This is a genomic window from Phaeocystidibacter luteus (assembly GCF_008933115.1).
GTDB classification, from domain to species: Bacteria; Bacteroidota; Bacteroidia; order Flavobacteriales; family Schleiferiaceae; genus Phaeocystidibacter; species Phaeocystidibacter luteus.
Genome location: NZ_WBVO01000013.1, coordinates 1 through 57,671 on the forward strand (window position 1 = coordinate 1; position 57,671 = coordinate 57,671).

57 protein-coding genes (1 of these 57 running past the window's edge) are annotated in these 57,671 nt (G+C 46.5%); 18 read left to right on the plus strand and 39 right to left on the minus strand.

Annotation, left to right across the window (positions count from 1 at the left end; translation table 11 throughout):
* The coding region (locus F8C67_RS12910; protein WP_223277567.1) for a putative porin at positions 1–1,883 on the plus strand (1,883 nt) is incomplete at its 5' end.
* Here F8C67_RS12910 and F8C67_RS12915 read toward each other — a convergent pair.
* The 6 genes from F8C67_RS12915 to tgt all read right to left on the minus strand — a co-directional run bounded on the left by F8C67_RS12915 (position 1,880) and on the right by tgt (position 8,975).
* On the minus strand, positions 1,880–3,136 hold the full coding sequence (locus F8C67_RS12915; RefSeq protein ID WP_151668351.1) for an asparagine synthetase B: 1,257 nt from the start codon (positions 3,134–3,136) through the stop codon (positions 1,880–1,882). The genes F8C67_RS12910 and F8C67_RS12915 overlap by 4 nt on opposite strands.
* Positions 3,126–4,640, minus strand: coding sequence for a replicative DNA helicase (gene dnaB / locus F8C67_RS12920; RefSeq protein ID WP_151668279.1), 1,515 nt, complete (start codon positions 4,638–4,640; stop codon positions 3,126–3,128). Before dnaB ends, F8C67_RS12915 begins: the two co-directional genes overlap by 11 nt.
* A gap of 236 nt (positions 4,641–4,876) precedes the next feature.
* Positions 4,877–5,830: an acetyl-CoA carboxylase carboxyltransferase subunit alpha gene (locus tag F8C67_RS12925; protein ID WP_151668280.1), complete on the minus strand. Its 954-nt coding sequence runs from the start codon at positions 5,828–5,830 to the stop codon at positions 4,877–4,879.
* A 39-nt stretch (positions 5,831–5,869) separates the two neighbouring features.
* On the minus strand, positions 5,870–6,778 hold the full coding sequence (locus F8C67_RS12930) for a DMT family transporter (RefSeq protein WP_151668281.1): 909 nt from the start codon (positions 6,776–6,778) through the stop codon (positions 5,870–5,872).
* Positions 6,765–7,844 (minus strand): LptF/LptG family permease, encoded by a 1,080-nt coding sequence (locus F8C67_RS12935; RefSeq protein ID WP_151668282.1) that lies wholly within the window; start codon positions 7,842–7,844, stop codon positions 6,765–6,767. The genes F8C67_RS12930 and F8C67_RS12935 overlap by 14 nt, the downstream gene beginning before the upstream one ends.
* Positions 7,845–8,975 carry a tRNA guanosine(34) transglycosylase Tgt gene (gene tgt / locus F8C67_RS12940; protein ID WP_151668283.1) on the minus strand — a complete coding sequence of 377 codons (1,131 nt, stop codon included), beginning with the start codon at positions 8,973–8,975 and terminating at the stop codon, positions 7,845–7,847.
* Between the two features lie 66 nt (positions 8,976–9,041).
* Here tgt and F8C67_RS12945 point away from each other — a divergent pair, with 66 nt between their 5' ends.
* Both F8C67_RS12945 and rsmG read left to right on the plus strand, forming a co-directional pair.
* Complete coding sequence (locus tag F8C67_RS12945; protein WP_151668284.1) at positions 9,042–10,166, plus strand: glycosyltransferase; 1,125 nt, start codon at positions 9,042–9,044, stop codon at positions 10,164–10,166.
* Positions 10,166–10,792 (plus strand): 16S rRNA (guanine(527)-N(7))-methyltransferase RsmG, encoded by a 627-nt coding sequence (gene rsmG / locus F8C67_RS12950; protein WP_151668352.1) that lies wholly within the window; start codon positions 10,166–10,168, stop codon positions 10,790–10,792. Before F8C67_RS12945 ends, rsmG begins: the two co-directional genes overlap by 1 nt.
* Here the strand turns inward: rsmG and F8C67_RS12955 are convergent.
* The 8 genes from F8C67_RS12955 to F8C67_RS12990 form a co-directional block, all read right to left on the minus strand.
* Positions 10,789–11,799: a T9SS type A sorting domain-containing protein gene (locus F8C67_RS12955; protein ID WP_151668285.1), complete on the minus strand. Its 1,011-nt coding sequence runs from the start codon at positions 11,797–11,799 to the stop codon at positions 10,789–10,791. The genes rsmG and F8C67_RS12955 overlap by 4 nt on opposite strands.
* A gap of 99 nt (positions 11,800–11,898) precedes the next feature.
* Positions 11,899–13,524 (minus strand): L-glutamate gamma-semialdehyde dehydrogenase, encoded by a 1,626-nt coding sequence (gene pruA, locus F8C67_RS12960; RefSeq protein WP_151668286.1) that lies wholly within the window; start codon positions 13,522–13,524, stop codon positions 11,899–11,901.
* A gap of 146 nt (positions 13,525–13,670) precedes the next feature.
* Positions 13,671–14,315 (minus strand): metallophosphoesterase, encoded by a 645-nt coding sequence (locus tag F8C67_RS12965; RefSeq protein WP_151668287.1) that lies wholly within the window; start codon positions 14,313–14,315, stop codon positions 13,671–13,673.
* 20 nt (positions 14,316–14,335) lie between these two features.
* Entirely contained in the window at positions 14,336–15,457 is a 1,122-nt protein-coding gene (gene dnaN / locus F8C67_RS12970) for a DNA polymerase III subunit beta (RefSeq protein ID WP_151668288.1), read from the minus strand.
* A gap of 106 nt (positions 15,458–15,563) precedes the next feature.
* Positions 15,564–16,577, minus strand: a complete 1,014-nt coding sequence (locus tag F8C67_RS12975) for a hypothetical protein (RefSeq protein ID WP_151668289.1) — start codon at positions 16,575–16,577, stop codon at positions 15,564–15,566.
* Positions 16,574–19,021, minus strand: coding sequence for a gliding motility-associated ABC transporter substrate-binding protein GldG (gene gldG / locus F8C67_RS12980; RefSeq protein ID WP_170266462.1), 2,448 nt, complete (start codon positions 19,019–19,021; stop codon positions 16,574–16,576). Before gldG ends, F8C67_RS12975 begins: the two co-directional genes overlap by 4 nt.
* Positions 19,021–19,317 carry a putative quinol monooxygenase gene (locus tag F8C67_RS12985; protein WP_151668291.1) on the minus strand — a complete coding sequence of 99 codons (297 nt, stop codon included), beginning with the start codon at positions 19,315–19,317 and terminating at the stop codon, positions 19,021–19,023. Before F8C67_RS12985 ends, gldG begins: the two co-directional genes overlap by 1 nt.
* Positions 19,314–20,111, minus strand: a complete 798-nt coding sequence (locus tag F8C67_RS12990; protein WP_170266463.1) for an SAM hydrolase/SAM-dependent halogenase family protein — start codon at positions 20,109–20,111, stop codon at positions 19,314–19,316. The genes F8C67_RS12985 and F8C67_RS12990 overlap by 4 nt, the downstream gene beginning before the upstream one ends.
* A 104-nt stretch (positions 20,112–20,215) precedes the next feature.
* Here F8C67_RS12990 and F8C67_RS12995 point away from each other — a divergent pair, with 104 nt between their 5' ends.
* Genes F8C67_RS12995 through F8C67_RS13005 form a run of 3 tightly spaced genes read left to right on the plus strand, consistent with a single transcriptional unit; the run spans position 20,216 to position 22,727 of the window.
* Positions 20,216–21,166 (plus strand): PhoH family protein, encoded by a 951-nt coding sequence (locus tag F8C67_RS12995; RefSeq protein WP_151668293.1) that lies wholly within the window; start codon positions 20,216–20,218, stop codon positions 21,164–21,166.
* On the plus strand, positions 21,166–22,116 hold the full coding sequence (locus F8C67_RS13000) for a phosphoribosylaminoimidazolesuccinocarboxamide synthase (RefSeq protein ID WP_151668294.1): 951 nt from the start codon (positions 21,166–21,168) through the stop codon (positions 22,114–22,116). The genes F8C67_RS12995 and F8C67_RS13000 overlap by 1 nt, the downstream gene beginning before the upstream one ends.
* A gap of 2 nt (positions 22,117–22,118) precedes the next feature.
* Positions 22,119–22,727: an outer membrane beta-barrel protein gene (locus tag F8C67_RS13005; protein WP_151668295.1), complete on the plus strand. Its 609-nt coding sequence runs from the start codon at positions 22,119–22,121 to the stop codon at positions 22,725–22,727.
* A 5-nt stretch (positions 22,728–22,732) separates the two neighbouring features.
* Here F8C67_RS13005 and F8C67_RS13010 read toward each other — a convergent pair whose 3' ends face one another.
* The gene (locus F8C67_RS13010) at positions 22,733–24,070 is read right to left on the minus strand and encodes an exonuclease domain-containing protein (protein ID WP_151668296.1); all 1,338 of its coding nucleotides are present in this window, start codon (positions 24,068–24,070) and stop codon (positions 22,733–22,735) included.
* A gap of 174 nt (positions 24,071–24,244) precedes the next feature.
* Here F8C67_RS13010 and F8C67_RS13015 point away from each other — a divergent pair, with 174 nt between their 5' ends.
* Entirely contained in the window at positions 24,245–24,877 is a 633-nt protein-coding gene (locus F8C67_RS13015) for a hypothetical protein (protein WP_151668297.1), read from the plus strand.
* On the opposite strand, the gene F8C67_RS13020 is transcribed toward F8C67_RS13015, so the two are convergent.
* The 13 genes from F8C67_RS13020 to F8C67_RS13080 all read right to left on the minus strand — a co-directional run bounded on the left by F8C67_RS13020 (position 24,874) and on the right by F8C67_RS13080 (position 36,094).
* On the minus strand, positions 24,874–25,542 hold the full coding sequence (locus F8C67_RS13020; protein WP_151668298.1) for a YggS family pyridoxal phosphate-dependent enzyme: 669 nt from the start codon (positions 25,540–25,542) through the stop codon (positions 24,874–24,876). The two genes, F8C67_RS13015 and F8C67_RS13020, sit on opposite strands and share 4 nt — an antisense overlap.
* Positions 25,543–25,565: 23 nt before the next feature.
* Complete coding sequence (locus tag F8C67_RS13025) at positions 25,566–26,795, minus strand: DUF1015 domain-containing protein (RefSeq protein ID WP_151668299.1); 1,230 nt, start codon at positions 26,793–26,795, stop codon at positions 25,566–25,568.
* 63 nt (positions 26,796–26,858) lie between these two features.
* Positions 26,859–27,470, minus strand: coding sequence for a hypothetical protein (locus tag F8C67_RS13030; RefSeq protein WP_151668300.1), 612 nt, complete (start codon positions 27,468–27,470; stop codon positions 26,859–26,861).
* Complete coding sequence (locus tag F8C67_RS13035) at positions 27,467–27,970, minus strand: hypothetical protein (protein WP_151668301.1); 504 nt, start codon at positions 27,968–27,970, stop codon at positions 27,467–27,469. The genes F8C67_RS13030 and F8C67_RS13035 overlap by 4 nt, the downstream gene beginning before the upstream one ends.
* Before the next feature lie 17 nt (positions 27,971–27,987).
* Entirely contained in the window at positions 27,988–28,422 is a 435-nt protein-coding gene (locus tag F8C67_RS13040) for an SRPBCC family protein (RefSeq protein ID WP_151668302.1), read from the minus strand.
* 10 nt (positions 28,423–28,432) lie between these two features.
* Positions 28,433–28,984 (minus strand): hypothetical protein, encoded by a 552-nt coding sequence (locus F8C67_RS13045; protein WP_151668303.1) that lies wholly within the window; start codon positions 28,982–28,984, stop codon positions 28,433–28,435.
* A 9-nt stretch (positions 28,985–28,993) separates the two neighbouring features.
* Entirely contained in the window at positions 28,994–29,329 is a 336-nt protein-coding gene (locus F8C67_RS13050; RefSeq protein ID WP_151668304.1) for a hypothetical protein, read from the minus strand.
* 33 nt (positions 29,330–29,362) lie between these two features.
* The gene (locus F8C67_RS13055) at positions 29,363–30,193 is read right to left on the minus strand and encodes a gluzincin family metallopeptidase (protein ID WP_151668305.1); all 831 of its coding nucleotides are present in this window, start codon (positions 30,191–30,193) and stop codon (positions 29,363–29,365) included.
* A gap of 66 nt (positions 30,194–30,259) precedes the next feature.
* Positions 30,260–32,506 (minus strand): hybrid sensor histidine kinase/response regulator, encoded by a 2,247-nt coding sequence (locus tag F8C67_RS13060; protein ID WP_151668306.1) that lies wholly within the window; start codon positions 32,504–32,506, stop codon positions 30,260–30,262.
* Between the two features lie 115 nt (positions 32,507–32,621).
* Complete coding sequence (locus F8C67_RS13065) at positions 32,622–33,575, minus strand: NAD(P)-dependent oxidoreductase (RefSeq protein WP_151668307.1); 954 nt, start codon at positions 33,573–33,575, stop codon at positions 32,622–32,624.
* An 18-nt stretch (positions 33,576–33,593) separates the two neighbouring features.
* Positions 33,594–34,664 carry a 3-phosphoserine/phosphohydroxythreonine transaminase gene (serC, locus tag F8C67_RS13070; RefSeq protein WP_151668308.1) on the minus strand — a complete coding sequence of 357 codons (1,071 nt, stop codon included), beginning with the start codon at positions 34,662–34,664 and terminating at the stop codon, positions 33,594–33,596.
* Positions 34,665–34,753: 89 nt separating this feature from the next.
* Positions 34,754–35,650: a hypothetical protein gene (locus F8C67_RS13075; protein WP_151668309.1), complete on the minus strand. Its 897-nt coding sequence runs from the start codon at positions 35,648–35,650 to the stop codon at positions 34,754–34,756.
* A gap of 96 nt (positions 35,651–35,746) precedes the next feature.
* Positions 35,747–36,094, minus strand: coding sequence for a 4Fe-4S binding protein (locus tag F8C67_RS13080; protein WP_151668310.1), 348 nt, complete (start codon positions 36,092–36,094; stop codon positions 35,747–35,749).
* Positions 36,095–36,139: 45 nt separating this feature from the next.
* Here F8C67_RS13080 and F8C67_RS13085 point away from each other — a divergent pair, with 45 nt between their 5' ends.
* Positions 36,140–37,186 (plus strand): acyl-CoA reductase, encoded by a 1,047-nt coding sequence (locus F8C67_RS13085; protein ID WP_170266464.1) that lies wholly within the window; start codon positions 36,140–36,142, stop codon positions 37,184–37,186.
* Here F8C67_RS13085 and F8C67_RS13090 read toward each other — a convergent pair.
* Complete coding sequence (locus F8C67_RS13090) at positions 37,180–38,667, minus strand: right-handed parallel beta-helix repeat-containing protein (RefSeq protein WP_151668312.1); 1,488 nt, start codon at positions 38,665–38,667, stop codon at positions 37,180–37,182. The genes F8C67_RS13085 and F8C67_RS13090 overlap by 7 nt on opposite strands.
* 224 nt (positions 38,668–38,891) lie before the next feature.
* Here F8C67_RS13090 and F8C67_RS13095 point away from each other — a divergent pair, with 224 nt between their 5' ends.
* The 5 genes from F8C67_RS13095 to cmk all read left to right on the plus strand — a co-directional run bounded on the left by F8C67_RS13095 (position 38,892) and on the right by cmk (position 45,666).
* Entirely contained in the window at positions 38,892–39,143 is a 252-nt protein-coding gene (locus F8C67_RS13095; protein ID WP_151668313.1) for a type B 50S ribosomal protein L31, read from the plus strand.
* Positions 39,144–40,066: 923 nt separating this feature from the next.
* The gene (locus F8C67_RS13100; RefSeq protein ID WP_151668314.1) at positions 40,067–41,248 is read left to right on the plus strand and encodes a GlmU family protein; all 1,182 of its coding nucleotides are present in this window, start codon (positions 40,067–40,069) and stop codon (positions 41,246–41,248) included.
* A 163-nt stretch (positions 41,249–41,411) separates the two neighbouring features.
* On the plus strand, positions 41,412–43,880 hold the full coding sequence (gene lon, locus F8C67_RS13105; RefSeq protein ID WP_151668315.1) for an endopeptidase La: 2,469 nt from the start codon (positions 41,412–41,414) through the stop codon (positions 43,878–43,880).
* A 47-nt stretch (positions 43,881–43,927) separates the two neighbouring features.
* Complete coding sequence (porQ, locus tag F8C67_RS13110; RefSeq protein WP_151668316.1) at positions 43,928–44,965, plus strand: type IX secretion system protein PorQ; 1,038 nt, start codon at positions 43,928–43,930, stop codon at positions 44,963–44,965.
* Between the two features lie 2 nt (positions 44,966–44,967).
* A complete protein-coding gene (gene cmk / locus F8C67_RS13115; RefSeq protein WP_151668317.1) occupies positions 44,968–45,666 on the plus strand; it encodes a (d)CMP kinase in 699 nt (232 codons plus the stop codon).
* Here cmk and F8C67_RS13120 read toward each other — a convergent pair whose 3' ends face one another.
* From F8C67_RS13120 to rsfS, 6 genes are all read right to left on the minus strand, one after another.
* Positions 45,667–45,969 carry an acyl-CoA-binding protein gene (locus F8C67_RS13120; protein ID WP_151668318.1) on the minus strand — a complete coding sequence of 101 codons (303 nt, stop codon included), beginning with the start codon at positions 45,967–45,969 and terminating at the stop codon, positions 45,667–45,669.
* A gap of 92 nt (positions 45,970–46,061) precedes the next feature.
* A complete protein-coding gene (locus F8C67_RS13125; RefSeq protein WP_151668319.1) occupies positions 46,062–46,715 on the minus strand; it encodes a phosphatidylserine decarboxylase family protein in 654 nt (217 codons plus the stop codon).
* A 10-nt stretch (positions 46,716–46,725) separates the two neighbouring features.
* Entirely contained in the window at positions 46,726–47,529 is an 804-nt protein-coding gene (locus F8C67_RS13130) for a phosphatidate cytidylyltransferase (protein WP_151668320.1), read from the minus strand.
* Positions 47,526–48,164 carry an LUD domain-containing protein gene (locus F8C67_RS13135; protein ID WP_151668321.1) on the minus strand — a complete coding sequence of 213 codons (639 nt, stop codon included), beginning with the start codon at positions 48,162–48,164 and terminating at the stop codon, positions 47,526–47,528. The genes F8C67_RS13130 and F8C67_RS13135 overlap by 4 nt, the downstream gene beginning before the upstream one ends.
* 67 nt (positions 48,165–48,231) lie before the next feature.
* Complete coding sequence (gene ftsH, locus F8C67_RS13140) at positions 48,232–50,412, minus strand: ATP-dependent zinc metalloprotease FtsH (protein ID WP_170266465.1); 2,181 nt, start codon at positions 50,410–50,412, stop codon at positions 48,232–48,234.
* A gap of 1 nt (position 50,413) precedes the next feature.
* Positions 50,414–50,782 (minus strand): ribosome silencing factor, encoded by a 369-nt coding sequence (gene rsfS, locus F8C67_RS13145; protein WP_151668322.1) that lies wholly within the window; start codon positions 50,780–50,782, stop codon positions 50,414–50,416.
* Between the two features lie 80 nt (positions 50,783–50,862).
* Here rsfS and F8C67_RS13150 point away from each other — a divergent pair, with 80 nt between their 5' ends.
* Positions 50,863–51,597, plus strand: coding sequence for a biotin--[acetyl-CoA-carboxylase] ligase (locus F8C67_RS13150; protein WP_151668323.1), 735 nt, complete (start codon positions 50,863–50,865; stop codon positions 51,595–51,597).
* On the opposite strand, the gene F8C67_RS13155 is transcribed toward F8C67_RS13150, so the two are convergent.
* Both F8C67_RS13155 and pyrE read right to left on the minus strand, forming a co-directional pair.
* A complete protein-coding gene (locus F8C67_RS13155) occupies positions 51,594–51,986 on the minus strand; it encodes an SRPBCC family protein (protein WP_151668324.1) in 393 nt (130 codons plus the stop codon). The genes F8C67_RS13150 and F8C67_RS13155 overlap by 4 nt on opposite strands.
* A gap of 6 nt (positions 51,987–51,992) precedes the next feature.
* Entirely contained in the window at positions 51,993–52,634 is a 642-nt protein-coding gene (gene pyrE / locus F8C67_RS13160) for an orotate phosphoribosyltransferase (protein WP_151668354.1), read from the minus strand.
* 7 nt (positions 52,635–52,641) lie between these two features.
* Here pyrE and F8C67_RS13165 point away from each other — a divergent pair, with 7 nt between their 5' ends.
* On the plus strand, positions 52,642–53,253 hold the full coding sequence (locus F8C67_RS13165; protein ID WP_170266466.1) for an NUDIX hydrolase: 612 nt from the start codon (positions 52,642–52,644) through the stop codon (positions 53,251–53,253).
* Here F8C67_RS13165 and coaD read toward each other — a convergent pair.
* Positions 53,221–53,682: a pantetheine-phosphate adenylyltransferase gene (coaD, locus tag F8C67_RS13170; protein ID WP_151668326.1), complete on the minus strand. Its 462-nt coding sequence runs from the start codon at positions 53,680–53,682 to the stop codon at positions 53,221–53,223. The two genes, F8C67_RS13165 and coaD, sit on opposite strands and share 33 nt — an antisense overlap.
* A gap of 4 nt (positions 53,683–53,686) precedes the next feature.
* A complete protein-coding gene (locus tag F8C67_RS13175; protein WP_151668327.1) occupies positions 53,687–54,673 on the minus strand; it encodes a D-alanine--D-alanine ligase in 987 nt (328 codons plus the stop codon).
* Positions 54,674–54,791: 118 nt separating this feature from the next.
* On the opposite strand from F8C67_RS13175, the gene F8C67_RS13180 reads away from it, so the two are divergent.
* The 3 genes in view from F8C67_RS13180 to F8C67_RS13190 are tightly spaced (at most 2 nt apart) and all read left to right on the plus strand, a layout consistent with a single transcriptional unit that may run on beyond the window.
* Positions 54,792–55,607, plus strand: coding sequence for a PASTA domain-containing protein (locus F8C67_RS13180; protein WP_151668328.1), 816 nt, complete (start codon positions 54,792–54,794; stop codon positions 55,605–55,607).
* A 2-nt stretch (positions 55,608–55,609) separates the two neighbouring features.
* The gene (locus tag F8C67_RS13185) at positions 55,610–57,397 is read left to right on the plus strand and encodes a T9SS type A sorting domain-containing protein (protein WP_151668329.1); all 1,788 of its coding nucleotides are present in this window, start codon (positions 55,610–55,612) and stop codon (positions 57,395–57,397) included.
* Positions 57,397–57,671, plus strand: the 5' end (the start) of a protein-coding gene (locus F8C67_RS13190) for an RluA family pseudouridine synthase (RefSeq protein ID WP_151668330.1). Its footprint extends 766 nt past the window's final position; the window shows 275 of its 1,041 coding nt (coding positions 1–275); the start codon lies at positions 57,397–57,399; its stop codon lies beyond the right edge, outside the window. The genes F8C67_RS13185 and F8C67_RS13190 overlap by 1 nt, the downstream gene beginning before the upstream one ends.

The following is a 57,671-nucleotide window of genomic DNA, read 5'->3' on the forward strand; positions in this document are numbered from 1 at the left end:
GAATAACTATCTTCGCCCCCGTGATAAAAACACTCACATTCACTGCCCTAGCCTTACTCGCAAGCTTTTCACTCAAAGCTCAGCAAGATTCTATTCCCAGCGATTCCGCTCGCGTAGTGCCTACCGACACCCTTACCTTCGAAGAGGCTTACTCCGCACTCAATTATCGCAATTGGGACGATCTATCCTATCGCCCCATCGACAGCCTTCTAGAAGTTGGCGGTCACTGGACTCTAAACGAATGGACCCGGGATCTCTACGGACAGTTATCATGGGCCAACCTCGCAACACCTCTAACTTTCCTCGTTTATCAACCCAACGAAGAAATTGGTGTACGCCCTGGATTTCAATCGTACTTTAATGGCTGGACAAGAGCTAAAGAACTTCGCTTCTACGATGTGAAAGCTCCCCTTAGCGGTATTCGATACCTAAGTGGATACCAACGCGGACAACTCTTCGGTGGCTATTTCGCAGTGAATGCAAACGAACGGTTCAATATCTTTTTTGATTACGAACGCGCCTCCGCTCGCGGCGATTACTTTAGTCAAGATAACCTATACGATCGCATTAACGCTTCAACACATTACCGCACCAAAAACAACAAGTACGCGATTCAAGCCGCAACTACCTGGAATCTAAACAGAGGCAGAGAGAGCGGAGGTATCACTGATCTCGACGGTTTCTCAAATCCCGATTCACTCATCTCCGATCGTGAACTTGTCAACGTACGTTACTACAACTCATTTTTCAAAGCTCGCCGACTCGATTTAGCTGTGTCACAAACCTATTTGCCTTTCGCCGATTCAACCGAAGCAAAGGGTATTGGCCTCTATCACGAAGGAGATCTAGATCTCGGTAATCGAACTTTTACCTCTACTGATTCCATTCTTGGCAACTACTTCATCGATTCTACAATGACGATGGATAGTACACATTACGTCACCACGAATCAAGAACTCGGGCTAGTGTTCCGCTCAGGCCTTAAGTCGTTCACCTACGTAAAAGCAGGATTGGGCTATCAGTACGGTAGATTGAGCAATCCGTATACAGAGCGAACCGAAGGTTCCGTATTCGTGTCCGGGGAGCTTCGCGGAGATGCCGAAAAGTTCGACTGGATGGCTCGAGGTAAGCTCTTCGTTGGAGGAACTCAAAATGGTTCCTTCGATGCACATGGCCAGATTTCCTTTGACATTTATGACTTTGGTTTTGTTGGATTTGCCACATTCCAACAGCAAGCCCCAAGTCTTCAAAGTGAAGAGTGGTACGCCAACGATTTCATTTGGTCCAACGACTTTCAGTCTACGTTCTACCAAAAGCTCGGGGGACGCCTCAATTATGAAAAGTATGCTAGCTTCAGCCTCAACCTACAAAACTGGAGCCGACCTATATACTACGATTATACCTCCTTACCGGCTCAATTAGATGGAACGATGCAGCTCATTCAAGCCGAACTCGATCTGCAAATTCCACTTACCAGCTGGTTGACGGCAACTTCTCGCACCACGCTCCAACTCACATCGGCATCACAGGATATTTTCAGATTGCCTACTTGGGTAAATCGCTCCGGGTTGTTCGGTGAATGGGAAGTTTTCGATGGCGCCCTCAAAGCGTATACAGGCTTTGAGGCCATCACGTATTCAAGTTACCGAGCCAATAGATACAACCCGGTGACGGGCGTGTTCTTCCTACATGATGACCTTCCTATCGGTGGCTTTGTATACGTGAATGCAATTGCCGGCTTCCGAATTGGAACGGCGCAGATTTATATATTGGCGGAGAATGTTGGCGAAGGCCTATTCAATAGAGCTTATTACGCCGCTCCTTACTACCCAATGGCCGATCGAACCATCCATTTAGGTATCCGCTGGCGCTTCTTTAATTAAGTCTTCTGCTTTTGCTTGCGAGCAGCCGGGAACAAGATGTTGTTCAATATGAGTCGGTAACCCGGCGAATTCGGATGTAGCTCTAATTCAGTTGGAGGGTCGCCAACACGGTGGGTGTAGTCTTCTGGATCATGACCCCCATAAAAGGTCCATTGCCCTCTTCCAAGTTCGCCATGAATGTATCGTGCCTCATTGTCCGCTCTATTCTGCCCCATAATCAGCACATCTGGCTTAATCAAGTCCTTGTCGTATGCTGTGGTTTGCCCCATGAAGCCAGCAATAACGCGCGTGTGATTTTGACAAAGCATTGATGGAATCACATCCCATTTGGCCGAATATTCGAAGAGCGTGAAGAAATCATTTTCGGCATCAATCCTTCTTCGATTCGTCATATCGATGTTAGAGAATTCATACTCATTCGGATTCTGACTCAATCTGAAATCTTCAAATGCCAAGGTTCGGCTAAAATCGATTCGGCCCTGGTAGCCGGGATCTGAAGGGTCACCATCAAACATTGGCTCACAGATGTCAACGCCTTCGGCAGATAGTGCTATGTCGTAACTGTCCGTCGCAGAGCACATGGCAAATAGAAATCCACCTCCCGCAACGTATTCCTTTATTCTGAGCGCTACAGCAAGTTTGAGTTCACTCACCTTATCGAATCCGAGCCTTCTCGCCTCAGATTCCATTTCGAGCTTTTGCTCAATATACCAGGCTGCAGTTCTAAAACTGCTGTAGAATTTTCCATACTGACCCGTGAAATCTTCATGGTGTAGGTGAAGCCAATCGTACTTGGTGAGCTCGTCGTTGAGAACCTCTTCATCATAAATGATATCGTAAGGAATCTCAGCATAAGTAAGAACGAGGGTAACAGCATCATCCCAAGGTTGATTTCCCTCTGGAGAGTAAACCGCAATTTTTGGAGCTTTCTCCAACTTTACAGCTTCCATGTTTACTGAAGGGCTGGCAATCTGAGCAAGGAGTCCATCCGCTTCACCATCGGTTATAGTTTCGAATGTCACTCCGCGGATGGTACATTCTCTAGTGAGGCCCTCGAATGAGGGAATCATGAAACTGCCTCCTTCATAATTCAATAGCCATTGTACTTCGCTTCCGCGCGCCAGCGACCAATAGGCAATTCCATATGATTTTAGGTGGTCGCGCTGACCTTCTTCCGACATAGGGATGAGTACCCAATCGGCGAATGATGAAAAACTGAGTACTGAAAGTAGAAGGATGAGTTTAGAACGCATCCGTAGGGTCTGGAGCAGAGAAGTCACCTCCGAAATAATCTCCCGATTCTTCATCAGAATTCATTTTTGATTCAATGAGCGAAGGCTCTAAAGGCCCACCCATATCGTCAAGGTCGGAGAATTTCGCCATATGGCCTTCAAATTTCAACCTAACATTTTCCAAACTACCGTTACGGTGCTTGGCAATGATGAATTCACCTTGAGCTTCGCATGGGCTTCCATCATCGTCCCACTCGGTAATTCCGTAGTATTCTGGACGATAGATGAATGATACGATATCGGCATCTTGCTCAATCGCTCCTGATTCACGAAGGTCGGATAGAAGTGGACGCTTGCTACCTCCACGTGTTTCAACGGCACGACTTAACTGAGAAAGCGCGATAACTGGAACACTTAGTTCCTTCGCAATACTCTTCAAGGAACGTGAAATAGTGGAAATTTCTTGCTCACGGTTGCCGCTTGATTTACCACCTCCTGCGGTCATCAACTGCAAGTAGTCGATTACGATGATGCCAACATTGTGTTGGGCAACCAGACGGCGACATTTTGCGCGCATGTCGAATACCGAAAGGGCTGGCGTGTCATCGATGAAAATTGGAGCATCTTCCAAGTTCTTTACCTTGGCCAAAAGCTGCTGCCACTCGTGATCGTCGAGGTTTCCTTTACGCAGTTTCTCGGATGAAAGTCCGGTTTCGCTGGAAATCAAACGCGTAATCAACTGAACGGAGCTCATCTCCAAAGAGAACACAGCTACGGCAGTGTTGTGATCAATAGCCATGTTTCTGGCCATGGATAAAACGAATGCGGTTTTACCCATACCAGGACGAGCCGCGATAATGATCAAGTCAGAACGCTGCCATCCCGAAGTAACTCGGTCGACCTGCGTGAAGCCAGAAGGAATACCAGAAAGTCCTTCCTTTTTGCTGATTTCCTCGATTCGAGCAATAGCTTGATGAATAAGGTCTTGAGAGGACTCGTAGTTCTTCTTCAAGTTGCCTTGAGCCACATTAAAGAGACTCTGTTCAGCTTTGTCGAGAAGGTCTAGTACATCTGCACTCTCGTCGAATGCATCACTGATGATTTCGCTAGAAATACGAATCAGTTCACGTTGAATGTGCTTTTGCACAATGATGCGCGCATGGTATTCAATGTGAGCGGAAGACGATACACGCTGACTCAAATGCACGAGGTAGTACTCGCCTCCAACAGTTTCTAGGAAACCTTGCTTTCGGAGGTCCTGAGAAACGGTTAGAATGTCGATTGCTTCGGAGCGTCCGAATAGATCGTGAATCGACTGATAGATCTTCTTGTGTGCGTCTTTGTAGAAAGCATCCGGACTGAGAATGTCAATCACCTGGTTGAGTGCACTATTGTCGATAAGCAATGCACCAAGCACTGCTTCTTCGAGCTCAAGTGCTTGTGGTGGAACACGTCCTTGCTCCAGTTGAACGACTGGATTGTTGGACTTTTTCCTCGGCTTTGGATTGTTTTCTGGCTGATTCATAGACTTTCAAAAGTACGAATAACACGATGCGCAAAACACGCAAACGGACCTAGTTTTTAACGATTTCACTTCTATTGAAATTACCCCGTAATCAACATGTTACGATGGTTCAATTGAAGTGTTTGGGTCCTAAATACACTTACTGACACGGCGATTGACAGACTGTCGGTACACCTGTCAGAAACCAAAAAGCCGCCGAAGATTCCGGCGGCTTTTCGGATATGTGAATGAGCGACTTATTCGCTGTATACACCCATTTGACTGAACTTCTCTACGCGCTTGTCGATGAGCTTGTCGGTATCGACACTTTTCAACTTTGCGTACTGTTTAGAAATCTCTTCCTTCACAGTTTCGTAGATCGCTTCTGGGTCGTTGTGTGCTCCACCTAGTGGCTCTTTGATGATGCCGTCGATGAGTTTATTCTTGAGCATATCTTGAGCGGTGAGCTTCAATGCAGAAGCAGCCTGCTCTTTGAAATCCCATGATCTCCATAAGATTGAAGAACAACTTTCTGGAGAGATTACAGAGTACCATGTATTCTCTAGCATAAGCACTTTATCTCCAACACCAATTCCCAATGCGCCACCAGAAGCACCTTCGCCAATGATGATGCAGATGATTGGCACACGGAGGCGAGCCATTTCGAAGATGTTGCGAGCAATTGCCTCACCTTGACCTCTTTCTTCGGCTTCCAAACCAGGGAACGCCCCCGGAGTGTCGATGAGAGCAACAACTGGTCGATTGAATTTCTCGGCCATTTTCATCAAGCGCAGTGCCTTTCTATATCCTTCTGGATTTGGCATACCGAAATTACGGTACTGACGCATTTTAGTGTTGATTCCCTTCTGCTGGCCGATGAACATATAGGATTCACCGTTTATCTCACCCCAGCCACCAACCATGGCCTTGTCGTCTTTTACACCTCTATCTCCGTGAAGCTCAATGAAGTTTCCTTCAGTCATCGCTTCGATGTAGGCAAGGGTATAGGGTCTTTGTGGGTGACGTGAAAGTTGAACTCTTTGCCATGGAGTTAAGTTCTTGGCTATTTCCTTGCGCGTTTGCACAATTCTCTTCTCGAGCTCTTTGATGCTCTTAGCCATGTCCGTGTTTGTCTCTTGCTCGAGTCCACGGGCTTTTACAAGCTGTTCTTCCAGCTCCTGAATGGGAGTTTCGAAGTCTAGATAGTCCATTGTAATGACTTTGTTAGGGGGTGCAAATTACAAATATCCCTATTGTTGTTGCGCTAATTTGCGCTTACGTTTTCTCTTCAACCAGCCGTTCGTAACTACTGCGGCCAGGATTATCAAAGTGCCAAAGTAAAATTCTTTCGACATCTTCTCCTCATCTCCGAGTATTAAATATGCCGCCAAGATGCCGTAAACTGGCTCCAAATTGATGGTGAGCACCACCGTAAATGGACTCAAGTGGCGCATCACTTCTACAGATTGAATGAAAGCATAGGCCGTGGCGAGAATCCCCAAGAGCATGAGATAGCCTACGTCTGGTAATGTGGGAACTATAGATTCGACGGTTCTGTCACTAAAGAGAATGGTGGCTGTCAAGAACAGAGCGACAAGTGCCCATCCCCCAAAGAGTTCGTGAACGGTGATGACGGCCGAGCTTTCCTTCTTAACCAATAGTCCGTTGATAACAGAGAATGAGGCGGAAAGAAAGGCTGAAATTAAGGCGACGATAATACCTGTGGCGTAATCGTTTTCACTCCAGAAGATGGTTGATACACCAATGATCACCGCAACCCCAAGGAGTATTTCCGACCAGGCTACTTTCCTCTTGAAAAAGATGGGTTCTAAGATGGAAACGAATAAAGCCGCAGAGCCCATGCATGCCAAGGTGATGCTGACATTTGAGATTTTTATGGCATGGAAGAATGTTATCCAATGCAGTGCGATTACCCCGCCCGCTGCATAGAGTTTGTAGCGCATTGCACCTTTAACCGCGGTGGAGGTCTTCTTATACTTTAAGAAAATGTAGATAGCTACAACCGCTATGAACATGCGATGAGCCACAAGAGGGATTGCATCCAAGGAAATCAGATCACCCAGGATGGCAGTGAAACCCCAAAGGAAAACCACAAAGTGGAGCTTCAGCTGGCTGCGAACATCATCACTTTGGTGCAATGCGGAATGTATAAAGGCCTAATAAGGCGAATACTATGTTGGGAGTCCATACCGCGAGTATAGGCGATACGGTTCCATTTACAGATAGGGCCGTGCTGACTTCCATGAAGAAGATATAAATCATCACCAACACCAACCCTACGGCTATGTTTATCCCAAGTCCGCCTCTTCGCTTCCTGGAGCTAATAGACACTCCAATCAGAACCAAAATGAAGCTTGAAAAAGGATAGGCCGTTCGATTGTGAAGCTCGATTTCGTGCTCACTCAGCAGCTCCGAACCTCTAATTTTCTCCTTCTCGATAAACTCTATGAGCTTAGGTGTGGTCATCATTTGGGTGACCGATAGTTCCGGCACGATGTCATTGGCCCCAAAAACAAACGTAGTGTCCATTCTTCGACCTGCCCTCAACCGTTCGGTGCCGTCGGGGGAAATCTCCCTAATCCGCCAGTTGTCCAAACGCCAAGTGTTTTGAATGGAGTCGAACCGCAAATAGTCTACGGATAGTTTTGAAACGAGCGTGTTGTTCTCGTAAACGTCGTAGCTGAAGTCATAGCCGGTGTGTCTATCTGGACTAAAACTTCTAAAGTATACAATGTGGCCGGGTTCGACCTGGCGAAATAGCTCTTGAGTTTTTCGGTTATCTCTAACCTTGGTGTACTTCGCCTCAAAATTGAGTCGGTCGATATTGGTCTGCGGTATCAGATAATGGTTGACTGCAGAGCTGAGGAGGAAAATGAAAAAAGCTCCAACAAAGTAGGGAAGTGTAAATCGCGCAAAGCTTCTTCCTCCTGTAAGAATCGGAACGATTTCCGTATTATTCGCCAGCTTAGAGGTGAAGTATATCGTAGCGAGGAATAAGATTAATGCACTGAAGAGGTTCCCGTAGAAGACAATGAAGTTGGCGTAGTAATCGAAGACTATTTCCTCAAGTGTGGCGCCGTTAGTCGTGAAATCATCAAGCTTCTCTGAGATGTCAATTACTACTGCAATGAGCATCAACAGCACAAAGAACAAAGTGAATGTCCCCAGAAATTTCTTCAGGATGTATAAATCTATCTTTTTCAATTAAAGACGATTTTGAAGTTTAGGAACCATGACGTTCTTCCATTCTGCAAAGGTGCCTTCCTGGATTTTTTGTCTGGCCTGCTTCACTAACCACAAATAGAACCTCAAATTGTGCAAAGAGGCGATTTGGCGACCCAAATATTCATTTGCTTGAAACAAGTGGCGAACGTACGCCTTCGAATAGATGGAATCCACGAAGCTATCGCCATTTGGGTCAAGTGGACTAAAATCCTTGGCCCATTTCGCATTCTTGATGTTCATGATGCCTTCGGAAGTAAAGATCTGACCATTGCGTCCGTTTCTGGCGGGCATCACGCAATCAAACATATCTACTCCCAATGCAATATTCTCCAGAATGTTCGCTGGAGTACCAACGCCCATTAAATATCGCGGTTTGTCTTTTGGAAGAATATCACAAACGAGCTCGCTCATTTCATACATATCCTCATGGGGCTCACCTACGCTCAACCCACCAATAGCGTAGCCTTCTCTGTCGGTTTGCGCTATGTATTCGGCCGACTGTTTTCTGAGTTCCGGATATACAGAGCCCTGAACGATAGGGAAGAGCGTTTGATCATATCCGTAAAGTGGATCGGTTTCATCAAACCTGCGGATGCATCGATCTAACCAACGATGCGTTCTATCCATCGCCTCTTTGGCGTACTGTACATCACATGGATAAGGTGTGCACTCGTCAAAAGCCATAATGATATCGGCCCCAATCTGACGCTGAACGTCCATCACATTCTCCGGAGTAAAGAGATGTGTGGAGCCATCAATATGTGATTTGAACTTTACACCTTGCTCGGTAATCTTACTGATGTCATCTAGGGAATACACCTGAAATCCACCACTATCGGTGAGAATAGGGCGTTCCCAATTCATGAACTTGTGCAAGCCACCCGCCGCTTGTAGGGTTTCAGTACCTGGACGTAGGTAAAGGTGATATGTGTTTCCGAGTATGATTTCGGCTTTCACATCATTCACCAACTCGGGTTGATGGACGGCTTTGACAGAGGCCACTGTGCCTACGGGCATGAAAATCGGAGTTTCGATTTCACCGTGGGCGGTGGTCAATTTTCCGGCTCTCGCCTTAGATTGCTTGTCGGTCGCTTGCAGTTCAAACTTCATCGGGCAAAAATAGGGCAAATTTCTACGAGCAACGTGCAGCTGAACGCTACCTTTGCGCCTCAACCTATGGATACGAATCTGATCTTTTTTAGTCTCTTCGCAGTCGTTGCCGCAATACAATTCCTGTACTGGGTAGTTGTGTTCTCTCGATTCGCTTTTAAAAAGCCACATGAGTCTCAACAAGCGGACCTACTACCCCCGGTTAGCGTGGTAGTTGTTGGACGAAATGAAGCGGAGAATTTCAAGAAGAACTTGCCCGCCATTTTGAATCAAGATTACCCGAGATTTGAGGTGGTTGCCGTGAATGATCAGAGTAGCGACGAGTCTGAGGATGTTATAGAGAAGCTACAACTTGAGTATCCTAATCTAAAACTTGTGAAGGTTCCAGAGAACGATAAGTTCTGGAATGGGAAGAAGTTCGGATTAGCCTTGGGTATTAAGGCTACAGAGCACGAACATCTTTTGCTCACGGATGCAGATTGCTATCCCAGCTCACCCGATTGGATAAAAGAGATGATTTCTGGATTCATGGGAGGCAAGGAGTTGGTATTGGGATATGGTGATGTGGAGAAGACAGGAGGATTCATCAATGCTCTTTCGCGGTTTGAAACCATGCAAACTGCGCTGCAGTACTTCGCCTGGTCTTTTTGGGGGATGACATACATGGGTGTGGGGAGAAACCTCGCCTATCGGAAGAGTCTATGGTTTGAGCAGAACGGCTTCATCAAACACATACATATTCCTAGTGGTGATGATGACTTGTTTGTGAATGCTGCTGCGAAGGTCGGTAAGGTTGGACGCGTGGCTAAGAATACGGCCCATACCATTACTGAAAGTAAGACGACCTGGAAGAATTGGATAAAGCAGAAGCGCAGACATTTTAGCACCTCCAGCTTATACAAACCACACCAACTCGTCCTGTTGGGTACTTTTGGCTCTTCGATGTTAGCATTTTGGCCAGCATTCATTTTGGCACTGATTTTCACCGATGGAACGCTGCAGCACCTGGTGTTGGGCTTGGCTGGATTGCGATTGATTTATCAGTACACCATAGGATTCATGGCCTCTAGGTTTTTCGGTCACAAAGATGTGGTCGCACTCTGGCCGATTTATGAATTGATCTGGGTGCTCTCTGGGATGTATCTTCACTTGGTAAATGCATGGAAAGGCAAACCAAAAGGATGGAAGTGATGAATGTGGATTTGATTTTTGAGAATTTCCCAGATCTATCTGACAAACAAAAGGATCAGTTTACCAGGTTGTTGCCGTTGTACGAAGAGTGGAACAGCCAAATCAATGTGATTAGTCGCAAAGACATGGATTCGTTTTATGAGCGACATGTACTGCACAGCATGGCCATCGCAAAAACGATTCAGTTTAAGCCTAAAACCAGAATTCTTGACGTAGGAACAGGAGGTGGGTTTCCTGGTATTCCGCTAGCCATACTTTTTCCGCAGGTTGAGTTTGTTTTGGTAGATAGTATTGGCAAGAAAATCAAGGTGGTCAATGAGGTGGCTGAGGCTCTTGGATTGGAAAATGTGACGGGAATTCACGGCAGAGCAGAAAAGGTGAAACCTGGGTTTGACTTCGTCGTGTCGAGAGCGGTTACACGCATGTCGCCTTTCTATAATTGGATTAAGCGCCACTTCAATCCAAAGTCATTCAACGACTTGAAGAATGGGATTCTCTATTTAAAAGGGGGTGACCTAAAAGAAGAATTGGCCGAGTTTCCAAAAGCGAAACTGCAGCCAATTCAAGCGTATTTTGAAGGGGAATTCTTCGAAACGAAGTTTGTCGTTTACATTCCAGTGGGTTAGTGCTTAACCCATCTCTGTACTCCCACAATTCCATCTTTAGATTGTAGCCTAATCAGGTACACTCCTACGGGGAGAGTGCTTACGTTGAGTACAAATCTTTCCGATCGAATTTTTCCTTTTTGCAGGATGCGTCCAGACATATCCGTGATATGGTATTCGACTTTCCTAGCTTCGCTCAACTCAACGGTAAGGTTTTCTGTAGTAGGATTTGGGTAGATGGCGAATTCGAACTCTGGTTTGAACTCAGGTACAGAAATCCCGTGGCAGTTGTCGATGCAGATGTTGTCTACGTATCCCGACATCCTTCTTGTATGCCAACCATGTGGATTGTTTCCTACTTGGATGTAGCTTGCATTATTTGGGACGATGTGGGTTGTGGTCACATATCCATCAGTAGCGGTATCTCCTGTACGCGCATTGATGGCGGTAACACGGTAATTCACAGAGTCAATGCGCTCCAGATAGCATGTGTACGTTTCGTTGAGAACCAAATCACCGTCATTGCCAACCGTGTAGTAGACGGCGGTTTCATTGACGTTAGTGACAAGCACTGTCGCGAAGCCACTAGAATTTCCACCACCAACAACGAGACCAACGAAGTCGTTTTGAACGTAATCTAGGTTCATATCGCGAGTGAGCATTCCGTTATTTTCGGAGAAGGCGAACAAGAAGTGACTCAAGCGCTTAGTGGGGTCGGTTGTGCCCATGGCGGTTACTCGAACATCGGCGGATGCTTTCCAATACGAACAAAGTGCTATTGGAAGAGGCTTGTAGATTCGTATGTCGTTGGTATAGTTAGGTGCATCGTAAAAGCTTATCGCTTTTGATGGGCTATAGGTACTATCGAAAGCAATTCTCGGGTTCGAAGGAGTCGGAGAATCAATCATGTTCCACGATGTTAGGTCTCCTTGAAAATCCTCATTGAAATCACATGATCCAGTGGGTTGTGGGGTCTGGGCAAATGTGATGAAAGATGAGAATATGAGAGCAAAAGTGAGAGTGCGCATATTCTTTGAATTTGAAGCTAAGTTATTAAAAATTAACGAGATAACAAAAAAGCCCCCGTATTGCGTACGGAGGCTTTTGTTATGCTTGGATAATTATACCTATCCCATAAATGGATATTCGTAGCTCTTAGGCGGTACGAAGTTTTCCTTGATGTTTCTAGGAGAAACCCAACGAAGTAGGTTGAGGTAACTACCTGCTTTATCGTTCGTTCCCGATCCACGAGCACCACCGAATGGCTGCTGACCTACAACTGCGCCAGTTGGCTTGTCGTTGATGTAGAAGTTACCCGCTGCATTTTCGAGCATCTTGGTTCCTTGCTCAATCGCGTAACGATCTTGAGAGAAGATTGCACCTGTTAGTGCGTATTCTCCGGTTTCGTCTACAAGCTTAAGGGTTTCTTCCCACTCGTTTTCTGGGTATTCGAATACGGTGATAACTGGACCGAAGATCTCTTCGCACATGGTGCGGAATTTCGGATTGGTTGTTTTCACAATCGTAGGCTCAATGAAGTAACCTTCGCTCTTGTCGTAGTTTCCACCTACAAGAATTTCAGCATCATCTTGTTCCTTGATATAATCGATGTAGCTGGCAATCTTATCGAAAGCGCGTTCATCGATAACCGCAGTGATGAAGTTCTCGAAATTCTCCGGGGATCCCATCTTGAAGGTCTTCACCATTTCCACAGCCTTGTCGAGAATCTCAGTACAAGTGTTAGATGGCAAGTATGCTCTTGAGGCGGCAGAACACTTCTGACCTTGGAATTCAAATGCTCCACGTGCAATCGCTACAGCAACTTCTTGAGTTGGCGCAGTGCGGTGAGCAACGATGAAGTCTTTACCTCCCGTTTCACCTACAATGCGTGGGTATGATCTGTACTTTTCGATGTTCGCACCGATTGTTTTCCAAAGGTGACGGAACACGCCAGTAGATCCTGTAAAGTGCAGACCTGCAAACTCTGGGTGGTTGAATACTACGTCGCCTGCGTCTGGACCGTCAGCAAACACGAGGTTGATTACTCCGGCTGGAACACCAGCTTCGCGGAATACTTCCATAACCACGTGAGCCGAATAAATCTGGCTATCTGCCGGCTTCCAAACTGCAACGTTGCCCATAAGTGCGGGAGCAGCAGGAAGGTTACCCGCAATGGCGGTAAAGTTGAATGGAGTAATGGCAAATACAAATCCTTCTAGTGGACGGTACTCTAGGCGGTTCCAGATACCTTCCGACGATTCAGGTTGATTGTCGTAAATCTCCGTCATGTACTGAACGTTGAAACGGAGGAAGTCAGCCAACTCACATGCTGCATCGATTTCAGCTTGGAAAGCATTTTTCGATTGAGCGAGCATAGTAGCTGCATTGATGCGCGCACGGAACGGACCTGCAATCAAGTCAGCCGCTTTGAGGAATACAGATGCTCTGTGCTCCCAGCTCAAATTAGCCCATTTGGTACGAGCTCTAAGTGCAGCATCAACCGCATCTTGAACGTGCTTTGAAGTACCTCTGTGGTACGTGCCAATTTGTGTTTTCAATTCGTGAGGAGGGAAAAGTGGAAGAACGTTATCGGTTCTAACTTCTTTTCCGTCTATAAACATTGGAATGTCAGTCACCTGTGATTTCATCTTGCGATAGGTGCTGAGCAACTCTTCTCTTTCTGGTGTTCCTGGAGCGTAGCTGTTAATTGGTTCGTTAACAGCAAGTGGAACTTGATAAATTCCTTTTGGCATTTTCGGAATCGTTTTTTGGGTTCGAGCACAAAAATAGCCAATAGGGTTTGGAATACCTGAGATATAGGTCACACTTTGGGTTGTACCTAGGCCGCTGTTAAACAGAAGATTGAATGAGGATATTTACGGATTGATTCTGCAGCAGCTCAGCTCATGTCTTTTGGGTGCGTCACCTCATGAAGTAGCTCGCGAACCTTGCCCTTCCTGCTCAGTCGAATCGCCGTAAGTTGCTGGCCTGTCCACGCTCCGGTATCGATGCACCACGAGTTTGAAACTTCGTTGAAGGTGGGTTCACCTTTAGTCTGAAGGATGTGTCCATGCACTTGCAGTTTATTCACATTCTTCAGTGCTCCCCGATTGTGAAGCACCCCTCTGCGAGCATTAGCTCCGAAAGGATCTTTAGAGAAGGGACTAATTCCAGCGTGTGTGATGAGTACGTATGGATTCTCCCATTTCAAGGGTCGATTTGAGAACCACCCTGCGGCCTTTCGCAGGTCGATATCTCGCTTCAAAAAGTCCTTCTTACAAGCCTCTATGGCTCGGTCGCTGCCCTTTCTGCGGTGGAATTGGATGAATCGATGTTCGTGATTCCCCTTTAGGAAGAACACTTGATACGGGTATTCCCGCTCCAATTCTTGTGCGTACAAATAGGCTTTGCCAGAATTCTTTCCCTTGTTGATGAGGTCGCCAACTTGAACGAGAAACTCACGGCTGGGGTCCCAGTGCTTTTCTACCAACGCCTTAAAGGTGTGGTAGCAGCCGTGGACATCTCCAACCGCTAGTACGTCCATGTTGGATTACGCTTTAGGCATTAAGCATTAAGCATCACCGGCATTACGAGCATGAGGAGGTCTTCACCCTCATCAAGACCGTCACTTGGAATAAGCAAGCCAGCGCGATTCGGTGCGCTCAATTCAACGCGAACTGAATCAGATTCAAGGTTATTCAGCATTTCGAGGAGGAAACGGCTGTTAAAGCCAATCTCCATATCCGATCCGTCGTAATCGCAAGTGAGACGTTCTACCGCCTTGTTGCTGAAATCGAGGTCTTCCGCTGAAACGGTCAACTCCGTACCGGCAATCTTTAAGCGAATCTGATGTGTAGTCTTGTTCGAGAAGATGGATACACGTTTCACCGAGCTCAAGAATCCAGAGCGGTCGATTAACATGCGATTCGGGTTGTCCTTAGGAATTACAGCTTCGTAATTTGGATACTTTCCGTCAATCAAGCGGCAAGTCATTACGATGTTGTCGTATTCGAAACGAGCGTTTGTTTCGTTGTAGAAAATCTTCACGTCTCCATCTGTGCCCGTAAGGCTGGTACGAAGAAGAGTGAGTGGTTTACGTGGCATGATGAACTCCGCCGTATTTGGTGTAGTCAAATCTGTTCTGCGGTAGCGAACCAATTTGTGTGCATCTGTGGCCACAAAAGTGAGGCTATCGGATGCGAATTGGAAGAACACGCCAGACATAACCGGACGTAGGTCGTCGTTTCCAGCAGCGAAGATGGTTTTTGTGATTGCGTTGCCAAGCACATCACCTGGAACGGTAGCCTCAGAGGCATCTTCGAGTTCGGGAAGCTGTGGGAACTCATCACCCTCAACGAAGGCGAGTGAGTACTTACCGAAATCGCTGCTTACTTCTACATTGTGTGACTTATCGTCAAGTGTAAAGGTGAGCGGTTGCTCTGGGAAAGTTTTGAGTGTATCGAGTAGAATCTTGGCTGGTACAGCAGCAAGACCTTCGGATTCCGTTTCAACAGCCAGCGTAGTGCTCATGGTTGTTTCAAGGTCGGAAGCCGAAACCTTCAATGAGTTTGGACTTAGTTCAAAGAGGAAATTATCCAGAATTGGCAAGGTGTTATTATTGTTGATTACACCGCCAATAGCTTGCAGTTCACGTAGTAGGGTTCCGCTGGATACAATAAATTTCATGAGGCTAATTGTTTGAGACGAATCTCATTTCGTCAAAAGCAAATATACTTTTTCATAGGTGCACATCTCATTGTCAACATGAAAATTGCTAACAAGAGATTCACAATCAGAGGATGAAGTATTCTTTGGTCTTTAAGATGTTTTCGAAGGCATAGGTTTGAATCACAACAAATCGACCATCACTGAGGTAAGCGTAGAATCTATCCGGATCCCAAAGCATCAAATTGCCAAGGTCGTCATAGGTGTCTGGTTCCGCTCTGATGTGGAATGCCGAAAGCTTGATTTCTTCACCGTCGAATTTCTTTGCATTCAATTCAAAAACAGGAATTGAGCTTGTGATGCTGTCCATCTTCGTATAGGCTTTCTCACCTTCAATAATGGCACCTTCAAACTTCAGCGTTCGCAAAGAGCCTAAGTAATATCGGGTGTGTTGTGAGGCATATGGCTCGATAGGGTTGTCATTGGCATCGAAAACCGACAATGCACCCTCTTCCGTTTGTTCTATTCTGAACCCTTCCTGCGGGATGAGCTCGTAGTTCATGGTCACCGTTTGGATATCCTTGTCGTCCCAACCAAAGATGATTCGGCTTCTCCATAGGTCTTCTCTCACAAAGAAGCGGGAGGAGAGGTAGCCATTGAAAGATGGAATGTGCATGGCGTACGGCTGAGTGCCATCGCGCTTCATCATGTACGTGCCCAACATGTCGTTTTGGTCCGTTCCTACGATAAAATCATGCACCAATTCATCGCCTTTGTACACTTTTACGAACTTCCCGTAGCCGGCCATTCGACGAAGAACCGTCTGTTTTGCAGTTTCTGCCGGGAAGTTTCTTAGCTCGATATTGTGGAAGGTTTCTAGAAGTACATCCACAGCATCTGGACGAGCCCGGTGCTCACCGTTTACCATCCAACCTCCATCAACTCTTTCCAAAACAACGGAGTCTGGCTCCCGGGTGGCAATAATGATCTTGGTAACGGCGGCCGTATCTTCAATAGAGAAGTCATACTCGATATCGCCGTTCAACGTCGTATCAGAGTCGAAATTTTGAGTGGCAATAAACACACCTACTGCAGCGAGTAGGAGGATGAGGATGAGATTTATTCTTTGCTTCTTATTCATGCTTTCTTCGCGTATTTTCTTTTGCGATTCCAAGTATATCCTAATCCAAACAGGATGATGAAAAGTATAGGTGCTGCCGTATTCAGTATCACCCATTTTGTTCTAGAGCTATCGATCTTAGCCTTGTTCAAGAGACGGATTTTAAGCTCTCTCGATCGAACATCGATCAATCCGGAATCATCCAACATGTAATCGACGGCGTTGAGAATGAAATCGCCATTCCCATATTGTGCACCGGTAAATTGATCATAACCTAGTTTGAGCGGTGCCCCGCGTTCCATAACCGACGGTGGTGCAACCAAGTTCAATTGATTCCGGATAATGTCTCCATCAGCAATAACGATTTGTTGTGTCCATCGGCTGGTATCACGAAGCGTTATTCCGGCTGCCTCCAAAGATTTAGGAACAAGTCGGTTGCGGTAAATCGATTCAAACTTACCCTCAAGTAGCACACCGGCAGTGAGATACTGACGATTGAACTGTTCCGGATACTTGTCCGAATAAAGATCTCGTAAGCTCACAATCCCCGGAACTTCTTGCGCCTTGCTGTATTCAGAACTTACCAGCAACTGTGTCTTTCTAACCGATGGGGAATAGATGGTGTCAATTGTTCCAGCAAAGTCTAGCTTAATGGCGTTGAGGTCCTTTGTGATAGGGTGGTCAACACGCGGCATCATCAACGGGAAGTACGGCCATTTGCGAACGTCTCTCGCGTCGTTTACTCCGGCTGACACGAAGTCTTGGAGCAGAACCGAGTTAACACGAACACCATATCTGAAGAGCATATCGCCTATGTTCAAGGCGTCATACTGAGGTAGGGCCATAAATTCACTGGCTCGACTCAACGAGTCCATATCTGCAGCAACGGGGTCAATTAACCACATGACCTTTCCGCCATTCATGATGTATTGATCCAGGAAGAATTTGTCAAGTTCACTGAATGGAACTTCAGGCTTAGCTACAATCAACAAGTCGAAACGGTTGATCCTGCGGAGTTGCTCCACAATGCTCACTTCTCCTGTAATACTGTCAACCGCAAACTCTCTTATGTTGAATCGGTCGAGTCGATACGAGCCCGAAAGTTGCGCTGCAATACTCGCCACGTGCTTTCTGCCCAACTCGCCATTTCCTTCGGTGAAGCCGATAAGCGGACGGTCGATAACAACCAACCTTCTGAGCGTAGAAGCAAGCGTATATTCCAGGTCTTGAATAGAACGGTTAACCTGAGCTGCAGGCGGAATGCCATACTGACTTTGAAGGAGGTTGACCGCAGTCTCTTTGTCTTGATATCCCGCAATAGCACCCGGGAAAACTTCTCTTTGCGAACGACCTTCGCGGTTGTCGGAAGTGACTATTGTGGGTGCTAAGCCGCGAGATTGTAGGAGTTGAACGAGTTGGTCTCTATCCTCTCGCTCATTTGGGTCGATGAATTGATACTCGATGTAGCCATTGTAAGCTCTGAATTCATCGAGCATTTGCTGTGTCTCTTTCTGAAGACGTTTCAGATCGGTCTCTAGTTCACCGTCAAGGTACACCGTGAACAACATCGGATCTTGAACTTGGTCAAGTAAGTCAATTGTCGATTGGCTCAAGGTATAACGCTGCTCTGCAGTAAGGTCAACTCTGTAAAAGCTGAACGATCCGGCGATGTTGATGACAACTACGAGTGTCGAGATTAGTCCGAATTGAATGAAGTCGGCACTTCGTGATTTTTTATCCCACTTTCTTGATTGAATCACCAAACGGGCCATGGCCCCGAAGAAGATGATAAGGCCGACGAAATAGAGCACGTCTCTGGAATCGACGACACCTCTAGAGATGCTGAGGTAGTGTTCATTGATGCCGAGGTTGTAGATGAGAAGGTCGGCATCGCCGAAGAAGTCGAGCTCTGCAATCTGATCAAAACCGAAGTAGAAGATGAAGGAAAGCAGTGCTCCGAGGATGAAGCTGGCGATTTGATTATCGGTTGTAGAGGAAGCGAAAAGACCGATTGCCACGTAGGCAGCGCCCAAGAAGAACAAGCCGATGTAGCTTCCCATGGCCGCTCCTGAATCAATGTTTCCAACCGGATCCCCTAACTGGTGAATGGTGAAGTAATAAAGAATCGTAGGTAGTAAGCTGAACAGTACGAGCGACAAGGCGGCGAAATATTTTGCTGCGATGATTTGAAGCTCGGTCAGCGGTTTTGTCAGCAAGAACTCCATGGTTCCTGTCTTCTTCTCATCCGCGAACATGCGCATCGTAATGGCGGGAATGAGGAACATGAAAACCCATGGAGAGATGGAGAAGAGACCATCAATCGAGGCATAGCCACTGTCCAACAAATTGAAATTCCCCTCAATAATCCAAAGGAAGAGGCTATTGAAAGCGAGGAAAACGATGATAACCAGGTATCCGATTATCGAATTGAAGAAGGAGCGAATCTCCTTGCTAAACAAACTCATCATGGCAACTTCACTTGTGGTTCAACACTCCATGCTTGAGGGCGGTCGGCGAAAAGAGCTTTGGTCTTGCTCCAAACGTCGGCGAACAAATCGCTATGTCGGTAGGCTTCGAGGCGGTCGGTATGCGTCCAATGACTGTAGGTGAAGAATATTTCGGGTGTGTCGATATCTTGCCAGAGCTCAAGGTATTCGCAGCCTTCAAACCCACGAATGAGTTCTTTTCGGCTGTCAAACAAAGCTTTGAACGTATCGATTTCCTCCGTTCTAAAATGCATCTTCACTACGCGTGTAATCATTCAAGCTCGATAAATATGTTACTGTTCACTTGCAGTCCGAGCAAGCTACAGGCACTATTGATGTGTTTTCCGCCAGGTTTTTGAACGGCTACCTCGAGGTAGCCATCGCTGTTGTACACGCAAAAGAGTTCACCTTCCGTTGGGCCCTCGAAGTAAGAATCTACAATTCGAGTGATTCTCTTATTCCGCGCGATGACGGTAATCTTTTTGTTTCCACAATTTTCTACCACCCATTTGCGAGTGATATTGGTAACGAGGTTGCCAAAGGTATCGATATGTAGCACATGGGCAATGACCTCATTTCCTTCTGGCTTCAAAGTAGGTCTCGACGGTGTCAAGGCTTCAGCGTTCTTCGCTTCTTGCCCAAGAACCGAGCTCTTTCCTCCCCGAGATAGATGTCCAGCTACACGTGTGTAAACCGTATGCGGATCCTTCGCATCTTCCGAATTCCGCATATCGATGGCTGTTAGCCTATCGATTTTAGAACCAGAAGCAATGAGTGGAATGATGCCATTGTCCGGAGCCAAAAAGTAGTGACCCTCAATTTCTCCTAGCAAATAAGGCTTTCCCTTTTCTTGTTGAGCATCCACTAAAACGAAGTGTATAGAACCTTCGGGATAATGGCGGTAGGTCCGACTTATCAGATAAGCTGCCTGCATTGAATTGTAGGGTGAAACCGCATGGGAAATGTCTACAACCCTAGCATCGGGAATCTCTTTCCACAGGTCGCCCTTCAATGCCGCCACATCGTGGTCGATAATTCCATAGTCGGATGTGAGTGTAATAATGCTCATAAATCGCTTAGGGACAGCAGGCAAATTGCGGGAGATTCCGTTATTTTGTGACTTCAAAAGTACGAATTGAAGCGGTTCGTACATAACGCAAACTTCTACTGCATTTGACCGAAAAAACAGTTCTTCTCGAAGACACTAACCCTCAGGAATTTTACGGGGCGAATAATCGCTATTTCAACTTGTTGAAGAGTTTTTATCCCAAGCTGAAGATTACGGCACGTGGCGATAAAATCAAGATCAATGGAGATGAATCTATTATTGAACAGTTCGAAGAAAAGCTAAATCTCATCCTACTTCACCTTCAGCGATACAACTCGATTACCGAAAACCAAATCGAGCGTATTGTTATGGAAGACGGTAGAGAAGTGGCTAAAACGTATGCGGCTGTTGACGATGTACTCGTGCATGGTTCCGGTGGTAAGTTGATCAAAGCTCGCACCCTCAATCAAAAGAAGATGGTGCAGGCAATCGACGAGAACGACATGCTCTTCGCTATTGGTCCGGCAGGTACAGGTAAAACCTATACAGGTGTCGCCCTCGCAGTACGCGCACTGAAGAACAAGGAAGTTCGCCGAATTATTCTCACACGCCCTGCTGTTGAAGCTGGAGAAAACCTCGGTTTCCTGCCAGGCGACATGAAGGAGAAGTTAGATCCATACATGCAACCGCTGTACGATGCATTGCACGATATGATTCCACACGAGAAGCTTCAATACTACATCGAATCACGCGTGATTGAAATTGCACCGCTCGCCTTTATGAGAGGTAGAACGCTCGACCATGCCTTTGTGATTTTAGATGAAGCCCAGAATACCACGCATGCCCAAATGAAGATGTTCCTAACCCGTATGGGCAGGAGCGCTAAGTTCATTGTGACTGGCGATGCAACGCAAATCGACTTGCCTCGAAATCAAGGTTCCGGACTTAAAGAAGCATTGCGCATTCTCGGAAAAGTTGAGGGAATTTCAGTTGTGAAGTTGGACGATAAAGATGTGATTCGTCACCCATTGGTGAAGGATATCATTCACGCATACGATAAAGAAGAGAAGAAATAATGAACGCTCTAGACCGCTCTGAATTTAATTTTACTGGACAAACAGATGTGTACCATGGAAAGGTACGCGACGTTTACTCCATTGGTGAAGATGTACTCGTGATGGTTGCGAGCGATCGAATTTCTGCCTTCGATGTTGTATTGCCAAAGGGCATTCCCTTTAAAGGTCAGGTCCTAAACCAGATTGCCGAGCACTTCTTGGATGCCACTAGCGACATCGTTCCGAATTGGAAGATGGTTGTGCCAGACCCCGTTGTGACTATCGGTAAGAAAGCAACTCCGTTTAAAGTTGAGATGGTTATTCGCGGCTACCTAAGCGGACACGCATGGAGAACCTACCGCGATGGGAAAAGAGAGCTCTGCGGAGTGACAATGCCAGATGGACTTCGCGAGAATGACGCTTTTCCTCAGCCGATTATCACGCCTACCACAAAGGCAGATCAAGGTCTGCACGACGAAGATATTTCACGCGAAGAGATTTTGAAACAAGGTATAGTTGACGAGGCTGACTACATCAAGCTAGAAGAATACACGCGTGCATTGTTCCAAAGAGGACAAGAAATGGCAAACGAACGCGGATTGATTTTGGTTGATACCAAATACGAGTTCGGAAAGCTTGAAGATGGCACTATTGTACTGATTGACGAGATTCACACACCAGATTCTTCGCGCTATTTCTACCTAGAAGGGTATGAAGCGCGACAGGATAACGGCGAAGCTCAAAAGCAACTTTCGAAGGAATTCGTTCGCCAATGGCTAATCGAAAATGGCTTCCAAGGAAAAGAGGGGCAATCCGTGCCTGAAATGACCGAAGAATACGTTCAATCGGTAAGCGAACGCTACCGCGAGTTATACGAGAAAGTAACTGGCAAGAGTTTTGTACCTGGAGATTTATCTAATTTAGTCGGAAGAATCTCACAAAACGTAGAATCCGCTCTTAAGAATCTGTAACTATGTTTCGCTTACCACGCCAAATTTTCATTCTCGCATTCGTCGCTCTTTCATGTGGAGCACAAGCTCAATTTGATTTCGGAATCAAAGGGGGATTGAACTCTTCAACCATCACCTTTGATAATTTAGAGGAGAACTCTACCATAGAAGATCTCGCCGGAAATAATGAGTTCGGGTATCACGCAGGAGTTTACATCCGCGTAAAAATTCTCGGTCTCTATATTCAGCCCGAGTTCCTTTACTCTAATTTGAACAGCCAAATTGAGGTTCAGAAGAAGAACGGCGAGACAGGATCTCAAGATTTCACCCTTTCGAGATTTGACGTTCCAGTCAACGTAGGCGTGAAATTCGGACCTGCATCCATCTTTGGTGGCCCCGTAATGAGTTACAACTTAAACCATCCTTCGGAGATCTTAGATATCGATTACAAGGGTGGTACGCTTGGTTTTCAGGCCGGGCTTGGACTCACTTTTGGCAACTTCATCATGGACCTCAAGTACGAAGGGTCTTTCCAGAGTTTGGCCGAAGAGGTAGTGATTGATGGTCAGACTTACGAAGTTGACTCACGCACGGGTCAGTTTATCCTTAGCTTGGGATACGCCCTATTCTAGATTTCTTAATACGTGCGAATTTCGCTGAACTTACCTTTTCGGTAGTGCTCGTAAACGAGACTGCTGAGGTAAGACGACGATGCAATGGAGGTCATCGCACGCTTCACCGTGTCGATGTCTGAAAGCTGATACTCTAGATCGAAGTATCCATATCCTCGAAGCTTTCCATCTTCCCAAACCACAACCGATTTCTCACCCGTTTTTCGACCCTGGTCAATCAGCAAGGCATTCGTGAATGGCAAGGCAGTTCTCCAAACCCTCTTTTTTACGGAAAGCGCTTTGATTTTCTTGGGCTCAAGGTGTTCGTTATACGCGGCTTGCATCCTGTCGAGCTGCCTCGAAAGTGCAACATCCTTTGGGTTGATATCGAAGTTGCGACAGAACTTTCCCGCTATTTCGATGCCCACGTTTTCATCTGAAACATGAATGACGGGCTGCTCCTTTTTTACCTTTTGAACGCGGACTTGACGAACGGTTTTGTCATCATCAGAATCCATAAAAAGGCCAAAGGAAAGTGTGTACTTGTCGGTGCGTTTGTTCAACGCAGGGGAGAGCTTCTTCAGCTCGAGGTGCTCGGTGATGAGCGCAATTAATTCTGAACCGGTGGGCTCAATATGAATGGAGTCTGCATCCGCCTGAAGCTGAAGCGCTCTTTCATTCGTAGCCAAAAAGTGGCGATCGATTTTATTGCGAAGATTGTTGCTTTGTCCGATATAAATCACCTCACCCGCACGGTTGTGGATATAGTACAAACCGGTAGTGTTGTAAAGCTTGGAGGTAAGATCTGAAAAGTCGTGGTCTGGGGTTGTGTCCTGACGATTTCGAGCAATCTTTTCGATCTTTTTCTCTGTATCCTTATCCAATAGAATGGACAGCAACTTCACGGTTGCGCGGGCATCGCCATCGGCACGGTGGCGGTTGGTATTCAAGATGCCAAGCGCTTCGCAAAGGGTCTCTAGTCCGTATGCTTTTAGACCTGGGATGAGTCGTTGGGCATGTGTGATTGTGTCGAGTGTTCTGCGCTGGTAATCGTAACCTAAGCGAGCGAATTCCTCTTGAATAACCCGGTAGTCGAAATTCACGTTGTGGGCCACGAATACGGCATCTTCGGTCACTTCCACGATGCGCTTTGCAATTTCGTGGAACTTAGGTGCTCTGCGAACCATCTTTGGGTTGATTCCCGTGAGCTTCTGAACGTAAGGCTGAATCGGTCCTTCTGGGTTTACAAGCGAAATGAACTGATCGATAATCTCACCATCTTCATATTTGAAAATGGCCACCTCGATTACACGTTCTTCGCCGAACTTCCCTCCCGAAGTTTCAATATCAATTACCGCATACATGGCCCCAAAGGTAAGCGTTTGAACTTGGCTTACACGGTTAATTAGTTATCGCCCGATTTAATTTATCCTTAATCTAAATGCAAAGATTTGAGCTTATCTTCAAGGTTGCCTAATCGTCATCCTCTATATGAGTTTAGTTTAGATTATTGGGCGTCTTCGAGTTATCTCTCTCCTATGAAAAGAACCCTTATTACAACCCTAGCGCTACTTGCTTTTGCGGTGTGTTTTGGACAAAATTCAGCGCATGACCCTGGTGTGAGTCCAACTCGCTTGGGTGTGGCAATCAACTTGAGCGACTTTGCGCTGTATGATTTCAATACGCAAGTACTCTACAGGCCTACGTCTAAATTTGGTGTAATGGCCTACTTCGCGCATGGGAATGCCCGCAACACGAAGGAACCGTCTCCTTCCATGGAAGAGTTTCGCTACGAATTTGGCCCCCGGTGGTATGTGTCTAGCGAGAATTTGATTTTCGTGCAGGCGACCTTTTCGTATGTCGACGCTAACTTTTGGACGGAAAGTGAAGGATGGGAATTGGTGAACAGAAACGGATCTAACTACTACACCATAGCATCGAGAAGTAACCGAGATGATATTTTTCAGACGGGACTGAATTTGTCGCTTGGGTCGAGCTTTAAGGTATATAGGTTTGTCTACATGGAAATAGCCGCAACCTATGGGTACAGGTGGTCATCCGTTTCACAAGAATGGAAAACCGAGTTCGATGGTTACAGCGGTGTGAATTATGCTGGGTATAGCGGACCTTTGTTCCGCCTGCAATTATTAATGGGAATCAACCTGCTTTAGGCGTCGTAGTTCCTTGCTCCGAAAATAGCGCTGCCCACTCTCACCATGTTGGAGCCAGCATCAATGGCCAAGGAGTAATCACCGCTCATTCCCATTGATAGCGTGTCGAAGGCCTCTCCAAACGACTTTGAGATCTTGTCGAACAGCGATTTTAGCGTGTTGAATTCCCTCGTGATTTGTCCTTTGTCATCCGTGAAAGTGGCCATACCCATCAATCCGCGAATGCGAACATTGGGGTACTCTTGCCATCGACCAGATTCAATCAGCTCGAGGAGCTCGGCTTCATCAAAACCAAATTTGCTCGATTCTTCGGCGATATGAACCTGAAGCAGCACGTCTATCGTTCTGTCGTTTTTGGCTGCTTCTTTATTCACCATTTTTAGCACTTTCTCGCGGTCGCAACCGTGGATGAGGTGCACGAAAGGAGCCATGTGCTTAATCTTATTCGTCTGAACGTGACCAATCATGTGCCAGTGAATGTCCTTGGGCAGGGCTTCCCACTTGTCAACCATCTCTTGCACCTTGTTCTCACCAAAGTGACGTTGGCCAGCATCGTACGCTTCTTGAATGTCGGCGCTTGGTTTGGTTTTAGAAACCGCTACCAGGGTAACATCGGAAGGGAGTTCCGATAGAATGCTTTGGAGATTGTTGGCGATGTTGCTCATATCCGTGTAACGATTAGAGGGCTCTATCGTTCAAAGAGTTCGTAAATGGTAAGTCCGCTTCGAAGCTTTGGTTCGATGTAAGTACTCTTAGGCGGCATAATGAGGGATGCATTAGCCACGTCCTTGAGTTGTTCGGCGGAAACTGCATAAAGGGCGAATCCCACTTCGTATTGGTTGCTGTTTACGGCTTTCTCAATGGCCTCGCATCCTTTGTCGCCAGGCAGGAAATCCACGCGCGGGTCTGCGCGCAAGTCTTTGATGTGAAGTATGTGGTCAAGTACGTTTCTCGATAGAATTTCTGCATCTAGTGAGGCTACGGGATCTTCTGGAGAAAAGCTGCCTGGTTTAGCAGTAAGTGTTTTCCAAGAACCGTCGATGTACATCCCAATCTCGTGCAAGCGATCCGGATGGTAGGTGTCGCCTTCCCATTCGGACACGATGAAGTTGTCCTCAAGTTTCTTCAAGAACTCGTCATGTGGCATCCCTAGATCTTTCACCAAACGGTGGAAACCGTGAATGTGAATGCTGTTTTCCGGAATCAGGTAAGCCATGAAGTGATCGAAGGCACCTGATTTTCCTTCCTCAGTGAGATGCTGTGCAAGCAAGGCGGATGAAGCGCTACGGTGGTGCCCGTCGGCGATGTAGATCTTCTCCATTTGACCGAAAGCCGAACTAATAACTGCACAATCTTCGGCAGAGTCTATCTTCCACAAGTAGTGCGAAACGCGGTCGGTGGTGGTGAATTCGAACTCTGGACGTGTGTCCATGGCTTTGCCGATGATGGTGTTCACGTCTCCGTTTTCTGGATACATGAGAAGCACGGGCTCGGCGTTGAATCCTGTGGTGTTGAGGTATTCTTTGAACATTTCCTCGCGCTGGGTGAGGGTGTGTTCGTGGACCAGAATACGGCCGTCGAGATAATCTTTAACAGAAACCGCAGCTATAATACCGGTGAAAACGTGTGAATGGGTGCGTTGTTGGTAGAGGTAAAAAGAGGCCTCATCATCTTTGATGAAAATTCCTTCGCGTTCAAACTGCTCGAACTTCTGACGAACGAGATCATATTTTTCGCGGCCTTCGCTTTTCACGGCGGCATCCGTATCGGGATGAATTACGTGAAGAAAGGTGTAAGGGTTGTTCTCGAGCTTTTCGCAGAGCTGTTCATCGGAATAGCTGACATACGATCTACTCGCTACGAGACTAACCACGTCGCGCTTTGGTCGAACCGCGCGAAAGGGTGCAACTTTAATCATCTGAATTGAGCCTTTGGAGCAAAGATAGCGCAGTGTTGTGCTAATCCAAGAACCTCGAGCGACTCATTGTTCACCTGAATCGGAAGTAGATGCTTCTATTGCATCCATACAGGTGTCATACATCGAGATATACTTCGCACTTTCACTTGCAATGAATTCTTCTTCCCACGGTGCTCCACAATCGCTTCGAACCTGGTAATCGATGAGTTTTCTGTCTCTGAAAATAGCTAGGATGTGGTCCTCCTTGGAGTCTTCCAGAGAGAATTCATCTGCGGTGATTGGCGCATTGTATTTTGTATGTGTCTCTTCCAAAGAAAAGAGTTCACCGTTCTTAACGTAGAACGAGATGTGTGCTTGGTGCGAACAACCGTAAAGGCTAACATCTATCTTGACTATCTCCCCATTCTCTCTGTATACATGCAATTCACCTCCCTCGGTACTGAGTTGAGGGAAATCGATGTAGGTGGAATCTAAGTCTGAGGCATTGATTCTTTCAACCTCATTGTCTATTGGTTCTCTGAGCTTCGCCTTGTTGGAGGCGTACTCCGACATACCTATCGCATCGATACTGTCTTTTACTTCTTGAGTAGCCTCGCGCCACGACTCATCTGTTTGTGCAAGTGTCCACGTAGAAGCACACGCTAGGGTGATGAATATGCAATACAGTCTTCTCATGTGTTCAAGCCGTATTTGTTGTCAAGCTGGTCTATTACATCTTGCATAAATAACTCATCCTGGGTGAGCACGGTGTGCCATTCTCTTTCGGCGTCGCCAAATTGTAAATAGCCAAGTTCCATTTTGTCACTTTGATCGAGCATGGGTTTTGATACTTTAATCTCTGTAACGGGTATAAAATGGCAGTAGAGCGTGCTTGAATCGAATTCTTCAGGTTTGGATTTGAAGTATCTATAATTAGCTTGATACGTGAGGTTTTCACCAAGTGTGAGCACTTCGGCACCATACGTATTCCAAAGAAAATGCCGAATCATATATCTGAACAGAACAGCAAGAATGGCCATCAAAAACAGATAGCCAGCATGAAATCTTTCGTTAAATACAAGTGGAGAAATCAGAATGGCGAGGATTCCAAGAATACAACCTAACGAAATCAGGAACAGTATGGCCCTTCCAAGGAAAGGTGTCTTTCGCGTGTTTATTCTGATTTGATGATGCATAGAGAGCGAGACTAGAATTATACACTTTCAACCCATTCCTTCAACTTCCTCAAATGGGTCTCCGATTGTTTTCTAAACATTCCTTTAAAGAAGAACGACATGATGATCATTGCGCCGCCGAACTTGAAGTAGTTGTTCGTAGTTACAAGCGTTTTGCCGTTGTCGTTTTCCGTGAATTCTGTTTCCACTTCGTTGTATCCTGCCGGACTTTCATACCCGAACTTGATGCTGTCAGGTAGATTTTCCTCCAGAATCGTTTCATGGATGAGCATTTCGCGATTCTTGTGCTTAAAGTAGAAGTCCGTTTTAGCCCCAACTTTTCCTTTTTCGCCAGAGATGAATTCCATCTTCTGGAATCCGTCCATCCAATTCTTGATTCCATCCGGGTCTTGGAACATTTCAACAACGGTTCCTCTAGGCTTGTCGATGGTGATGAAACAGGAATAACGCATAGGGGGTGGGTTAGATGTTTTCAAACAGTTGCAACAAACTCTTATTCTCTGATTCTGCTGCGAACTGTTTCAATTTACTCAATATCAATGATTCGCGAATGGCTCCGATGAGTTCAGCTCCCTCGGTATCCTTTCGAATAGAATCATAATCGGTCTGAACTTGATCTATTTCTCCCTCTACCTCCAATACGAGCTTCTCCATCTTGAAAATGAGCACCTCAATCTCTTGTGGAGGAACAGCCTTCGAATCTCCAACGAGCGTCTGATTTTTAGCCGTAAGTGCTCTTTCCAATGAATTGGCGATAGTCGGGTTTTCGAGTTCCGATACCAGGTTGGTCAATTCATTGTTCGGCTCAAGCAAACTGTGAATTCGCGCGAACACATCTTTCTGCATGGCCACTTGTAGCATGCCGAAGAGTCTTCCGGTCTTCATGTTCATCACCTGAATGTGCTCAGTGTTCATGTACATAGCCTTGTATTCCGACCATGTGTAGAGTAGAAGGGAATATTCGCGTTTGACATTCGCGAAGCGTTCGCTTTTAGAGAGCGATGAATCTGACATACAATTGATTTACTTGGGTTCGAGGCTCATGACATAGGCATGGCTCTCTTTGAGCAGCTCTACAATTCGATCTGGAGTGCTAAATAGCGCTTCAGGAATGAGGATGTAACCCTTCATTACTGCTCCGTAGGATCGATAATAGGTCGTATTGAACTCTTGCATGTAGGATTCCTGAACGTCTTTGCTAAAGCGGATTCCTAATTCGGCATCCTTATTCAGTAAAGAGAACATGTATCCGTTGGTTGAGGTGTAAGGCATCGTTTTGCCCAACCGCTTGAAATCAACACATTGAGCTACGAGTTCATCGTAACGAGCGAGGTTCAGTTGCCAGAGTTCCTTGTCCATTCTCGAGAGTTTCGGTCAAGGTAAGAACTCTGACTATTCTACACAGCCTTGCTTCATTTTTTCCCAGTCTATTTCTGGGGTCATTTCGAGTTTGCCAATCACGTGGGCATTGACCTGTTGGTTGAATACCATCCAATTGATTCCCATGATTTCTTCAAAACGTGACATGTCCGCTTGCCAAAGTTCTCGGAGCTTATCAATCCCATATTCTTCTCTGATATACTGAATGTAATATGCGGCCTGATGGTAACCGATAATCTCGTCGAGATGATAGAAATAGGTGCCGACAAATTCTTGCGGATCATACAAATGGCCGTGCTCGAGCATGAACCGGTAGATTTCCTCAATAGAGTGTCCGTTGCACGACCCTTGTGCGTAAGTCGCGAGTCCTTCATTCATCCAAGTCAGGTTTCCTTGTGGATATCCCCATGAGGTACAAGAAACCATGTGCATCATTTCGTGTACGATTGGTGGGCGAGTCACCGCATCGGATGAATCGCTTTCTTCATCGGTGTAGGCTGCCATATGGAGCTGTTTAGTGAACGCATTTGCCGTTCCAGAAGCTCCCATTCCGGTCCGATCCTTCATCTCATCCCTAGAGGAAACGAAATATACTTTGATGAACTCGTTGTAGTCATCGAGTTCGATGAGCTTCGCATTCTCAATTTTAGCCTGAATTACTTCTTCTACAAATCGATCTCGCTCTTGTGAGGCCCATCCATCGGTTGGAAATTCGAAGTGCATGTTGGCGGTGTCTTTCACCAGAATCGTTTGGGTGTTCCACGTGCCGTAATCGGAGGTAGGTTCTTTTGAATCCGTGCACGAGATGAGGGAAATGGTGAGGAGGAATAGAGTTAGGCGCATGACATTGAGATGTTTGAATGCCACCAAACTAGGAATAAATGAAGGTGTGACCTGTTAAAGAAATGCTTAACCTTTAATCCAATTCTGAAGTTCAGATACCAAAGTGGATAGCACAAGTGGCTTTTTGAGGTACGCATTCATACCCGCTTCCAGGCATCTTTCTTTTTCTCCTTCAAGTGTTTCAGCCGTAAGCGCAATGATTGGAGAATCGATATTGGCTTCCACCTCCCGGATTTTTCGAGCTGCATCATACCCGCTTAACTTGGGCATTTGAATGTCCATCAAAGTCAGGTCTGGCTGAAGAGCTGCGAATTGCTCAACTGCGGCCTCACCATCTGCAGCTTCGAAAATCAACGCGCTCGGTAGAAGTTTCGTGAGCATTGTCTTGGCCAGAATTCTATTGGTACGGTTGTCGTCAACAATTAGAATTTTATGCTCCTGGTAGGATAGGACATTGTTTGCACTTGGGACTTCAGCCTTTTTGATCGTTGTATTTTCATCTGCAAGCAGAGCTAAAAGCTTAAATAACCTACTTGAAGTAATGGGCTTGTTCAATGCTTTTGATATACCTAGCTCCGAATATCGAGGTGAAATTTCATCGTCCGTGCTAAGGCTGTGCAACAGTATGATTTTCAACCGCTCTTGGTCATAACCGAGCTCGCCGCGGACCTTCTCAATAAATTCAAGTCCATTCATGTACGGCATGTGAAAGTCGGAAATGACTAAATCCGTTTTGTTTTTCGATAAAAAGTCCAACGCACTCATGCCGTCGTAGCAGGAAGTTGAATCAATGTTTTGTAGGCGCAACATTTCTTCGAGAATCTCGCAATTCTTGTGGTTGTCATCTACAATTAAGATGTGCTTGTATTTACTCAGAAGCGAGGATTCTTCCGAGGTCGTCATGCCCACGTCCTCTCCTGTCGCGTTTAATGTGAAGTAGAACGTACTTCCTTCTCCCACGGTGCTTGTCAATTCAAGCTGCGAGTTCATCAAGTTTAGCAGGCTATTTGAAATAGATAATCCAAGTCCTGTTCCGCCGAATTTTCTAGTAGTAGAAGCATCTTCCTGCGAGAATGCTTCGAAGATTTTTTTCTGTTTACTCGGATTGATTCCAATTCCCGTGTCTTGAACAGAGAAGAGAATTTCATATTGATTCTCATTCGTCGATACCACCTTAACCTCAAGGAAGATGTGACCCTTTTCGGTGAATTTCACTGCATTTCCCATCAAATTGATGAGAACCTGGCGAAGTCTAATGGGATCTACATAAAGGTAGTTTGGAAGGTCCGTACTCTGTCTCAAGAGCAATTCAATGTTCTTTTCATTGGTCTTGAATCGGACAATGTCCACAATTTGTTGACACAAAGCAGAGATGTCAGTTTTCTCGAGCGACAGCTCCAGCTTGCCTGCTTCAATTTTCGAGAAATCGAGAATGTCGTTCAGCAAGTCGAGTAGGGAGTCGGCAGATTGACTGACGTATTCGAGGTATTGCTTTTGATTCGGATCGAGGTCTGACTTTAGCACGATATCGCTGAAGCCAATCACACTGTTCAAAGGGGTGCGAATCTCGTGGCTCATGTTCGCCAAGAAGTTTGACTTGGCTTCGCTTGCGGCTTCGGCGGCGATTTTTGCTTTGCCCAATTCTTCGTTTTTGGAAGTGAGGGCGGTGATGAACTTCCTTATTCGGCGGGTAGTTGGAAGAAAAATCAGGATTGCTTCGAGCACGAGAATGGTGAGAGAAAACAGGAGTAGGTAGAGCTCCGCCGACTTCATTCCCAGTACTTTGGCAGAGGCCTCGCTTTCGTATTGTTTTACAATTCCATTCATGCGAGGCAGAAATTGAGCTTCTTGGTTCAAGAGCATATCGATGAGCATAGGAGCTTCATCGTCAGCAACCTCTTGATTGAGTAGTTTTTCGACCACTAACTTCATGCCTTGATAGGAAGGTTGAAGCTCGTTGTACAAAAGCACTACTTCTGGAGAGTTGTAATCGTTGGGTATACCTAGGCTGTCGTTTCCCGACATCAAAGCCTCATGCGCGTAGGTCCATTCGGCATAATCCATTTCCAACTGAAAGGTGTTGGAAGTGGAGGAAGATGAATCACGACGGTTTAGAAGAAGGAGGGCGTCCTTCGCTATCTTCTGACTGAGCATTCGTTGTCGACCTGCGAGGTTTATCACCACTGCATCTGAGCGCTGGGATTCGACCGAATTACCAATAATGAAATAACTGGTGAGAATCGAAGAAGCGATGAGTAGCAGGGCAATAACGTAACGGCCTGCCAGGCTGCGAATGAATTGGTGGTCCGTCATGCGATGCTCAAGTTAAAAAAACCTGAAATTGAATAGGTTAATTCAGAAATAAAAAAGGCGTGGAGATATTCCCCACGCCTTATATACGGTTCTAAAACCAGTATGGATTATTCGCTTAAGCTGGAACGCTTTCGTTGATGATATCAGCGATTTCCATTCCAATGCGGTCTTGCGCTTCTACAGTGGCGGCGCCAATGTGCGGGCTCAAGCTCACGTAGCGGTTCATTAGAACTTGCATGGCAGGGTTTGGCTCATTTACAAACACGTCAAGTGCCGCGCCTGCAATGTGACCATCTTCCAAAGCTGCAAGAAGTGCAACCTCGTCAATGGTGCCACCACGAGCAGTATTCACGATGTATGAACCCTTCTTCATCTTTTTCAATTCCGCTTCGCCGATGATGGTTTTACCAGCACCGCTCACGTGAAGTGAAACGAAGTCGCTCTTTGCAAGTAGCTCGTCCATCGACAAATTTTCGATGCTATAATCGATGCTTGCACCGTTCGCGAAGGTCAATGTGATGTCAACATTCTCCCCGTTGCGGTCGTGGCAAATAACATTCATGCCAACACCAACGGCCATTTTAGCCAAGGCCTGACCGATACGTCCGCATCCGATGATGCCGATCGTTTTTCCGCTTAGCTCAGAACCTTTTCCGTAGGCTTTTTTCAAATCCTTGAACTTGGTTTCGCCTTCGAGTGGCATTTGACGGTTGCTGTCGTGAAGGAAGCGAACCATGCCCCACAAGTGAGCCATTACCAATTCGGCAACGCTTTGAGAAGAGGAAGCAGGTGTGTTGAACACGTTGATGCCTTTTTCACGGGCGTATTCTACATCGATATTATCCATTCCTACGCCGCCTCGACCAATCATTTTAAGATTTGGACAAGCGTCGATGATGTCCTTACGAATCTTCGTTGCGCTGCGCACGAGAACTACGTCAACGTTGTTTTCAGCGATGTAATTGGCCAATTGTTCTTGAGCAACTTTTGTTTCGAGCACTTCGTGACCCGCTGCTTCAAGAGCTTCTTTACCGTTGGCTGCAATTCCGTCGTTTGCTAGAATCTTCATGTTTCGGTTTTTCTCGATTTATGCTTTGCGCTCTAGTTCGCGCATGATTTCTAATAGGGCTTCCACACTAGAAAGTGGAAGTGCATTGTACATGGAAGCGCGGTAACCACCTACAGATCGGTGTCCGTTCAATCCGTTGATTCCGCCTTCTTTCAACATGTTGTCGAAGCTCTCTTTGTGAGCCGATTCATCGTTCAACAAGAAGCAAGCGTTCATATACGAGCGATCTTCAACTGCGGCTGTTCCCGCGAATAACGGGTTGCGGTCAATCTCTCCGTAAAGCAACTCTGCTTTTTGGTTGTTGATGTTTTCGATCCAGTCAATTCCACCGTTTTCTTTCAACCAACGAAGGGTAAGCATGCTGGTGTAGATGGCAAATACCGGTGGGGTATTGAACATTGACTCCTTCGCAATGTGGGTGTTGTAGTCCAACATGGTAGGAATCTTACGACCCGTTTTGCCAAGGATTTCATCCTTAACCACAACGAGCGTGGTTCCAGCAGGTCCCATGTTTTTCTGAGCACCAGCATAAATGAGGTCGAACTGAGAAAAGTCGAGGTTACGGCTGAAAATATCGGATGACATATCACAAACGTTCAAGCAATTCACTTTCGGGAAGCTCTTCATTTGTGTGCCATAAATGGTGTTGTTTGAGGTAGAGTGGAAGTAATCTGCGTCAGCAGGAACCTCATACCCTTTTGGAATGTAACTGAAATTCTTATCAGAAGAATTGCCAACTACAGTCACATCACCGAAAGCTTCCGCTTCTTGACGAGCTTTCTTTGCCCACGTTCCCGTCTCGAGGTAGGCTGCCTTTCCCCCTTCTTTCATGAGGTTGTAAGGAACCATGAGGAATTCAAGGCTTGCGCCACCTTGTAGGAACAATACGCTGTAACCTTCAGGAAGGCCCATCAATTCTTTCACCAACGCCATGGCCTCATCCATAACAGCAACAACGTTCTTAGAACGGTGACTGATTTCGATAAGAGACAGGTTGAGGTCGTCGAAGTTGAGAATAGCTTCTGAAGCTTGCTTAAGGACAGATTCCGGTAGGATACACGGACCTGCAGAGAAGTTGTGTTTCTTCATGACAAATTTGGTTGCCTGTTTAGCTGTTGCAAAAGTAGCAATTTGAAGACGGCTAGCAGGTTAACCGAACGTGAAATAAAAAAAGGGGATTATTGCCGACGAGGACCTAAGTCTGTGGGCACGTTTGAGTCTGGCGGAAGCGTTTCCATTTCATTTTCAAACTGGATGCCTTCTTCCAAATGCCAGTTTTCGTCTTCCCATCGCAAACCATCATAGGTGAAGTCAGGTCCGTATGATATGTACAGCCCTTTCTGGGCGGCGTCTGGCGGGGCAACATGATCCATGATGATGCCTTTGAAATTGGAATCCCACTGCATCATGGCGCCGTACTCTGCAGAATAGTACATCATGAGTCGGTAAGGCGGCATGCTGTTTTCAAAGTCGTTGAACGTCCCAACTTTGAACGATTTAGAACCGAACCTTACGAGTCCGTCGGTGAAGGTGACGGCGTCAATAAATTTCATTTGAAGCTGGGCAGATTCTGATCTGTACCCTAGCAGGAAATACACGGTTTGGTCGTCTTTCTCTTGTTCTATAATGTCGTAGTACAAACCACCAAACCACTGAGTTGGTGGAAGTAGGCGAAAGGTGAGCGCTCTGCCGCCCATGGCATTGTCGATTAGTTCAATGTGCTTGTACTCTTCGCCACCGTCATAAATGAGGTACCCGTGGTGAGCATAGGTGAGGTTCCGTTGCGGAACCATGAAAGTGAAGAGTCGAAGGTGCTCGTCGGGCGATTGGAGAATCGACATGTTTGAAACACCGTCGAATGTAAAGTTCATCGCTTCGGGATAGGAGCAAATTTCGTCAAGCGCATCGATGAACTTCTGTGCGGCCTCATTGCGCTCTTCCTGTGTGGGGAGCATTCTGCTGTTCTGACCCTCCTCTTTGAGAATTGGCAGAAGGGCATTGTACACGCTGTCGGCCTCTTGGGCCCACAGTGAGATAGTCAATACCGAAAGCAATAGGGTGGAGTATAATCTCATGATGGCTACAACGCAAGTACTACGCCAGAAGTATAAACCGAGACGCCGCTTAGTGCAAGCTGAGAGGATACGTCTCAGGCGACGCCTCGGAATTTTTTAGAGGTGCATGAAGTCTTTCTTCGCTACAAGTTGATCTTCTGTTTCCTCGTTTGCTTCATCGGGAACGCAGCAGTCTACGGGACAAACCTCTGCGCACTGTGGCTCTTCGTGGAAGCCTACACACTCGGTGCATTTATCTGTAACAATGTAATATACATCGTAGTCAACCGGCTCTTGAGCTTCTTCCGCATCATACTCATTACCTCCGGGGGTTACAATGTTTCCCTTGAGATCGGTGCCGTCGGAGAATCTCCATTCCATCGCACCTTCGTAAATAGCATTATTTGGACACTCCGGCTCGCAAGCACCGCAGTTGATACATTCGTCTGTAATCTTTATGGCCATGGCATGTTGTTTTACCTTTGCACAAAGGTAACAACTACACATCGCATGCAGAAGTTCAACAAGAGGTTTGAAGAGTGGAAAAGTTTGGGCACGCAACTATCAGATTTTCTGGCAGTTCAGCCCGAAGTTAACACCGCCTGGCAAGAAGAACTATTGAAAAAAGTGAATATGGCCGTTCATCACAACGGCTGGTTTGAAAAGTCACAAGTTCTTCACGCTCTTCGCGAATGGAGCAATGCGTTATCGGATTCTTCCCTTAGCGAATGGATATCTCGATATCCAGATGGAACCTTTGAAACTGAAAGTCCGAAGCGGGTGGGAATCGTGATGGCTGGAAATATCCCGTTAGTAGGGCTTCACGATTTGCTCACGGTATCCCTTACGGGACATACGGCTGTGGTGAAGATGAGCGGTGACGACAACCAGTTGATACCTGCCTTGCTGGCCAATTCGCCCGAAATCACTTCAGGAATTGAATGGGCGGAGCGCTTGAACTCGATTGATGCTGTGATTGCCACAGGATCTGACAATACGGCTCGGTACTTCGAACATTATTTCGGTAAGTATCCCAACATCATTCGAAAGAATAGAAAAAGTGCAGCGGTTTTGAAAGGAGACGAATCCGAAGAAACCTTGGTAGCCCTAGGCGAAGACGTGTTCCGATACTTCGGGATGGGGTGCCGCTCGGTAAGCAAGATCTACATTCCCGAAGATTTTGAACTCGATCGAATATTTGGTGCATGGATGCCTCATCAAGATGTGGTTCAGAATAACAAGTACGGAAACAACTACGATTACCATCGAGCGATTCTGCTCTTAGATCGCAAGCCTTTCTTGGAGAACGGTTTTGTGATTATGCGCGAACACGAGCATCTATCTACGCCGGTTGGGACGGTTCATTATGAGCGTTACTCAGACATCAATGCCGTCCACAATCAACTCGTTCAAGCTGCAGACTCTATTCAATGTATTGTTGGGCCTACGGAATGGGCAGATCTTCCGACAGTGGGCTTCGGCGAATCACAATCGCCAAAGTTGTGGGAGTATGCGGATGGCATTGATACGGTAAGCTTCTTGTCGAAGCTTCACTGACGTTCGTATGCGCCGACGTCGGGATTGTTCACCCGACTGACCTTGACGATATCGTTGGGCACACCTTGAGCGATGGTTGGATTCGCCACGTCTAATGCCGGCGAAATGCTGTCGAGCTGATAATTCTGATTTTGAAAATCCTCGAAGCGCGGATCGGTGTCAAGGGTGCAATTCGTAAACAGATTCTGATCCTCTCGATCAAATGCATTGTCGATTGGGTTTTCTTCTAGTCGTATAAAGCAATCGACGAATTGAAAGTTCAAATCGGCCGCATTGTCTAGGCCCACACCGAATTCTACTCTTCTGTTTCCGTAAACGATGGTGTTCTCGAATTGGGCACTTTCAATGTCGCGTACAAACCTAGTACCCGGACTTGTTTCAAAATAATTGAAGAGCCCAATAGATGGAGTACTTCTTCCGCCAACGGAGTAATTCGCGAAAGTGCAATGGATGAAGTCGTAATTGCCGCCAAGCGCATAAAGCCCATATACTCCGCTGTTCCCAACCACTACATTACGGGCTTGAACGTTGGCATAGCCGCCATAAATTCCCACTCGGCTTGAGTTGAGGACCTGAGCATTTTCTACCAGAAGATTCGGTGCCGCGGCAGTTGTACTGTCTACCCGTAAAGCTGTAGTAGCATTTTTTATAATGGTGTTCCGAATCACGTTTCCAGTGCTTCCGCTTTGAATAAAGATACCTCCCAGAATTCCGCCCCACTGCCCTGGAACATTCTCGTAGAAAGGTTCGAGTCTATCCCCTTGAACGACGATGGGGTCGCTATCAATATTTCCGAGATCGCCACCATCCATGAGTAATTGTCCGCCCCCAGTAACCCATAAGCCACTTTGAGAATGAAAGTGAAGTTCCACACCGGGCTGGACATTCAGAACGCAACCACTATCTACAACGGCATATCCATAAACTACGTGTGGCTTATCAGCGGCCCAGGTAGAGTTGCAATCGAGAACTGAATATGGAATTCGGATGTCGGGGAACGGTTCGGGCTGTGGGATGACTAGCACATTGGTGGGATAATAGAAATGTGCGTCGCGAGCTAGGGTTACAAGATCAACATCTTGAATGTTGCCCAGTGTATTAAAGATGATAGAATCGGTGTAGAGAATTTCGTTAGACAGGCCAACATCGGCAGTAACTTCGATTCGTATGGTGATGCTGTCCTTTGCGAGAAGTTCAACATCGGTGATGTTCTTTGTTGGAGTACCGTTGACGTTCAGTCGGTAATAGCTTGCATTGCCTCTGCCAAGTGAAATGCGATCGATGTAGACATCTTCATTGGTAGGGTTGAACACGCGAAGTGTTCGGGTGGATGACCCTACCTGGGTGAATACGGTGTCGAGAAAGATAGTGTCGGCCGAGAAACGTAAGTCAACACTCTGGCGCACAAAGTCTTGTTCTTTGCGGCAGGAGCCGAGGAATATCATCCCGAGGATGAAAAGGGGTAAGAGTAGTCTTTTCACGTTGTCAAAGATAAGTAAGCGCGGTACAGGAGGCTAACTCGAAATGGTGAAAGAAATTATGCAGACCTTTGCGGGAGTCGAATAACTTGCATGCCAGACACTTGGGAGAAGCATAATCTTCAATTCAAATGTATTGGTATTAAAGAAATTTGAATTAATTTTGCCGTCCGCTTTCGGAAATAAATGGGATTGGGGCCAAAACCTCAGTCATAAAGAATAGAAAAATGAAACAAGGAATTCACCCAGAGAACTATCGTATGGTTTGCTTCAAGGACATGGGTACTGAAGATTACTTCATCACTCGTTCTTGCGCGAACACGAAAGACACTATCGAAATTGAAGGAACAGAGTATCCTTTGGTGAAGATGGAAATTTCTGCTTACTCACACCCATTCTACACTGGTAAGGTGAAGATGATCGACACCGCAGGTCGTGTGGACAAGTTCCGCAACCGATACGCGAAGTTCAAGAAGTAAGCGAATTTCACTTACAGCATATGAGAATCCCGACGGAAACGTTGGGATTTTTTTTTGGATGGAGGGAGGACCTCACACAGAGACACGGAGGGCACGGAGGTCTCTCGCGGAGAAAAGGAGCTGTACGTGGTGGAGAGAGTTCGCAGGGGATGTGCGTGGTGGGTTTCTCCCGCCGGTGGTCGAGCAAGCCGCAAAACCGCAACATTAAAATCATCGGAGTGCGTATAAATCGCAAAACAGACTTGGGATTGCCTACATGTGTTATGAAATGGATAGCTGCACGAGAATCCATGATGACAGGCATGTTGCTTTAGCGCATGCCGGGCGTGGGACGAGGGTTTTAATCCCGCCGCCAATCCCCGGAGGGGATAATTCTATTAGCCTCGTGGCTTTAGCCCGAGGTTGAATGAGCGCACGGTGGTCTCTCGCAGAGATGAAGAGGAGTACGTGGTGGAGAGAGTTCGCAGGGGATGTGCGTGGTGGGTTTCTCCCGCCGGTGGTCGAGCAAGCCGCAAAACCGCAACATTAAAATCATCGGAGTGCGTATAAATCGCAAAACAGACGTAGGGATTGCCTACATGTGTTATGAAATGGATAGCTGCACGAGAATCCATAATGACAGGCATGTTGCTTTAGCGCATGCCGGGCGTGGGACGAGGGTTTTAATCCCGCCGCCAATCCCCGGAGGGGATAATTCTATAAGCCTCTTGGCTTTAGCCCGAGATTAATTAGGGGTATGTGGTCTTGTGTCATGAAATGGATAGCTGCACGAAAATCCATAATGATAAGCACGGTGCTTTAGCGCGTGCCGGGCATTGGATCGGATGGGGGTTATAATCCCTCCGCCTGAAGGGCATGAAAGCCTATGTTTTATTCGCATTCAATCCCGTAACTTTATCCCGAACAACTAACGATAGCGTCCTATGAACCTCATTCTGTTCGACGGTCCCGAAAGAAATCAATTGCTTCCACTAACCTTTACTCGTCCCGTTGCGGATATGAGAGTGGGTATTCTAACCATCAAGGAAAAGTGGGAGAAGAGGCTAGAGGCGAAGGCTTCATACATGACGCAGTCGTATTTGTCATCCCTATTCCCAGTTCATTTAGCGAACAATAACCTCCTGGTCAACGGATCGGTTTGTCCAGATATGAGGTTGCTCGCCAAAGTGATCGAGCTGAAGGAAGGTGAAGGTCTGTTTTCTGGTGACGTTCTAATCGCCGCCTATCTTGAAAAAGGTCGTGTTGCCGATGTCCTTTCACCTGAGAATCTCACACGAATCGAATACTCCCAGCCCATTACGCAAATGGCGAAACCTTGGGATATTTTTTCCAAGAATGGCAGTGAGCTCGAACGCGATTTCAATTTCCTCACAGAAGGGCGTACCTCCGCAGAGATTTCATCTACCAATACGGTCATTGGCGACAAAGTCTTTCTCGAGCCAGGTGCTAAGGTTGAAGCGTCCGTTCTAAATTCTACATCAGGCCCAATTTACATCGGCAAAGAAGCAGAAGTGATGGAAGGATCTTTAGTGAGAGGCGGACTAGCGCTCTGCGAGCATGCCACCCTCAAACTCGGCGCAAAGATTTATGGTCCAACCACAATCGGTCCTCATTCCAAAGTTGGCGGCGAAGTAAGCAACTCCGTCATCTTTGGTTATTCGAACAAAGGTCATGATGGATTCCTCGGTAACTCTGTTCTAGGAGAATGGTGTAATCTAGGTGCTGATACCAACAATAGCAATCTCAAGAATAACTATGATGAGGTAAAGCTGTGGAACTATGGACGCGGCGGCTTCGATAAAACCGGTCTGCAATTCTGCGGACTCATCATGGGTGATCATAGCAAGTGTGGCATTAATACCATGTTCAACACCGGAACTGTGGTAGGTGTAAGCGCGAACATTTTCGGCAGCGGATTCCCAAGAAACTTCGTTCCTAGTTTCGCTTGGGGCGGAGCCTCTGGTTTTATGGAGTATCGAGTTGATAAAGCCATGGAAACCATGAAACTCGTTATGGCCAGAAGAAACAAAGCCCTCACCGAAGAGTGGCAGGTGGTCATTGAACACATCTACAACGAAACAGCTCAGTATCGCAATTTCAAATAACTGACACCCTTCTGCAGGTTGTCGGACATTATTGCAGTCGCCCACCCTTGGCACGTAGCTTGACCTACTAGTGTCCACCGCGATAATCGACGGTGTTCAATTGATTTCAGCATTCGCTGCTGTCAATTTGACCTAAAGACAAAAACGCGCAAGCGACACGATAATGGAAAAATTTTCACTTTCAAGCCTGCTGTCTCAAGAGACCGAATTCATTCCTCTTGTGACCAACGAAGCAGAGAACGAAATAAACGAGCAGGAAATTCCGACCGAAATTCCAATCCTGCCACTCAGAAATACCGTACTCTTTCCTGGAGTTGTAAGTCCAATTACAGCCGGACGTGACAAATCAATTCGGCTCATTGAGGACGTTCAAGCTACACCAGACAAGCTCGTTGGGGTGGTGGCACAACGCGATGTAGACACCGAGAATCCGGGTTTTGGCGATATGTACGAAGTAGGCACACTCGCTAAGATTGTTCGCAGTTTCAAGATGCCCGATGGAAACACCACCATCATTATTCAAGGGAAACGCAGATTTCGTATCACTGAAATCATTGCATCCGAACCCTACCACAAGGCTAAGATTGAGTTGATTCCAGAGGAAAAGCCAGTGGAAGACGATACCGTTTTTACGGGTCAAATCGATTCGATCAAGGAGCTTGCAAATCGCATTATTGAGGAATCGCCACAGATTCCTACCGAGGCTCAAGGGGCCCTAAAGAATATCACAAGCGATACTTTCCTATTGCATTTCATCGCCTCAAATATGTCGATGGAAGTTGAAGGGAAACAGAATCTCCTTGAAACCAACAGCCTTCGTCAGCGTGCCAAGATTGTTCTCGAACAGCTTACACGCGAGCTCCAAATTTTGGAAGTGAAGAACGAGATTCAAACCAAAGTTCGTTCTGAATTTGACCAGCAACAGCGGGAGTATTTCCTTCAGCAACAAATGAGAACGATCCAGGAGGAACTGGGAGGAAATTCTATCGAGGCCGAAATTGAAGAGATGCGTAACCGCGCCTCCGAAAAGCAATGGGATGCTAAGACAGGCGAGCATTTCGAGAAGGAACTCACCAAGCTCCAGCGCTTGAATCCTCAAGTTCCAGAATACAGCATCCAAAGAAATTACTTGGAGTTACTCCTGGATCTACCTTGGAACGAATTCTCTAAAGATAATTTTGACCTGAAGAGAGCGCGAAAGATTCTCGATCGCGACCATTATGGTTTGGATGAGGTCAAAGAACGAATCATTGAGTATCTCGCCGTTCTCAAGCTTAAGAACGACATGAAGAGCCCAATCCTTTGTCTTTATGGCCCTCCGGGAGTCGGAAAGACGAGCCTTGGAAAAAGTGTTGCCGAAGCATTGGGTAGAGAATACATCCGAATTTCGCTTGGAGGTCTGCGCGATGAGGCTGAAATCCGTGGACACCGAAAAACATACATCGGCGCTATGCCAGGCCGCATCATCCAGAGTTTGAAGAAGGCTGGAACTTCGAATCCTGTTTTTGTTCTGGATGAAATCGATAAGCTCACTTATGGAGGCCAGGGCGATCCAAGCTCAGCCATGCTCGAAGTTTTGGATCCAGAGCAGAACAGTGCTTTCTACGATAACTTCGTAGAGCTGGGATATGATTTGAGCAAGGTGCTCTTCATAGCTACGGCAAATAACTTGGGTTCAATTCAACCTGCGCTTCGCGATAGGATGGAGATTATCGATATCACCGGATACACCCAAGAGGAGAAAGTCGAAATCGGAAAGCAACACCTTTGGCCAAAGCTTTTACGTGAGCACGGGTTGAAGAAAACTCAGGCGGTTGTTGGTAAGCGCGAGCTCTCGACCGTAATTGAATCGTACACACGTGAATCGGGTGTTAGAGGCCTCGAAAAGCAATTGGCGCGGTTGATCCGTCACGCCGCGAAGTCGATTGCCATGGAGGAGGAATACAGCCCCAAAGTGACGAAGGAGACCATTCGTGAAATCCTGAAGGCTCCGCGCTTTACACACGACAGATATCAAGGGAACGATGTTGCAGGAGTGGTAACCGGATTGGCGTGGACGCCGGTTGGAGGGGACATTCTTTTCATCGAAAGTTCTCTCCACCGAGGTAATGGAAAGACTACCATTACAGGAAACCTTGGTGATGTGATGAAGGAGTCAGCAACCATTGCGCTCGCTTACCTCAAGTCACATTCCGAAGAGTTTGGAATTCCATTTGAGGCCTTCAAGTATTGGGATATCAATATTCACGTTCCGGAAGGAGCTGTTCCGAAAGACGGTCCATCTGCCGGAATTACCATCCTCACAGCCCTTGCGAGCTTGTTTACTCAGCGAAGAGTCAAGGCAAGATTGGCGATGACGGGTGAGATTACGCTTCGAGGCAAAGTGTTGCCAGTAGGCGGAATCAAGGAGAAGATCCTCGCTGCAAAGCGTGCGGAGATCAAGGAGATCATTCTTTGTGAGCAGAACAGAAAGGATATTGAGGAGATCAATGCCGATTACATCAAGGGTATGACCTTCCATTATGTAGATACGATGAGCCAAGTAGTTGAACTGAGTTTGACGAATCAAAAACCGAAGCATAATATTCAGCTTGTGCCGGAAGAGAAGAAGACTGCAAAGACCGCCCAATAAAACGGGCGGTCTTCCGTTTTTTGGTTGGAAAAAACTACCTTCCTCTCATGTTTACAAGGCTCAGGATTTTAACCTCTTCCTTTATTCTATTGCTTGCCACGAGCGCATTTGCGCAAGTTGGCGGGAACTCCACGTACGCGTTTTTGAATCTTACTACAGCTGCTCGGCCAGCCTCTTTGGCTCAAGCCGGACTGGCTTCGGTAGAAGGGGATATTCAATTCGTTTGGTTGAATCCTGCGCTGTTGCGCGAAGAGCACCGCAAACAGATCGGTTTTAGCTACGTAAATATCCCAGGAAGTATAAATTCCGCTGAAGCTGCCTACGGCTTTGGCTACGGTGAGAAGCACAACATTATGGTTGGCTTCAGGTATTTGGACTACGGTTCGTTTCAGGCGACCGATATCGCCGGAAACCCACTGGGCACCTTTAGAGCTTCTGACCAGTTGTTGAACGGCGCATATTCGTATTCCCTCGATTCCAATTGGCAGTTCGGAGCAAGTTTCAAACTCATTAACTCGGTGTACGAGAGCTACACGAGCTTTGGTGTAGCCACAGATTTGGCGGCAGTCTACCAAATCCCTAAACAGCGTTTCGCGTTTGCATTTATCGCCAAGAACATCGGATTTCAACTGGCGAGCTATGCTGGAGAAAGGGAGTCATTGCCCTTCGAGCTCCAGTTCGCTGTTTCAAATAGATTTAAACACTTGCCATTCAGATGGACGATTCAATTGGAGAATCTCCAGCGATGGGATCTCACGTATTTTGACCCCAATGCGGTAAACCGAGATCCAATTACGGGACAGAGCACCTACGAAGAACCGACCTTTGGCGATATGCTCTTGAGACACCTTTCGGTTTCGGGAGACTTGTCGTTGGGTAAGCGATTGAATTTTCAGATCGGATACAGTTTTAGAAGAAGGGCGGAGATGACCATACCAAGCCGTCGCACTTCTGCAGGGCTTACCTTTGGGTTGGGATTGAAACTTTCGAAATTCCATTTGAACTACGGTAACCAATACATACACGTTTCAGGCAGAATGCATCACATTGGGGTGACTGTTGACCTGCACGACTTCGGATCTTAATCATGAGTGGAAAGAACCTAACCATAGCTATCGATGGGCATTCCTCTACCGGAAAGAGCACACTAGCTAAGGGCCTCGCAAAGCATTTCGGATTTATTTATGTGGATACAGGCGCGATGTACCGTGCAATTACCCTAGCCGCATTGCGAAAGGGTTTGCTTTCTGACCCTGAAAGATTTGGAAAAGATGCTAGCGAAGTAGAGCAATTGTTGAAAGAGACAACGATTTCCTTTTACCGCGATGCGCATGGCGCGAATCGAACCAAGTTGAACGGAAGCGATGTGGAAGATGAAATTCGTGCCATGGAGGTGTCTTCTCGCGTGAGCTATGTGAGTGCGGTTAGTGCCATACGAAAGGCGCTAGTAGACCAACAGAGACGAATGTCGGAAGGAGAGAGCGTCGTTATGGATGGAAGAGACATCGGTACAGTTGTGTTTCCTAATGCCGATCTCAAAATATTTATGTCAGCCAGCAACGAAGTTCGAGCACAGCGCCGATTTGAGGAGCTGACTTCTAAAGGAAAAAAGGTGACGTTTGAAGAGGTGCTAGAAAACCTCACAGAGCGCGATCGAATTGACAGCAGCCGGGCCGACAGTCCCTTAGTCATGGCCGAAGATGCCGTTCTGCTTGATAACTCAAGCATGAGTCAAGCAGAGCAATTTGAATTGGCGAAAAGTTGGATTGAAGCTCTCGTAAAGTAATTACGATTGAGCGCTTTGGCGAGCGGTTGCAGTCTCTTCAGTTTCCATGTGTAATTCCTTGATGTAAGAAATGTACTTGCGCATGGCTTCCTCGCGAGTCATACCGCGAAGACGCTTCCACTGATCGTGCATGAAAGTGCGAACAATGTCCGAATTGGATGTAGGTCGATCTTGAGTGTTATCTCCTTCCGTAGCCTGCTTGAAATATCCGTAAGCGATAAGCATACGATCAGGAGCCTGCTTGGGCATAGATCGTCCTAATTCGACATATTTCTTGAATTCGTGATTCAAGGTTTCATCCATATTAACTCGGATTTTGAACAAAAATAAGCAAAAACAGCTCGCTCTCGAAAAGGCACTGCCATCCTGCTATTAACAGACATATCAACAGAAAGTTACAATTCGGCCAGAATTGTTTCTCCACCTACGGGTCTGTCATCAATATTTACGAGAACCTTAGCCGAAAGGGGCAACAAGATGTCTACTCTTGAGCCGAAGCGAATGAAGCCTGATTCTTGTCCCGTCTTTACCACCTGCTTAGGCTGCGCGTAATTAATAATGCGTCGAGCTACAGCTCCAGCGATTTGTCGATGCATTACCTGCTCGCCGTTTGCTGTTTCAACTACAACCGTGGTTCTTTCATTAAGTGTGCTTGACTTTGGGTGCCAAGCCACGAGAAATGCACCTGGGTGATGTTTAGAATAAACCACTTTTCCGCCAATCGGGTAACGGTTCACGTGTACGTTGAGGGGCGACATGAAGATGGAAACTTGGATTCTCTTGTCGTTAAAGAATTCGGCTTCCTCAACTTCTTGGATTGCTACCACTTTTCCGTCGGCTGGGCAAATAAGTTGATTCGCCTCCACATTTGTATAGCGGTTTGGATCTCGGAAGAAGTACACCATGAATCCATAAAGCACAATGGAAGCGAGTACTAAGCCGCTTAAAATGTACTCGTGCAGGCCGATAAAGCTCAGGAGAACATTAAGTGCTGTAAGAATGAGCAAGGCTACAAAGAGTGGTTTCTTTCCTTCTCTATGGAGTTTCATAGGATGTGTTTTAAAGGATGGACAAATATAGCCAAGCCAATGGTGCGACGAACAGGAAGCTATCGATTCTATCCAACAATCCTCCATGGCCAGGTATAAGGTTGCCAGAATCCTTCACACCAGCCGATCGCTTTAGGGAACTTTCAAAAAGATCGCCAATGGTGCCGCCAATGGAGGCAATCATCGCTAAAATGAGCCATTCGTTTAAGTTGAGTGTGCTACTGCTGTATTCACTTAATAGGTATCCCCCCAGCAAGGCGAAGGCTATGCCGCCAAGCATCCCTTCGATACTCTTTTTGGGCGAAAGTCGCTTCGAAAGGGAGTGCCTGCCGAGCTTTCGGCCTACCAAGTACGCGAAGGTGTCGTTGGTCCAAATGAGAATGAAAATTCCCAAAAGTGGCAAGTAATCGAAGCTACCACTATACACGGCTATTTCTGGTCCGAGAGAAAGTGGAATGCCCAAGTAAAAGGCGGCAATAAGACTGGTGCCCAACCCTTGTGCCGAATGCTCGGAGCCTTTTGTGAAGACGTGTTCCATCAAGAGTCCGGCTATACCCAGAATGAGTATGGTAGGGAGATGATCGCCTTCACCAAAGAATTTCCAAGTACTATTTGCCCACATGGCTAAAGGCAGGAGAAGTGCGGTCCAGTAGATTTTGAATTTCTTTCTAAACATGCCGCGATACTCGGCGAAGCCAAGAACGATGAATAGGCCGAAAAGTCCAAAAGATAATTTGGGGTTGATGCTAGTGGCACCGATAATCACCAAGACGTATATCGCCCCGAAGATTCCTCGCTTTATCAATTCACTCATTGGAGGTCGTCTTCAATCAACAAGAGGTATAAGGTTCGATTCTTATTTGGGTCTGCCGATGCTTGACGAACAGACTCTGATTGTGAACCTTTGAGCGTGGTGATTTGATTAGGGCGATTGTTTCTGTAGGTGTTGTTGATGCGACTCATGCCTGAGCTGAGGCTGTCTACAATCTGGCTTGTTCTAGCTAGAATGATATGCGTTTCTGGAAGTTCGGAAATCTTGTAGATGCTCAATTGATGGTCGGTAATCATAATACCACCGTTGAAGGCTACAAGTGCCTCGCAGGTAGTTGCCACACCATCGCAAATTGATGCCTTCTCAACTTCGATGGTGAGACCGTTTTTTTTGAGCGGGGTATTCACATTTTCTTCTGGAACGTAGAGACGTTGAAGCTGGCTTTCCATGCAAATCTTTTGCACGTTGATGATGGCCTCGTCAAAACTTTCACAATACAAAAAGTGCCCACCGTTTTGCGTAAACGTTTGTACGAATCGCAAATCGATGGGCTCTTCCTCTTTAGGAGCATACGGACTCTTGGCTTCCGGAGTCTCATCCTCGCGGCTGTCGTCGGGCTTGCCGCTCAACACCGACAAAAACTTACCGAACAATCCCGGTTTGCCTTTTTGCGCCATAGATTCTGTGCTACCTTAATTCAAAGATGTAGCACAAAGTACCCAAAAACTCAGAATTTGTGAAAGCTTATGATTGCGAACTTTCAACATCCCCCTGTGAGGAATTCTGATCTCGAGTCAATTTTGGCATGTCATCCTTCTTCTCCGCACTCTTTTCTTCGGTAGGAGTACCGTTAGAGCTGGTGCTATTCTTCTGATCGTCAGACTTTTCTTCAGCCGAAACTTTAGCTTGTTCAATTCTAGAAGCTCTATCTAGCCATGGACGCTTTCCGAAAATCTTTTCTAGATTTTCTTTGAAGATCACTTCCTTTTCGAGCAAGGTTTCTGCCAATTCGGTCAGCTTGTCCTTGTTTTCGCTAAGAAGTTGAACCGCTCTTTCGTACTGCGCTTCAATAATGGTTCTGATTTCTTCGTCAATCGCCTGGGCAGTTTGCTCGCTATACGGCTTGTCGAAGGTGAATTCATTCTGACCAGTGCTGTCGTAGTACGTAACGTTACCTACACGCTTATTCAAACCGTAAACGGTAACCATTGCACGGGCTTGTTTGGTCACCTTTTCGAGGTCACTCAAAGCACCTGTGCTAATTCTCCCGAAAATCACTTCTTCAGCGGCTCTACCGCCTAATGCAGCGGCCATCTCGTCGAACATTTGCTCGGCCGTTGTAATCTGTCTCTCTTCAGGCAGGTACCAAGCGGCACCAAGACTTCTTCCTCTTGGAACGATAGTTACCTTCACGAGAGGGGAGGCGTGTTCGAGTAGCCAGCTTACAGTGGCGTGTCCAGCCTCGTGGTAAGCAATTACTTCTTTTTCCTCTGGTGTGATGATTTTTGACTTCTTCTCGAGTCCACCAACGATACGGTCGATGGCATCTAGGAAGTCTTGTTTCTCAATTTCGCTCTTGTTCTTGCGAGCGGCAACCAGCGCAGATTCGTTACAAACATTGGCGATGTCGGCACCAGAGAAACCTGGCGTCTGACGTGCCATCAAATCCACGTCGATATCGTTGGACACCTTGAGGCCCTTCATGTGAACTTTGAAGATTTCTCTTCGCTCGTTCAATTCTGGAAGGTCAACGTAAATCAGACGGTCAAATCGACCTGCACGCATCAAAGCTCGGTCGAGGATATCTGCACGGTTCGTGGCACCCATCACGATTACGTGTTCGTTGGTACCGAACCCATCCATCTCTGTGAGGAGTTGGTTGAGGGTATTTTCACGTTCGTCGTTACCGCCAGAGAAATTCGATTTTCCACGCGCTCTACCGATGGCGTCAATCTCATCAATGAAGATGATACATGGCGATTTTTCTTTGGCTTGGCGGAAGAGGTCTCTTACACGAGAAGCACCTACACCTACGAACATCTCAACGAAGTCAGAACCGCTCAAGCTGAAGAATGGCACCTTTGCTTCGCCAGCAACGGCCTTAGCAAGAAGGGTTTTACCTGTTCCCGGAGGTCCTGAAAGCAATACACCTCTCGGAATTTTACCGCCGAGGTTACTGTATTTCTGAGGGTTTTTGAGGAAGTCTACAATCTCGAGAACTTCTTCTTTAGCACCTTCCATTCCCGCCACATTTTCAAATGTCACGCGGACCTTGGTGTCCTTGTCGTAGATCTGTGCTTTCGATTTTCCGATGTTGAAAATCTGCGAACCTGGACCGCCAGCTCCACCGCCCATTCGGCGCATGAGGAATAGCCAGATTCCAACAAAGATCAATACTGGGAGAATGATCGTAAAGATGGTTCCCCAGTGGTTTTCTTGTCTTTCGTATTCAACGGTGAGCACACCGTATTCCTCCTTTACATCAGGATTCTCTTCGTAAAAACGCTGGAGGTAGTTGTCAAAGGTCTCCGCCGGCATTTCGAAAGAATAATGAGGACCTGGGTTGAGGTCTCCAGTAAAGGATTGATCCTTCACGTCTTCGAACTGCTCGTCGTTGTTGAGGGCTTCTTTGGTGATGTAGACCTGAATATCATTCTCATTGATGATTTTGAGGTGGTCTACCTTCCCTTCTTCAACCCAAGTAAAAAGCTTGGTGATGTTGATGCTTGAAGCCTGGCCGTTGGATCCTCCCATGAAGTTGATCACAAGAAGTACGAGCAAAATTGATGCGTACAGCCAATAAGGATTGAATTTGCGGCGAGGGTCTCCTCCGCCTTTTGGAGGTCGATTTCCTCCCTTTTCGTTTTTCTTGGAAAACTGCTCCTTGAGCTTTTCCATTTGACGCTTGTCGTCTTGTTGACTCATTCTAGTATTCAGTTTCGAGGTGATGAATTTTCGCATCGCCCCATAGACTTTCTAAATCGTAAAACTCTCTGGAATCTTGTTGGAACACGTGCACTACAGCATTCACATAATCCATCAACACCCATTCTGAGCGGTCAGCACCTTCCACGTGCCATGGTTTGTCACCAAGTTCTTCGCGAACTCGCTTCTCAACTGCTTCAGAAATTGATTTTACTTGGGTGGTAGAGTTTCCGGTAGTTATAACAAAGTAATCGCACACAGAGTTCTCCAATTCTGTCAAGTCCATAATCGTAATGTCCTTGCCCTTATTGTCTTGGATGCCTTCTAGGATTTCTTTGATCAGCGCTGGAAACGTTGGCTGGTCTTGCATGCAGGTGTTTTTTCTCAATCAAAATTAGTGATTTCAATTACGCAAACAGAGTGCCACGCAATGCATTTATCTTTGCTGTCATGCATAAACCCGTGTTTCACTTTCATCATTTCGACAGTGTAGACTCAACTAACTCGTTGTTGTCTAAGTATTTAGATGAGGTTTCACCGTCGAATTGGACCGTCTTTTCGGCTGACAGTCAGCAAAATGGAAGAGGGCAAATGGGGACAACATGGCAGGATGAACCCGGAGCTAATGCGCTCATGTCCATTTTAACACCTCCCATTTCATGGCCGGCCCAACGGATGTTCGATATAAACATGGCGGTGAGCCTAGGTATTCATCGAGCTCTTGATTTTATTCTGCCCATCCAACTAAAGTGGCCCAACGATTTGTACTTCAATGGCTCGAAGCTCGGAGGGGTCTTAATCGAACCTTCACTCCGCGGTGCATACGCTCAAAGGGTAATTGTGGGCATAGGAATCAACGTGCATCAATCGAAATGGGAGAGTGGGGTGCGCGCAACGTCAATAGCACTCAACAAACCAAACGTGCCACCAGTCGAGGAGCTCCGCAAGCGCATAGCCGAAAACGTAGCCCAATCAATTCAAGTGCTGCTTGACACAGGAAAAGTGGATAAGCAACAATACCTCGAACACTGCTTGGGATATCAGACAATGCAAAGGTATTCCTCTAATCAAACCGAGTTTGAAGCCAAATTCGTCGATGTAGATGAAAGAGGTAGACAAGTTCTTCTGTTGCCAAGTGGCGAGAAGAAAGTGTTTGATTTAAAAGAGGTAAAGCTGGTGCTTTAGAGCTTTTCGAGTTGATCGCTCAACTTGCCCAAGAAGTTGGTCAATGGCTTTGTCACCATCATTTTCAACATCGGGTTGAAGTCACCACGGAAGTTCAAGCGCGCTTTGGTTTGGTCGCCATTGGCTTCCAAGTTTCCAACTAGCTCGAAGCTCAACTTGTCACTTGCAGATTTCAGAACAATACTGTTCGGTGCGTTGAGTTCTGCCACCTTCATTTTTACGGCTGGAACACCTTTCAATTCAAAGAGAAACCAATCCTCACCAGCCTCGAATGATTTCACATCCTCTGGCATAATGTCTTTGAAGTTTGCAGGCACACTCAAGTGATTGAATACGTCCTCTTGCTTCTTGTTGATAACAACTTCTCTTCCTTCAATTTGCGTATTCATCTGTGCTTATTTATTCCATTCAGAAGGGTTTACCCTCCATTTATTCAAGGTCATTTCTTGTGACTTGTCTACATAACCACCTTCGACTGCTTTGAGAATTAGATGGTCGTAATTGCTAAGAGTGACAAGCTGGCAGTTCGCTTTTTCGAATGCTTCTTCAGACACATCAAAGCCATAGGTGAAAATGGCTCCCATGCCCAGGACTCTCGCTCCAGCGTCGCGTAGCGCGTCTACCGCTTGAAGTGAGCTCATGCCTGTAGAAACAAGGTCTTCAATAACTACAACATTGGCGCCTTCTGGAAGGTGACCTTCAATTAGATTCTGACGGCCATGCTCCTTCGCCTTGCTTCGAACATACACGAAAGGAAGTCCCAATTGTTCGGCCACCAATGCTCCTACGGCAATCGCTCCAGTTGCAACTCCGGCAATTACATCAGCTGAAGGGTAGTGCTCCTCAATGAGCTCTGCCATCGAGCTTCGAATGTAATTTCGAATCGCTGGATAGGACAAACTTAGACGGTTGTCGCAGTAAATTGGTGAATTCCACCCTGAAGCCCATGTAAAAGGTTGCTCAGGTTGAAGTTTGATTGCCTTAATTTGCAGTAGAAATTCTGCCGTCTTTTCGGCAGTGTCAGCATTGAATACCATGCCGCAAATGTACACGATTTTCATCAACGATTTAACCCTTCACATCACGAAGAATGCTCCCGCCGTGGGCACCGTAAAGACCATCGAAGGGGATAAGCGTATCTGGTTGGACGCCAATTGGAAAGAGCTTTCAAATAAAGCGAAGAATGATCGGGTGTACATCGTAACGGATGACCCAGACGAACTGTGGAACCTCATTTCAAACCGATACAAGTTGATCGAAGCGGCCGGTGGACTCGTTACGAACAGCCATGGCGAGATACTTTTCATTGAACGACTAGGTAAGTGGGACTTGCCAAAAGGAAAACTCGAAGAAGGAGAAGATGTGCGAGAGTGCGCATTGAGAGAAGTAGAGGAAGAGTGTGGCATTACCGGTCACACCATTGTAGAGGATCTGCCGAACACCTACCATACATATAAGGTTGGAGATGTTCCTGTGCTAAAACGCACCTATTGGTATTGGATGCGTATTGATGGTCAGCCTGAGCTCACTCCACAAACCGAGGAGGATATTACTAAGACCGTGTGGTTGAAAGAAAAGGACTGGAATATGGTAGAGAAGAATACCTATCCATCCATCAAGTCGCTACTTGAAACGTACCGCTTTAGGTACAAATAGGGTGTAATCGCCTCCATTTCGGTAAACATCCCGAACGATGCTGGATGAGATGTAGGCATACCTCGCTGAAGTAAGCAGGAAGACCGTTTCCATATCTGGACTCATTTCTCTATTGGCCTGGGCGATGGCCTTTTCAAATTCGAAATCGGCCGGATTCCGCAAACCGCGAAGCAAGAAATTGGCGCCGAGATCTTCTGCAAATTTAACCGTCAGGCCGTCGTATGATTGCACTTCAATTTTCGATTCACCTTCAAAGGTATCCTCGATGAATTTCATGCGTTCTTCGAGGCTAAACATGTACTTCTTGTTGGCATTTTGTCCAACGGCTACAATGATTTTGTCAAAGAGCGGTAGTGCCCGACTAATGATGTTCTCATGACCACGCGTAATGGGATCGAAGGAGCCGGGAAAGAGTGCAATACGTGCCATGAGGTTAGCGTGACTTTGAAAGTGATTCGACAACGATAAAGGTAAAAAAGTCTTTTAAGGACATGCCCGCCTCCCGAACTTGTTGAGGCACGATGCTCGCCGGTGAAAGTCCTGGAACCGTATTTACCTCAATGAGGTATGGAAGTCCCGTGGTCTTCTCAATGATATAATCTACGCGTACTATTCCTTTTAGATGTAGCATCTCGTATACCTTCTTCGTGGTGTGCGCGATTTCAGATGCAATGGTGTCAGATATTCGGGCAGGAGTGATTTCTTCCGACTCTCCATTGTATTTCGCCTTATAATCGAAAAATGCATTCTTGGGAACGATTTCGGTGAGTGGAAGAATGATTACTTCACCGTCTTTCATGAAAGCCCCGCAGCCCACCTCTGTTCCAATGACGCCCTGTTCCACAATCACACGATCGTCTTCGCTTCGCGCGTATTCCACCGCGGCATCCAGTTCTCCTGGAGTCTCAACTCGACTCACTCCAAAACTGCTACCAGCGCGTGAAGGTTTCACAAATACAGGGAAGTTGAGCCTGCGAGTGATGAGGTCGTAATCAGCATTCTGACCCGGGTGGAGGTATACCGAAGGAGCACAACGGATTCCAAAATCGCGGAGTACCTGATTGCATTCACCCTTGTTGAAGGTTAGGGCAGCTTCAAACGAATCGCAAGAAGTATGCGGGATACCCATCATCTCCAAGTAACCCTGTAGCTTTCCATCTTCGCCAGGTGTTCCGTGTACGGCATTAAAGAGACCGTCGAATTGGATAGTACGCCCATTCAATTCGAATGTGAACGTGTTTCTATCGATGCGAATCGAATTCTCATCGACAACCGCGAACCATCCCTTCTTCAGGATATGGACGGCATAAACGTCGAAATCCTCAGTGCTTAAATTGTTCAAAACCGTGGTTCCACTAAGAATGGAGATTTCGAACTCTGAAGAGTAGCCCCCCATCAAAACACCAATAACCTTTTTCATTGGAGAAGTCTAGAATTTATACGAATGTAGCGACAGTTAGAATATCTTCAACTCATCTGACTACATTTCGCTGTTCGGCGTTATCCTATATGTATATCTTTGAGGCGATACTACGCTTATGAAACTGATTCGATTTCTGAAGAGCAGAACGCTCCTTTTCAATTTGATAGTAATGCTCGTTGTAGCTATTGCGGGCATTTGGGTGTTGAATTCGTGGTTGGATTCAATTACCGACCATGGAGAAGTGGTGATTGTGCCTGACCTCCAAGGGAAAACGCTCTCTATGGTTGAGGAAGATTTAGAAGACCTGAATCTCTCCTTTGAAGTACTGGATTCTTCTGAATTCTCCAGACGATTCGAGCCAGGTTCCGTAGTTGATCAATATCCGGTTGCCGGCGCAGAAGTAAAGCGCAACCGAACCATCAAACTCACGTTGAACCCCATGCACGAACGCAAGCTCGCCTTGCCGGCCATTGTAGATATCCCGAGAGTTGATGCGCAATTCCGACTTGAAAGTAGAGGATTTGCAGTGGGAGAAGTGAGGTACGTTCCAGATATCGCGAAGGACAACGTTTTGTGGGTTGAATTGGACGGTATGAAGATCAATGACGAAGAGGCTGTTTATTCAAAGGGTACCGCTTTCGATTTAGTTTGCGGGGCTGGCCTTAGCAACGAGCGAACCTTCGTACCACGTTTGTACAACATGTCGCTCGATTCAGCGGAAAGAAAACTCAATGGCGTGATGTTGAATATTGGTTCCGTCCTATACGATGAGGACTTGACCGATACAGCGTCTGCCCGTATTTATAAGCAGGTTCCCGGTCCAAACCCAGAATTCGTAATTCGCATGGGAGATGGGGTTGACCTTTGGTTGACGAACGACAGTACCAAAATCCCGAAAATGACGTTCCAACCTGACACAACAGTGAACTAAGAATGCGTCTAGCTTTACTTTTTAGCGCTATCCTCTCTTCTTTTTGGGCTATTGCTCAGCAAGAAGTAATCGGTACGCCTATCTCTCGAATTCAAGAACCATCCATTCAAGCCTTTAAAACAGGCGATACATTAGACTTGCCATTTCGCGACGACTTCAGCGATGAAATGCAGATTCCAAATCCTACACGTTGGACGGATTTCAAGGTATACGTCAACAATACTTTTCCGGTAGACCAGCGGAGTAGAGGCGTGGCGACATTCGACGGTCTGGATGAAGGTGGAAAGGCTTACGATATCACAAAAGAGAATTCCGATACCCTTTGTGATGTGCTCACTTCTCAATATTTGGATTTGTCGGGTACAACATCACCGTATCTGGCTTTTCTGTATCAAGAAGGAGGATGGGGAGAGCTTCCAGAAGACAATGACAGCCTAGTGGTTGATTTCTGGAATGTCGATTCGGCCCGTTGGGAACGCGTTTGGAGTGTTGAAGGTGAAATGAAAGAGAGTGGATGGACGTGGGCGTCCATTTCTGCCGACGATCCCAAATGGTTGAAAAACGGTTTTCGTTTTAGAATTGGAAACTACGGTGCACGAAACGGTGCATTTGATATCTGGAACGTCGATTATCTATCCCTCGAAGAGAACAGAACTCCGGCCGATACCGTAGTCGAAGATCCAGCTATCACCCAGCCACACCCCGTACTATCGCGAAACTTCAAATTGATTCCTTGGTTCCACTTGAGTACAGGTTCGTTCAGACTTGGTTGGACGATGAAGTACCGCAGAAATGGTCCACCACCTCCAGGCGGATGGCCGTTGAACCTAGGGAAGTACAGGGTGTTTCAGGACGGGGCCGAGATCGCAAGCAGAACAAGTGTTCCGGTTATTACTAACCTGAACCACAACGTCGAACTCGAGTACATCGTTCCATTCGATCCCACGAACATCGTTATTCCTACCGCACCGATGGAGCTCAGAATTCAAGCGTGGTACGATGGGGTCGCAGTGGGTGTTCGAAAAAACGATTCTATTTCCTTGGTTCAGCATTTCGACAATGCCTATGCCTTCGACGACGGTAGTGCCGAGCGTGTATATGGTCTGACCCAAGGCGATAGTTACATGCTCACACAGTTTCAGCCGCTTCTTTCGGATACGCTAAAAGGATTCCAAATCTACTTTGGTCAAGCTAAGGACGACATCACCAATGAACCCTTTAAGCTAGTTGTTTACTCTTTCGATAACAATGCGCCCGACAATATCATCTACGAAAGCGATAGTCTGTATCTCCCGCAATACGCCGGAAGAAATAATCAGTTTGTTGCCTACGAACTCGATACACCCGGCATTTACATCAATGGAACGGTTTACATCGGGTTGAAACAATTGAGCAGTACACCTCTTACAGTTGGATTTGATCGGAACACAGATGGCGATACAACTGTCATCTATGGCGATGGAAACATTTGGTATCCTTCCAATCAACAAGGGGCTTTGATGATTCGACCGTACTTCAGGTATCATCCAAATGATATTTCTGTTATTGAACCTGAGCCTCAGAATCATTTCAAGTTGTATCCCAACCCTGCGGAGGATTACATTCAGCTCGACTTTGATGGAGGAAACTCCGCGGAGATTCAGATAGTGGATCTGAACGGTCGTGCAGTTCTTTCAACCCGTGTTCAGGCAAGGCAACCTATTGACGTTTCGGCCCTGCCGGCAGGCATTTATTTCGTTCGATGGAATAATGGCCAATACATTGAGGTTGAAAAGCTACTTTTGCACTGATGGTAGAAGAAGAAATCACCGATCCTTCGGAAGGCGAGAACGACGATTTATACGAGCATTATCGATTTGAAGCTGACAAAGGTCAGAAGGCACTTCGGGTGGATAAGTTCCTGCATAATTTCATGGAAAACACCTCACGGAACCGCATACAGAATGCGGCCGACGAAGGTGCTGTTCACGTGAATGGAACCCCTGTTAAGAGCAATTACAAGGTAAAGGCGGGTGACATCGTCACTATCGTACTGTCCTTTCCACCTACTCAAATCGAACTCGT

Coding starts and splice junctions, on each gene's coding strand:
- F8C67_RS13050 (WP_151668304.1), bottom strand. CDS start 29,329: ATGGACAAGGAACTCTGGCAACTGAACCTCGCTCGTTACGATGAACTC.
- F8C67_RS13035 (WP_151668301.1), bottom strand. CDS start 27,970: ATGCATCATCAAATCAGAATAAACACGCGAAAGACACCTTTCCTTGGA.
- F8C67_RS13155 (WP_151668324.1), bottom strand. CDS start 51,986: ATGAATACGCAAATTGAAGGAAGAGAAGTTGTTATCAACAAGAAGCAA.
- F8C67_RS13040 (WP_151668302.1), bottom strand. CDS start 28,422: ATGCGTTATTCCTGTTTCATCACCATCGACAAGCCTAGAGGAACCGTT.
- dnaB (WP_151668279.1), bottom strand. CDS start 4,640: ATGAATCAGCCAGAAAACAATCCAAAGCCGAGGAAAAAGTCCAACAAT.
- F8C67_RS13085 (WP_170266464.1), top strand. CDS start 36,140: ATGCAGAAGTTCAACAAGAGGTTTGAAGAGTGGAAAAGTTTGGGCACG.
- serC (WP_151668308.1), bottom strand. CDS start 34,664: ATGAAGAAACACAACTTCTCTGCAGGTCCGTGTATCCTACCGGAATCT.
- F8C67_RS13120 (WP_151668318.1), bottom strand. CDS start 45,969: ATGGATGAAACCTTGAATCACGAATTCAAGAAATATGTCGAATTAGGA.
- F8C67_RS13095 (WP_151668313.1), top strand. CDS start 38,892: ATGAAACAAGGAATTCACCCAGAGAACTATCGTATGGTTTGCTTCAAG.
- F8C67_RS12955 (WP_151668285.1), bottom strand. CDS start 11,799: ATGCGCACTCTCACTTTTGCTCTCATATTCTCATCTTTCATCACATTT.
- F8C67_RS13175 (WP_151668327.1), bottom strand. CDS start 54,673: ATGAAAAAGGTTATTGGTGTTTTGATGGGGGGCTACTCTTCAGAGTTC.
- F8C67_RS13005 (WP_151668295.1), top strand. CDS start 22,119: ATGTTTCGCTTACCACGCCAAATTTTCATTCTCGCATTCGTCGCTCTT.
- F8C67_RS13060 (WP_151668306.1), bottom strand. CDS start 32,506: ATGACGGACCACCAATTCATTCGCAGCCTGGCAGGCCGTTACGTTATT.
- F8C67_RS13125 (WP_151668319.1), bottom strand. CDS start 46,715: ATGAAACTCCATAGAGAAGGAAAGAAACCACTCTTTGTAGCCTTGCTC.
- F8C67_RS13065 (WP_151668307.1), bottom strand. CDS start 33,575: ATGAAGATTCTAGCAAACGACGGAATTGCAGCCAACGGTAAAGAAGCT.
- pruA (WP_151668286.1), bottom strand. CDS start 13,524: ATGCCAAAAGGAATTTATCAAGTTCCACTTGCTGTTAACGAACCAATT.
- F8C67_RS13130 (WP_151668320.1), bottom strand. CDS start 47,529: ATGAGTGAATTGATAAAGCGAGGAATCTTCGGGGCGATATACGTCTTG.
- F8C67_RS13000 (WP_151668294.1), top strand. CDS start 21,166: ATGAACGCTCTAGACCGCTCTGAATTTAATTTTACTGGACAAACAGAT.
- lon (WP_151668315.1), top strand. CDS start 41,412: ATGGAAAAATTTTCACTTTCAAGCCTGCTGTCTCAAGAGACCGAATTC.
- F8C67_RS12990 (WP_170266463.1), bottom strand. CDS start 20,111: ATGAGCATTATTACACTCACATCCGACTATGGAATTATCGACCACGAT.
- cmk (WP_151668317.1), top strand. CDS start 44,968: ATGAGTGGAAAGAACCTAACCATAGCTATCGATGGGCATTCCTCTACC.
- tgt (WP_151668283.1), bottom strand. CDS start 8,975: ATGAAGTTTGAACTGCAAGCGACCGACAAGCAATCTAAGGCGAGAGCC.
- coaD (WP_151668326.1), bottom strand. CDS start 53,682: ATGGCACGTATTGCACTCTTTCCCGGCTCCTTCGATCCCATTACGCGT.
- F8C67_RS13165 (WP_170266466.1), top strand. CDS start 52,642: ATGTACACGATTTTCATCAACGATTTAACCCTTCACATCACGAAGAAT.
- F8C67_RS12915 (WP_151668351.1), bottom strand. CDS start 3,136: ATGCGTTCTAAACTCATCCTTCTACTTTCAGTACTCAGTTTTTCATCA.
- rsfS (WP_151668322.1), bottom strand. CDS start 50,782: ATGCAAGACCAGCCAACGTTTCCAGCGCTGATCAAAGAAATCCTAGAA.
- F8C67_RS13045 (WP_151668303.1), bottom strand. CDS start 28,984: ATGTCAGATTCATCGCTCTCTAAAAGCGAACGCTTCGCGAATGTCAAA.
- F8C67_RS13010 (WP_151668296.1), bottom strand. CDS start 24,070: ATGTATGCGGTAATTGATATTGAAACTTCGGGAGGGAAGTTCGGCGAA.
- F8C67_RS13100 (WP_151668314.1), top strand. CDS start 40,067: ATGAACCTCATTCTGTTCGACGGTCCCGAAAGAAATCAATTGCTTCCA.
- F8C67_RS13015 (WP_151668297.1), top strand. CDS start 24,245: ATGAAAAGAACCCTTATTACAACCCTAGCGCTACTTGCTTTTGCGGTG.
- gldG (WP_170266462.1), bottom strand. CDS start 19,021: ATGAGTTTGTTTAGCAAGGAGATTCGCTCCTTCTTCAATTCGATAATC.
- F8C67_RS12925 (WP_151668280.1), bottom strand. CDS start 5,830: ATGGACTATCTAGACTTCGAAACTCCCATTCAGGAGCTGGAAGAACAG.
- F8C67_RS13075 (WP_151668309.1), bottom strand. CDS start 35,650: ATGAGATTATACTCCACCCTATTGCTTTCGGTATTGACTATCTCACTG.
- F8C67_RS12975 (WP_151668289.1), bottom strand. CDS start 16,577: ATGAATAAGAAGCAAAGAATAAATCTCATCCTCATCCTCCTACTCGCT.
- F8C67_RS13030 (WP_151668300.1), bottom strand. CDS start 27,470: ATGAGAAGACTGTATTGCATATTCATCACCCTAGCGTGTGCTTCTACG.
- F8C67_RS13055 (WP_151668305.1), bottom strand. CDS start 30,193: ATGCGCCTAACTCTATTCCTCCTCACCATTTCCCTCATCTCGTGCACG.
- F8C67_RS13020 (WP_151668298.1), bottom strand. CDS start 25,542: ATGAGCAACATCGCCAACAATCTCCAAAGCATTCTATCGGAACTCCCT.
- F8C67_RS13150 (WP_151668323.1), top strand. CDS start 50,863: ATGCATAAACCCGTGTTTCACTTTCATCATTTCGACAGTGTAGACTCA.
- F8C67_RS12945 (WP_151668284.1), top strand. CDS start 9,042: ATGGATACGAATCTGATCTTTTTTAGTCTCTTCGCAGTCGTTGCCGCA.
- F8C67_RS13180 (WP_151668328.1), top strand. CDS start 54,792: ATGAAACTGATTCGATTTCTGAAGAGCAGAACGCTCCTTTTCAATTTG.
- rsmG (WP_151668352.1), top strand. CDS start 10,166: ATGAATGTGGATTTGATTTTTGAGAATTTCCCAGATCTATCTGACAAA.
- dnaN (WP_151668288.1), bottom strand. CDS start 15,457: ATGAAATTTATTGTATCCAGCGGAACCCTACTACGTGAACTGCAAGCT.
- F8C67_RS13025 (WP_151668299.1), bottom strand. CDS start 26,795: ATGATTAAAGTTGCACCCTTTCGCGCGGTTCGACCAAAGCGCGACGTG.
- F8C67_RS13185 (WP_151668329.1), top strand. CDS start 55,610: ATGCGTCTAGCTTTACTTTTTAGCGCTATCCTCTCTTCTTTTTGGGCT.
- ftsH (WP_170266465.1), bottom strand. CDS start 50,412: ATGAGTCAACAAGACGACAAGCGTCAAATGGAAAAGCTCAAGGAGCAG.
- porQ (WP_151668316.1), top strand. CDS start 43,928: ATGTTTACAAGGCTCAGGATTTTAACCTCTTCCTTTATTCTATTGCTT.
- F8C67_RS12985 (WP_151668291.1), bottom strand. CDS start 19,317: ATGATTACACGCGTAGTGAAGATGCATTTTAGAACGGAGGAAATCGAT.
- F8C67_RS12965 (WP_151668287.1), bottom strand. CDS start 14,315: ATGGACGTACTAGCGGTTGGAGATGTCCACGGCTGCTACCACACCTTT.
- F8C67_RS13135 (WP_151668321.1), bottom strand. CDS start 48,164: ATGGCGCAAAAAGGCAAACCGGGATTGTTCGGTAAGTTTTTGTCGGTG.
- pyrE (WP_151668354.1), bottom strand. CDS start 52,634: ATGGTATTCAATGCTGACACTGCCGAAAAGACGGCAGAATTTCTACTG.
- F8C67_RS13080 (WP_151668310.1), bottom strand. CDS start 36,094: ATGGCCATAAAGATTACAGACGAATGTATCAACTGCGGTGCTTGCGAG.